General features: G+C 37.4%; 48 protein-coding genes and 1 pseudogene (1 of these 49 cut by a window edge). 16 read left to right on the top strand and 33 right to left on the bottom strand.

Translation table 11 applies throughout. The features are described from left to right. A protein-coding gene (locus tag KM149_RS01205; RefSeq protein ID WP_050329776.1) for an L-lactate permease crosses the window boundary here: on the bottom strand, positions 1 to 1,195 show its 5' portion. 410 nt of this gene lie to the left of the window's left edge; the window shows 1,195 of its 1,605 coding nt (coding positions 1–1,195); its start codon is at positions 1,193 to 1,195; its stop codon lies beyond the left edge, outside the window. Positions 1,196 to 1,863: 668 nt separating this feature from the next. On the opposite strand from KM149_RS01205, the gene KM149_RS01200 reads away from it, so the two are divergent. Beyond that, positions 1,864 to 2,904, top strand: coding sequence for a zinc-dependent alcohol dehydrogenase family protein (locus KM149_RS01200; protein ID WP_241415474.1), 1,041 nt, complete (start codon positions 1,864 to 1,866; stop codon positions 2,902 to 2,904). 143 nt (positions 2,905 to 3,047) lie between these two features. Here KM149_RS01200 and KM149_RS01195 read toward each other — a convergent pair whose 3' ends face one another. Further along, on the bottom strand, positions 3,048 to 3,773 hold the full coding sequence (locus KM149_RS01195) for a DUF3169 family protein (RefSeq protein ID WP_214971454.1): 726 nt from the start codon (positions 3,771 to 3,773) through the stop codon (positions 3,048 to 3,050). After that, on the bottom strand, positions 3,773 to 3,973 hold the full coding sequence (locus tag KM149_RS01190) for a helix-turn-helix transcriptional regulator (protein ID WP_060830490.1): 201 nt from the start codon (positions 3,971 to 3,973) through the stop codon (positions 3,773 to 3,775). Before KM149_RS01190 ends, KM149_RS01195 begins: the two co-directional genes overlap by 1 nt. A 394-nt stretch (positions 3,974 to 4,367) precedes the next feature. Between KM149_RS01190 and KM149_RS01185 the strand changes: the two genes are divergently transcribed. The 3 genes from KM149_RS01185 to KM149_RS01175 are packed head-to-tail and all read left to right on the top strand — an operon-like array spanning position 4,368 to position 7,915. Then, entirely contained in the window at positions 4,368 to 5,483 is a 1,116-nt protein-coding gene (locus KM149_RS01185; RefSeq protein WP_050329772.1) for an alanine dehydrogenase, read from the top strand. 36 nt (positions 5,484 to 5,519) lie between these two features. Beyond that, positions 5,520 to 6,560: a bifunctional threonine ammonia-lyase/L-serine ammonia-lyase TdcB gene (tdcB, locus tag KM149_RS01180; protein WP_050329771.1), complete on the top strand. Its 1,041-nt coding sequence runs from the start codon at positions 5,520 to 5,522 to the stop codon at positions 6,558 to 6,560. Positions 6,561 to 6,592: 32 nt separating this feature from the next. After that, on the top strand, positions 6,593 to 7,915 hold the full coding sequence (locus KM149_RS01175; protein ID WP_060829276.1) for an APC family permease: 1,323 nt from the start codon (positions 6,593 to 6,595) through the stop codon (positions 7,913 to 7,915). 151 nt (positions 7,916 to 8,066) lie between these two features. On the opposite strand, the gene KM149_RS01170 is transcribed toward KM149_RS01175, so the two are convergent. The 4 genes from KM149_RS01170 to ptsG all read right to left on the bottom strand — a co-directional run bounded on the left by KM149_RS01170 (position 8,067) and on the right by ptsG (position 13,510). Beyond that, positions 8,067 to 8,828, bottom strand: a complete 762-nt coding sequence (locus tag KM149_RS01170) for an IclR family transcriptional regulator (protein WP_214971460.1) — start codon at positions 8,826 to 8,828, stop codon at positions 8,067 to 8,069. A 33-nt stretch (positions 8,829 to 8,861) separates the two neighbouring features. Continuing rightward, positions 8,862 to 10,220, bottom strand: coding sequence for a YjiH family protein (locus KM149_RS01165; RefSeq protein ID WP_060829274.1), 1,359 nt, complete (start codon positions 10,218 to 10,220; stop codon positions 8,862 to 8,864). 37 nt (positions 10,221 to 10,257) lie between these two features. Next, entirely contained in the window at positions 10,258 to 11,187 is a 930-nt protein-coding gene (locus KM149_RS01160; RefSeq protein WP_165545792.1) for a lactate/malate family dehydrogenase, read from the bottom strand. A gap of 241 nt (positions 11,188 to 11,428) precedes the next feature. Further along, positions 11,429 to 13,510: a glucose-specific PTS transporter subunit IIBC gene (ptsG, locus tag KM149_RS01155; RefSeq protein WP_165545822.1), complete on the bottom strand. Its 2,082-nt coding sequence runs from the start codon at positions 13,508 to 13,510 to the stop codon at positions 11,429 to 11,431. A gap of 299 nt (positions 13,511 to 13,809) precedes the next feature. Between ptsG and KM149_RS01150 the strand changes: the two genes are divergently transcribed. Beyond that, complete coding sequence (locus KM149_RS01150) at positions 13,810 to 14,337, top strand: exotoxin beta-grasp domain-containing protein (RefSeq protein WP_060829271.1); 528 nt, start codon at positions 13,810 to 13,812, stop codon at positions 14,335 to 14,337. 83 nt (positions 14,338 to 14,420) lie between these two features. On the opposite strand, the gene nagA is transcribed toward KM149_RS01150, so the two are convergent. The 10 genes from nagA to KM149_RS01100 are packed head-to-tail and all read right to left on the bottom strand — an operon-like array spanning position 14,421 to position 23,846. Continuing rightward, positions 14,421 to 15,578, bottom strand: a complete 1,158-nt coding sequence (gene nagA, locus KM149_RS01145) for an N-acetylglucosamine-6-phosphate deacetylase (RefSeq protein ID WP_165545794.1) — start codon at positions 15,576 to 15,578, stop codon at positions 14,421 to 14,423. Positions 15,579 to 15,609: 31 nt separating this feature from the next. After that, positions 15,610 to 16,011, bottom strand: coding sequence for a PTS sugar transporter subunit IIA (locus KM149_RS01140; RefSeq protein ID WP_060829269.1), 402 nt, complete (start codon positions 16,009 to 16,011; stop codon positions 15,610 to 15,612). 20 nt (positions 16,012 to 16,031) lie between these two features. Beyond that, positions 16,032 to 16,931 carry a PTS system mannose/fructose/sorbose family transporter subunit IID gene (locus KM149_RS01135; RefSeq protein ID WP_182280760.1) on the bottom strand — a complete coding sequence of 300 codons (900 nt, stop codon included), beginning with the start codon at positions 16,929 to 16,931 and terminating at the stop codon, positions 16,032 to 16,034. Further along, the gene (locus KM149_RS01130; RefSeq protein WP_182280761.1) at positions 16,918 to 17,817 is read right to left on the bottom strand and encodes a PTS mannose/fructose/sorbose/N-acetylgalactosamine transporter subunit IIC; all 900 of its coding nucleotides are present in this window, start codon (positions 17,815 to 17,817) and stop codon (positions 16,918 to 16,920) included. The genes KM149_RS01135 and KM149_RS01130 overlap by 14 nt, the downstream gene beginning before the upstream one ends. A gap of 12 nt (positions 17,818 to 17,829) precedes the next feature. Further along, the gene (locus KM149_RS01125) at positions 17,830 to 18,315 is read right to left on the bottom strand and encodes a PTS sugar transporter subunit IIB (RefSeq protein ID WP_241415473.1); all 486 of its coding nucleotides are present in this window, start codon (positions 18,313 to 18,315) and stop codon (positions 17,830 to 17,832) included. 12 nt (positions 18,316 to 18,327) lie between these two features. Continuing rightward, on the bottom strand, positions 18,328 to 20,100 hold the full coding sequence (locus KM149_RS01120; RefSeq protein WP_241415472.1) for a glycoside hydrolase family 35 protein: 1,773 nt from the start codon (positions 20,098 to 20,100) through the stop codon (positions 18,328 to 18,330). Positions 20,101 to 20,113: 13 nt separating this feature from the next. After that, positions 20,114 to 21,058: a tagatose 1,6-diphosphate aldolase gene (locus KM149_RS01115; RefSeq protein WP_241415471.1), complete on the bottom strand. Its 945-nt coding sequence runs from the start codon at positions 21,056 to 21,058 to the stop codon at positions 20,114 to 20,116. After that, the gene (locus KM149_RS01110; RefSeq protein WP_214971472.1) at positions 21,040 to 21,990 is read right to left on the bottom strand and encodes a 1-phosphofructokinase family hexose kinase; all 951 of its coding nucleotides are present in this window, start codon (positions 21,988 to 21,990) and stop codon (positions 21,040 to 21,042) included. The genes KM149_RS01115 and KM149_RS01110 overlap by 19 nt, the downstream gene beginning before the upstream one ends. Before the next feature lie 4 nt (positions 21,991 to 21,994). After that, a complete protein-coding gene (locus KM149_RS01105) occupies positions 21,995 to 23,110 on the bottom strand; it encodes an SIS domain-containing protein (protein WP_165545799.1) in 1,116 nt (371 codons plus the stop codon). Positions 23,111 to 23,135: 25 nt separating this feature from the next. Continuing rightward, the gene (locus KM149_RS01100; RefSeq protein ID WP_165545800.1) at positions 23,136 to 23,846 is read right to left on the bottom strand and encodes a GntR family transcriptional regulator; all 711 of its coding nucleotides are present in this window, start codon (positions 23,844 to 23,846) and stop codon (positions 23,136 to 23,138) included. A 435-nt stretch (positions 23,847 to 24,281) separates the two neighbouring features. On the opposite strand from KM149_RS01100, the gene KM149_RS01095 reads away from it, so the two are divergent. Then, positions 24,282 to 28,751: an endo-alpha-N-acetylgalactosaminidase family protein gene (locus tag KM149_RS01095; RefSeq protein ID WP_241415470.1), complete on the top strand. Its 4,470-nt coding sequence runs from the start codon at positions 24,282 to 24,284 to the stop codon at positions 28,749 to 28,751. Between the two features lie 277 nt (positions 28,752 to 29,028). Here the strand turns inward: KM149_RS01095 and KM149_RS01090 are convergent, their stop codons facing one another. Further along, entirely contained in the window at positions 29,029 to 29,124 is a 96-nt protein-coding gene (locus KM149_RS01090; RefSeq protein WP_165545802.1) for a type I toxin-antitoxin system Fst family toxin, read from the bottom strand. Positions 29,125 to 29,534: 410 nt separating this feature from the next. Here KM149_RS01090 and KM149_RS01085 point away from each other — a divergent pair, with 410 nt between their 5' ends. Beyond that, positions 29,535 to 30,335 (top strand): arylamine N-acetyltransferase family protein, encoded by an 801-nt coding sequence (locus tag KM149_RS01085; protein ID WP_182280767.1) that lies wholly within the window; start codon positions 29,535 to 29,537, stop codon positions 30,333 to 30,335. Between the two features lie 20 nt (positions 30,336 to 30,355). Continuing rightward, complete coding sequence (locus KM149_RS01080; RefSeq protein WP_182280768.1) at positions 30,356 to 31,306, top strand: alpha/beta hydrolase; 951 nt, start codon at positions 30,356 to 30,358, stop codon at positions 31,304 to 31,306. An 87-nt stretch (positions 31,307 to 31,393) separates the two neighbouring features. Here the strand turns inward: KM149_RS01080 and nadA are convergent, their stop codons facing one another. The 3 genes from nadA to KM149_RS01065 are packed head-to-tail and all read right to left on the bottom strand — an operon-like array spanning position 31,394 to position 34,847. Next, positions 31,394 to 32,494 carry a quinolinate synthase NadA gene (gene nadA, locus KM149_RS01075; RefSeq protein ID WP_241415469.1) on the bottom strand — a complete coding sequence of 367 codons (1,101 nt, stop codon included), beginning with the start codon at positions 32,492 to 32,494 and terminating at the stop codon, positions 31,394 to 31,396. Next, positions 32,495 to 33,328, bottom strand: coding sequence for a carboxylating nicotinate-nucleotide diphosphorylase (gene nadC / locus KM149_RS01070; RefSeq protein WP_182280769.1), 834 nt, complete (start codon positions 33,326 to 33,328; stop codon positions 32,495 to 32,497). Then, positions 33,279 to 34,847, bottom strand: coding sequence for an L-aspartate oxidase (locus tag KM149_RS01065; protein WP_241415468.1), 1,569 nt, complete (start codon positions 34,845 to 34,847; stop codon positions 33,279 to 33,281). Before KM149_RS01065 ends, nadC begins: the two co-directional genes overlap by 50 nt. A 106-nt stretch (positions 34,848 to 34,953) precedes the next feature. On the opposite strand from KM149_RS01065, the gene KM149_RS01060 reads away from it, so the two are divergent. Both KM149_RS01060 and KM149_RS01055 read left to right on the top strand, forming a co-directional pair. Continuing rightward, a complete protein-coding gene (locus KM149_RS01060) occupies positions 34,954 to 36,060 on the top strand; it encodes a cysteine desulfurase family protein (protein ID WP_241415467.1) in 1,107 nt (368 codons plus the stop codon). Then, positions 36,047 to 36,574: a transcription repressor NadR gene (locus KM149_RS01055; RefSeq protein ID WP_060829253.1), complete on the top strand. Its 528-nt coding sequence runs from the start codon at positions 36,047 to 36,049 to the stop codon at positions 36,572 to 36,574. Before KM149_RS01060 ends, KM149_RS01055 begins: the two co-directional genes overlap by 14 nt. A 234-nt stretch (positions 36,575 to 36,808) precedes the next feature. Here KM149_RS01055 and KM149_RS01050 read toward each other — a convergent pair whose 3' ends face one another. Continuing rightward, a complete protein-coding gene (locus tag KM149_RS01050; protein WP_241415466.1) occupies positions 36,809 to 38,227 on the bottom strand; it encodes an anion permease in 1,419 nt (472 codons plus the stop codon). Between the two features lie 285 nt (positions 38,228 to 38,512). Here KM149_RS01050 and adhE point away from each other — a divergent pair, with 285 nt between their 5' ends. Further along, positions 38,513 to 41,113 carry a bifunctional acetaldehyde-CoA/alcohol dehydrogenase gene (gene adhE, locus KM149_RS01045; protein WP_214971497.1) on the top strand — a complete coding sequence of 867 codons (2,601 nt, stop codon included), beginning with the start codon at positions 38,513 to 38,515 and terminating at the stop codon, positions 41,111 to 41,113. Positions 41,114 to 41,280: 167 nt separating this feature from the next. Here adhE and KM149_RS01040 read toward each other — a convergent pair whose 3' ends face one another. The 3 genes from KM149_RS01040 to KM149_RS01030 form a co-directional block, all read right to left on the bottom strand. Beyond that, positions 41,281 to 41,955, bottom strand: a complete 675-nt coding sequence (locus tag KM149_RS01040) for an HAD family hydrolase (protein WP_182280774.1) — start codon at positions 41,953 to 41,955, stop codon at positions 41,281 to 41,283. Positions 41,956 to 42,218: 263 nt separating this feature from the next. After that, a complete protein-coding gene (locus KM149_RS01035) occupies positions 42,219 to 43,109 on the bottom strand; it encodes a VOC family protein (protein ID WP_016425896.1) in 891 nt (296 codons plus the stop codon). A 38-nt stretch (positions 43,110 to 43,147) separates the two neighbouring features. After that, a complete protein-coding gene (locus KM149_RS01030) occupies positions 43,148 to 43,597 on the bottom strand; it encodes a (4Fe-4S)-binding protein (RefSeq protein ID WP_231909490.1) in 450 nt (149 codons plus the stop codon). A gap of 569 nt (positions 43,598 to 44,166) precedes the next feature. Here KM149_RS01030 and KM149_RS01025 point away from each other — a divergent pair. Next, a pseudogene (locus tag KM149_RS01025) lies at positions 44,167 to 44,451 on the top strand (halocin C8-like domain-containing protein); the annotation flags it as partial. A gap of 844 nt (positions 44,452 to 45,295) precedes the next feature. On the opposite strand, the gene KM149_RS01020 reads toward KM149_RS01025, so the two are convergent. The 4 genes from KM149_RS01020 to KM149_RS01005 all read right to left on the bottom strand — a co-directional run bounded on the left by KM149_RS01020 (position 45,296) and on the right by KM149_RS01005 (position 49,301). Then, on the bottom strand, positions 45,296 to 46,642 hold the full coding sequence (locus tag KM149_RS01020) for a dihydrolipoyl dehydrogenase family protein (RefSeq protein WP_214971501.1): 1,347 nt from the start codon (positions 46,640 to 46,642) through the stop codon (positions 45,296 to 45,298). Positions 46,643 to 46,644: 2 nt separating this feature from the next. Next, on the bottom strand, positions 46,645 to 47,088 hold the full coding sequence (locus tag KM149_RS01015; RefSeq protein WP_103356532.1) for a MarR family winged helix-turn-helix transcriptional regulator: 444 nt from the start codon (positions 47,086 to 47,088) through the stop codon (positions 46,645 to 46,647). Between the two features lie 287 nt (positions 47,089 to 47,375). Then, complete coding sequence (locus tag KM149_RS01010) at positions 47,376 to 48,407, bottom strand: NAD(P)/FAD-dependent oxidoreductase (RefSeq protein ID WP_103356537.1); 1,032 nt, start codon at positions 48,405 to 48,407, stop codon at positions 47,376 to 47,378. 189 nt (positions 48,408 to 48,596) lie between these two features. Continuing rightward, the gene (locus KM149_RS01005) at positions 48,597 to 49,301 is read right to left on the bottom strand and encodes a GntR family transcriptional regulator (RefSeq protein WP_214971504.1); all 705 of its coding nucleotides are present in this window, start codon (positions 49,299 to 49,301) and stop codon (positions 48,597 to 48,599) included. A gap of 142 nt (positions 49,302 to 49,443) precedes the next feature. On the opposite strand from KM149_RS01005, the gene KM149_RS01000 reads away from it, so the two are divergent. Continuing rightward, the gene (locus tag KM149_RS01000) at positions 49,444 to 50,889 is read left to right on the top strand and encodes a 6-phospho-beta-glucosidase (protein ID WP_214971507.1); all 1,446 of its coding nucleotides are present in this window, start codon (positions 49,444 to 49,446) and stop codon (positions 50,887 to 50,889) included. A 413-nt stretch (positions 50,890 to 51,302) separates the two neighbouring features. Then, positions 51,303 to 51,833 carry a TQO small subunit DoxD gene (locus KM149_RS00995; protein ID WP_060829245.1) on the top strand — a complete coding sequence of 177 codons (531 nt, stop codon included), beginning with the start codon at positions 51,303 to 51,305 and terminating at the stop codon, positions 51,831 to 51,833. A gap of 114 nt (positions 51,834 to 51,947) precedes the next feature. On the opposite strand, the gene KM149_RS00990 is transcribed toward KM149_RS00995, so the two are convergent. Further along, positions 51,948 to 52,730, bottom strand: coding sequence for an alpha/beta hydrolase (locus tag KM149_RS00990; RefSeq protein WP_214971510.1), 783 nt, complete (start codon positions 52,728 to 52,730; stop codon positions 51,948 to 51,950). 182 nt (positions 52,731 to 52,912) lie between these two features. On the opposite strand from KM149_RS00990, the gene KM149_RS00985 reads away from it, so the two are divergent. Further along, the gene (locus KM149_RS00985) at positions 52,913 to 53,773 is read left to right on the top strand and encodes an oxidoreductase (protein WP_214971513.1); all 861 of its coding nucleotides are present in this window, start codon (positions 52,913 to 52,915) and stop codon (positions 53,771 to 53,773) included. 57 nt (positions 53,774 to 53,830) lie between these two features. On the opposite strand, the gene KM149_RS00980 is transcribed toward KM149_RS00985, so the two are convergent. Together KM149_RS00980 and KM149_RS00975 are read right to left on the bottom strand one after the other, a co-directional pair. Then, positions 53,831 to 54,769: a ketopantoate reductase family protein gene (locus KM149_RS00980; protein ID WP_050329736.1), complete on the bottom strand. Its 939-nt coding sequence runs from the start codon at positions 54,767 to 54,769 to the stop codon at positions 53,831 to 53,833. Between the two features lie 32 nt (positions 54,770 to 54,801). Continuing rightward, positions 54,802 to 55,860: a PTS sugar transporter subunit IIC gene (locus tag KM149_RS00975; protein WP_182281211.1), complete on the bottom strand. Its 1,059-nt coding sequence runs from the start codon at positions 55,858 to 55,860 to the stop codon at positions 54,802 to 54,804. 272 nt (positions 55,861 to 56,132) lie between these two features. On the opposite strand from KM149_RS00975, the gene KM149_RS00970 reads away from it, so the two are divergent. After that, positions 56,133 to 56,411, top strand: a complete 279-nt coding sequence (locus KM149_RS00970; protein WP_103356535.1) for a GNAT family N-acetyltransferase — start codon at positions 56,133 to 56,135, stop codon at positions 56,409 to 56,411. A 136-nt stretch (positions 56,412 to 56,547) separates the two neighbouring features. Here KM149_RS00970 and KM149_RS00965 read toward each other — a convergent pair whose 3' ends face one another. Then, positions 56,548 to 57,459 carry a DUF5996 family protein gene (locus KM149_RS00965; RefSeq protein ID WP_214971516.1) on the bottom strand — a complete coding sequence of 304 codons (912 nt, stop codon included), beginning with the start codon at positions 57,457 to 57,459 and terminating at the stop codon, positions 56,548 to 56,550. Between the last annotated feature and the right edge of the window lie 212 nt (positions 57,460 to 57,671).

Below are 57,671 nucleotides of genomic sequence, written 5' to 3'. Positions count from 1 at the left end.
CGTGGACCATCGCCAAAGTTGCGACAAGTGTAACACCTGTTGTACGAATCGTTTTGGCAGAATCTTTACACGCCTTCCCTAAGTTTTTAAATGATTTACGTTGAATAATCACCGCAAAGATTGCAGCTATAAATAAAATGGTCCCTGGTGAATACAATAATTGCCAACTAGACGAGATCGTATCATAACCTAAAATATGGTTCCATGATAAATCGAGCGTCTTCGTTGTAAAAGCTTTAATTGGTTCTACGATACGTGTTAAGAGTAATAAAGCGACCACAATTAAGTACGGTGACCATGCTGAAAACAAATTCATTTCATGTGGTTTAGATAAATCCGCTTCGATATGATCCTCCACTAATGCGTCTTTCCATTCATTTTTAGGTACGAACCAACCTTTTTTAGTCAAAAGTACTGCGACAACTAAAGCAGTTAATGAACCTAAAATCGATACAAATTCTGGACCGATTAAAGTTGCATATCCCCATGCAGAAACAGCATAAGCCACCCCTACAATTAACGTCCAAGGTACCATTTCTAAAATCGCCTTTAACTTATGAGATTGACCAAAAAAGATAACCATTGTTGCTACAATCATCAATGGAATAAAGACACCACTTAATAAATCGATAAGTGTAATGTGAATCGCAGTTTGTGAAAACAATGTATCATCCGCATTTTTAAGTGTACTTAAACCGACTAATATTGGCGTCCCTACAGCACCAAATGAAACGGAAATACTATCCGCAATCAATGCCGTTGTGACACTGACAATAGGTCTAAAGCCTAAAGCCACCATTAACGGTGCCGTCACCATTGCAGGTGTCCCAAATCCTGATGCTCCTTCAATGAGTGAACCAAATAAAAAAGCAACGATAATCACTTGAATGCGCATATCACTTGAGATACTTTGAAAACTCGCATTAATACGTGCGACAGCGTTTGTTTCTCTTAATGTATTTAATAAAGTTAATGCACCGAATAAAATTAATATAATCGTTAATGTTTTATGTGTCCCTTGTAATAGCGAAGCACCAATGACACCTGCATCGATTCCCCACACAAAGAACCCTAATACAGTGACAACTATGGCACTAATCGTCATCCCCACAAGTGCAGACATACGTAATAATACCAAACATATAAATGGCGCAATGACAGCACTTAACGCCACAATCATTAATAAGGTATTCATTTTTGGATCCCCCTCATATCTCTTTCTCCTTAAATAGACATCTAATGACTAGATGACTATATCGATAGAATTGTAAGCGTTTTTATACTATATTGCAAACAAATTTTTAAGCTTAAATAAAAGCATTGTTCACTCATTTTACTTTTTTACTATTTTAAATAAACTTTTAATTCATTTTTTCACAAATACATCTTTTAAAAACCACTTGTTAGCAATCCGTATTGACGCTTCTTTTTGGAATATTACATTCATTCCTAATATTTTTAACTGTGTCCAACCTTATTTCTCTGCACTATATTTAGGATATCGCATTGGACCGCCCGTTTTTATCTGACGTTTTATCTCATCTCACTGTGATAACTGGCGGCTCTTTTCACTCATCCATGATCAGCGGATTACTTTTCTACACTAATATTTAGCGAGTCGAAAAAATTTTAAAAATTAGACAAATTTTTAATCTTATGTGGGGTAATCTGTTTTCAATTCGACAAATCATCATCGAAATCGAGCATCCATATTGTAGAGCGGGAAACCCCCATAAATAGAGCTTGATTGATTTTATAATTAAAATATGCATTAATTTATATTTAACCTGATACAATTAAAAGTTGAAAATTTTCTGAAAATATGACAGAATGAAGGCAAATCTATGAAGAGGTGATTCCATAATGAAAGCACTTGTATATCGTGGACCCGGCCAAAAGGAATGGATTGAAGTCGAAAAGCCTACATTGCAGAAGCCAACGGATGTGATTGTTAAGATTTTAAAAACAACGATTTGTGGAACAGATTTACACATTTTAAAAGGCGACGTCCCAGCGGTGACTGATGGTCGTATTTTAGGTCATGAAGGTGTCGGTGTTGTGGAAGAAGTGGGAGACTCTGTGACACAATTCAAAAAAGGGGATAAAGTCATTATTTCGGCAGTAACAGCATGCGGTTCTTGTTACTATTGCAAAAAGCAACTTTATGCACACTGTGAAGATGGCGGTTGGATTTTAGGCCACCTGATTGACGGCACACAAGCGGAATATGTTCGTATTCCACATGCTGACAATAGTTTGCATCGCGTACCAGATGGTGTAAGTGAGGAAGCTTTAGTCATGTTAAGCGATATTTTGCCAACAAGTTTTGAAATTGGCACTTTAAGCGCTAAAGTTAACCCAGGCGACACGGTTGCTATTGTCGGCGCAGGTCCGATTGGTTTATCAGCCGTGCTTACGGCTCAATTTTATTCTCCAGCAGAAATTATTATGATCGATTTAGATGACAATCGTCTGCAAGCTGCCAAAGATTTAGGTGCAACACAATTGATCAACAGCAAAACAGAAAATGTGATGGAAAAAATCAAAGCGGTAACTGAAGGCCGCGGCGTCGATGTCGCAATGGAAGCAGTAGGAATTCCAGCCACATTTGAGCTTTGCCAAGAGATTATTAGTCCAGGCGGTCGCATCGCTAACATTGGCGTACATGGTACAAAAGTCGACCTCCACCTAGAAGAGTTGTGGATTAAAAATATTTCTATTACTACAGGTCTTGTCAGTGCCTATTCAACACCTTTATTATTAAAAACTGTGGAGTCAGGTAAAGTCCAACCTGAAAAGCTCATTACACATCGCTTCAAACTTGATGAAATGTTAAAAGCTTATGATGTATTCAGCAATGCTGCCAAAGAAGGCACGTTAAAGGTTATCCTCTCGAGTCATTAAGCTATTACATCACAGATTGACTTTTATTGAATTGATTAATAATCAGGATTTTTAGGGCTAGGGTGCCAACGCGTCCTAGCCCTATTTATCATACTATTTTAGAGTGACTTCAGTGTTCGGTCAGTCCCCCGGCACACTTTCTGCTATTCACGATAAAAGCGACTCACCTTCCATAAATAACCAAAAGCATTGTATCCGAAAAGGATGATCAAAGCAATGATGCCTGGTGCTTGATTATAATTTCCAACAATTGAAATCCACACTAACACTAAGATACCGAGAAGCAGTAAAGAGATATTAAAGTGATACACTTTAAACATCGATACAATCGCAATGTGACGCTCACCTTCATCCATTATCTGCATACTTTTTTCAACATAATTTGCTTCCCCTAACTTCGGCATTCTAGCGTCAAAACGATGTTGAAACACCCCGACCATCACCGCTGACACCGATACAAGTAAAAACGGAATCATGCCTATTATAAGTAAACCCTCACTATCAGCACCTCCAATTACTAAAAGTAATAAACTGATAAAACTTAATACATATTGTCCATAAACAATGACTGATGCAGTGAGAAACTTAATGTTTGCTTTTCTTTCTATCTGGTCGGTTTGGTCCCCGCCCATATGACTAGAAAATTGGTTTTTATAGCGTATCGCTTCATGTTGTACTTTGGCCTGAATAAGTGTCAATAGCAAAATAAGTGCTGAAAAAATGAGGGTCATCCATATGATAAAGGAAGTCGTTGCGAATTGATCGGCATTCATCCACCCTTTTAAATCAATCCAGTCACTTGATACTCCAATTATCCCACCTATAACGGCTCCTAAAAGGATTAATAATATATATCGTTTCACTTTCATCATTCTTCCTCCTCGATAATAAATACATCTTCGACACGTTCTTTAATTACACGGGAGATTTTAACTGCTGTCAAAATCGAGGGTGTAAATTCGTTCCGCTCTATTAAAAAAACTGTTTGTCTTGGGATACCTGCCCGTTTCACTAATTGTGTTTGGTTATAGCCCTTTCTTGCTCTTAATGCTTTTAATCTATTGCTCATCGTCACATGCTTCTTTTTAATATACATTATCATTGTCAAAATGACAAATATAATAGTCATAAGACTTTTTAATATCCTACAATATCTTTTAAAAAGACAGTTATATAGAAATATTATTCTTTTAAATATTTTGTCGTGAAACATTTTGTAAGCAATCTTATCAAGGGTTAAATAAAATATTTGAACATTCAGATGATTCCGATTATATTTTTATTTTAAATTTATCGTATTATTGTTTGACATTGTACAACTTTTCGTTTACTATTTATGTGAATTAATTCACATTCTCTATAGCTATAGACACTTTATAACGTTATTTTTAATATTAAAAATGATATCTATTTATCATTTCAATCAAAATTAAGTTTCAATTTCCTCACTAGGAGTGGTTTGCATGAAAATTGGTATTGTCAAAGAATTAAAAGCTGGCGAAGGTCGTGTCGGCTGTACACCTGAAAATGCTCAAATTCTTAAAGATCAGGGACATGAAGTCTATGTTGAGCATGATGCAGGCGCAGGTTCTGGTTTTACAAACGAAGCTTATGAAGCTGCAGGTGCAATACTTGCTTCACATGAAAAATGTTGGGAAGCTGATTTAATTATTAAAGTTAAAGAACCTCATGAAAAAGAATTTCAATATTTCAAAAAAGGACAAGTGATTTGGGGCTTTCAACACCTTGCATCATCTAAAAAAACAGTTGAAAAGATGCAAGAAGCAGGAGTTACTGCGATTGGTGGAGAAACCATTGAACAAGATGGAAAAGCCATTTTATTAGAGCCTATGAGTGCCATTGCAGGTCGTCGTTCGATGTTAATGGGTGCTTATTATTTAGAAGCACAACACCAAGGTGAAGGTATTTTAATTTCTGGAATTGATGCCATTTCAGGCATTCCTGCTGGTAAAGTGGTTATCTTTGGCGGAGGCTCTGCGGGATTAAATGCAGCGACAATTGCTTTAGGTCTGCAAGCTGAAGTCGTCATTATTGAATTAAAAGATGAACGTATTGCTTGGCTTGAATCACACTTCAAAAACGATAACGTCACTGTCGTGAAATCTAATGAAGCCAACTTAGCCCGTGAAATCCAAACAGCTGATGTCTTTATTTCAACAATTTTAATCCCAGGCTCAAAACCACCTAAACTTGTCACTAGAGACATGGTACGTCGTATGAAAAAAGGCTCTGTTCTTGTTGATATTGCCATTGATCAAGGTGGTACCGTTGAAGGCATTCGTCCAACAACAATTGGTGATCCAATATATGTTGAGGATGGTGTTATTCACTATGCTGTACCTAACCAACCTGGCGCTGTTCCTCGTACCTCAACAATGGTGTTAGCAGCTGGTAACATTGATTTCTTATCTGAAATTAGCAACAAAGGCATCGAACAAGCAATTAAAGAAAATCCTGTTTTAGCATCCGGCGTCAATATTTATCAAGGCCACATTACAAATCAAGGCTTAGCCGAATCACATGATATGCCGTATGAAAAATTAGAAGATCTAATCTAGCGTGTCCATTATAAATTTGAAAAGAGGTTGATGATTATGGCAACAAATGCTGTCATGATACAAACTGAAAAATACTGTAATATTCAAGACGTTAAAGAAGCAAAAATGAAGATTCAAGATTACGTTCGCGAAACACCCCTCATTAAATCAATGTTTTTAAGTAACAATATTACAGGTGGTAACGTTTTTTTAAAACTTGAGAATATGCAATACACCGGTTCATTCAAATTTAGAGGTGCCCTTAATAAAATCTTGCATTTATCAGATGAACAAAAAGCAAAAGGTATTATTACGGCTTCTGCCGGCAACCATGCACAAGGTCTTGCGCTCACTGGGCAACTCCTCGGTATTGATGCAACTGTTGTGATGCCCGAAGAAGCACCTATTTCAAAACAAGAGGCCACCCGAGGCTACGGCGCTGAAGTCATTCTCAAAGGCGAAACTTTTAATGATTCCCGGCTTTATATGGAACAGTTGGCACAAGAAACAGGTAAAACGATTGTGCATCCTTATGATGATTGTGAAGTTATGGCTGGCCAAGGAACAATCGGTCTAGAAATATTAGATCAAATTTGGGATGTCGATACTGTCATTGTACCGGTTGGTGGCGGTGGTTTGATTTCTGGACTAGCAACCGCTTTAAAATCATTCAATCCATCCATTCATATCATTGGTGTACAATCTGAAAATGTGCACGGTATGGCAACATCGATTAAGGCAGGAGAGATTACTTCACAATTCACAGCACACACGATTGCAGATGGTACAGAAGTTGCAATCCCTGGTGACAAAACTTATGCTGTAGTTGAAAAATTAGTAGATGAATTCGTTTTAGTTTCAGAAGATGAAATTGCAAACGCAATGCGTCATTTAATGCAACGGACAAAAATCATTACTGAAGGTGCAGGTGCATTACCAACAGCCGCCTTATTAAGTGGTAAAATCGATCCACGTTGGATTAAAGGTAAAAATATTGTCGCTTTAGTCTCTGGAGGTAACGTTGACCTCACTCGCGTTTCACATATTATCGATGACTTATTAAAACCTGCAGACACAAGTAAAGGTGTCGTAGGTTAGTCCATCCTAACAAGAGAATTGGAGGCAACAGCATGAGTACAGATACAGCTTTAAAGAAAAACATCGGCTTTTTCGCATCTCTTTCACTTGTGATGGGCTCAGTCATTGGCGCGGGTGTATTTTTTAAAGTATCAAGTGTAAGTGAAGTCACTGGCTCTACGAGTATGGCCCTGTTTGTATGGTTGCTAGGTGGTATTATGACGATATGCGCAGGTTTGACCGGCGCTGAACTCGCAGCAGCGATTCCTGAAACAGGTGGCCTCACGAAATATATTGAATACACATATGGAGACTTTTGGGGATTTTTGTCTGGATGGGCGCAAGCATTTATTTACTTTCCAGCAAATATCGCCGCACTTGCGATTATATTTGCAACTCAAATTATTAATTTATTGCATTTAACGACATCTTTGTTATTACCGATTGCTATCATCAGTGCAGTATCCATACTACTCATTAATTTTCTTGGCTCTAAGGCAGGCGGGACTTTACAATCTATCACACTCGTCATCAAGTTAATCCCAATTGCGCTGATTGTCATCATTGGTTTCTTTCATAGTAGTGATGTATCATTTTCGCTCTTTCCCGTTGTAAATGGTACTGACTCTAACTGGTTTGAAGCGATTGGTGCAGGCCTACTTGCAACCATGTTTGCATATGATGGTTGGATCCACGTCGGTAATATTGCCGGGGAAATGAAAAACCCTAAAAAAGATTTACCAGGTGCGATTGCACTCGGTATCGGTCTTGTTATGATTGTTTATTTACTCATTAACGCAACATTTTTAATGACTCTCCCACTTCACCAAATTGAAGGCAATTTGAATGCCGCAAGCGAAGCGTCTTCTATATTATTTGGTGCAGGTGGCGGAAAATTAGTCACAATCGGTATTTTGATTTCTGTATATGGCACGATGAATGGCTATACGATGACAGGGATGCGTATTCCATATGCCATGGCAGAACACGATCAACTTCCGTTTAAGCGTTTATTTTTAGACTTATTACCATCACGCACACCATGGCTAGGTGGTATCATCCAAATCATCATTGCATCGATTATGATGCTCTTGGGTGCTTTTGACACAATTACAAATATGCTCATATTTGTCATATGGACATTTTATTGTATGGCTTTCTTAGCAGTATTTATACTTAGAAAACGAGAGCCTCAATTACATCGTCCATATAAAGTGCCATTGTACCCCGTTATACCAGCGATTGCACTTTTAGCAGGTACTTTTGTCTTGCTTAATACCCTATTCACACAGCCCCTTCTTGCAATCGTAGGTATCGGGGTCACAATGATAGGCATTCCGATTTATTACTATCAGAAAAAGACACAACATTCTTAAATGAACCTCTTAACTCATTAAATTAAACATAGCACCGTCTATAATATAAAAAAATAAAATCACACCCATACTAAGCAGAAAAAACTTACCCCCGCTTAGATGGGTGTGTTTCTTTTTGTTTCACTTTTCAAAAGATTGTATCGTCTAGCTTTCACTTCCAATAACCAATATTTTGAAGATAATCGGTCGCTTCTTGGGCTTCATTTAACAACGCTGTTTTAATCGTGGATAAACCTTTATGCTCTAAACGACTGACCGGACCTGAGATACTCAGCGCTGCACGGATTTGATGATGTTTGTCTAAAATCGGCGTTGCAATACACATTAAACCATATTCGTATTCTTCATTATCTATTGCTAAATGGGCATCCGCACGTGCCGTCATATGCGCTTTAAATGGTTCCAGTTCTGTTATCGTATGAATCGTTCGACGTTCAGCCCTAGAAAAATAAGCTGTAAGTTTTTCATCAGACCATGTATGCAGAAACAATTTACCAATCCCTGAACAATGCAGGGGCGTTGTCGGTGACAGATGGGTTTGTAATGTATATTGATCACCATATTCGGTATGTAAAATCAGAACCTCATCCTCAAGCAATATCCCAAGATTTACAGATTCGCCAGTTGTTCGAACTAAATTTTGCATAAAAGGTTTCAGTTGATTCACGAGCGCATCTGTACTTTTAATTTGATTTTGATAAGTTAAAATTTTGTAACCGAGATGGTAATTTTCATTCATATCTTGTTCTACGATGGCCAAATCAGAAAGCGTTCGTAGATTTCTGTAGATGGTGCTTTTAGGTAAACTGAGTACCCTTGCCATTTCACTGATACCCATCTTTTGATTGTCTGAAAGTAAATCTAAAATTTCGAACGCTTGTACAACCGTCTTAATCGGGGTATAATCTGCCAACTTAAGTCACTTCCTTCTTTTTTCACGCAATGACTAAAATAAAAGTTTAACAAATAATATCACAAAAGGGAGGGCAATGAACGTTCTTTCCAAGAAAATAATGACAATATGTGAAAACTTTTTAATCGCATTCGCTGAAGTCAGTAACGTCGCAATTTCAGATAAAAAGATTAATTGTAAAATACTCATCATTGCGATAACAACTTTACTTGAAGTTTCTGTAATATGTGAACCTAAAATAACTGGCAAATAATTATCTGCAAAGCCTGACATGATGGCACTCGCTGTTGTTGCGGCTTCAGGAATACCTGCAATCTGTAAAATCCACTGAATTGGATAAGAAATCCATGCTAAAACTGGTGTATAAACCGAGATCGCTAATGCCAATGTGCCCCAACATACGATAATCGGCATTAACCAAACAACGTAAAACATCATATTATCTTTTTTATTTATAAAGTTACTCGCAGTCACTTCAGAAGCACGTTTTGTAGCCATTACAGTAGCTGTTTTAAACTTTTGATGATGTGTAGCTGTTGATTCCTCTGTTTTTATCGTACCATCTACATACGTGTCCGGGTACTGCGAAATCGGTGGAATACGAACACATATGAATGCAACAATCATTCCAATAATTGTAATTCCAAGAAAGATATATCCAAAGTAATCAACGACGTCTAACACACTGCAGACGAGGACAACCCAACCAATACTCGACGTAGAAAACTGACTACCTAAAATTGCGGTTTCTTTAACCGTATAGTAACCTTTTTCAAAAAGCTCTTTCGAAGCTAAGATGGCCGCATTACCCGGTCCAACCCAAGCACTGATTGCACTGACTGCACAGATTTCAGAGATTTTAAAGATAGGCTTGATAAGGAAACCAATCAGCTCTCCAATAAACTCCATAGCGCCAAATTCTAGAATAAACGTTTGAAATAACAGCATAATGGGCACAATCACTGATAATTGAACAGCTAAATTCACCATCGTTGTACCTGTGTCTTCAGAGATAAGAAATGTCGGTCCAATATGGAACAAACACATGAGTGTAATCAATGTTCCTAATATACGGTTGACTGTATAAAAAGGTGTCGTTGAAAACAAAGGTTTTAATGTGCGGTTTTGTCGAATAAAATCAGGCTTCCAAATTTGATCAATGATAGCCATTATCGTACTGATACAAAAGATAAGTGCGATGAGTAGCGTGATTGGAAATTGAAATGCACCTACAAAGACCTTGATATAATGGAACAAAATTGTATCTACACCATTGGCAAATGAGAATGGAATCAAAACAATTATAATCCCGATTAACGTAGCAACAATAAATTTAATTAAATTTTTAATATCACGTGTCCCTTTTAAAGTTGCATTAGCTTTTTTATTCATCTTCAAAACTTCCTTATTATTAGTATCGTAACCCGAGTCATTTTAACTGATCAATGTAGCTTCTCATCACGTCGCATGAAGCATATAACTGTGCATGCTCTTTTTCATTTAACAACTGTGGTAACCGTTGTTCCACACCTTGGCGACTGACAATGCTAGGTAGGCTGATATAAACCTCTTTCCCTGTTTGCGTTTGATATAAGTGAGATACAGGTAAAATACGTCGTTCTGAGTGACATAATGCATCGATTAGGCATTTAATCGCATCTGCAACACAAAAACAATTAGGCCCTTTCATTTGCCAAACATCAAAAGCTGTCTCTTTAACACGTTGCGCAATGACTTCAGTAAAATCATGTGGCAAGGTCATACCTTGTGTTTGAGCAAAATCTTGAACGGACAAGCCACCAATTCGTGTTTGACTCCACAATACAACTTGTGCATCACCATGCTCCCCTACAACAGAAGCTGTAATACTTTGTGGACTGATATTGAAATAGTCACTCAAAATATATTTTAATCTTGAAGTATCTAGCAAAGTCCCTAGACCTATCACATTGGCAGCTGGGATAGGGGCAACTTGATAGGTCATATACGCTAATATATCGACCGGGTTGCTCACAGTAATAATTTTGGTTTTAGGGCTATAGTTCACAATCTGCGGTACGATGTCTTTCAAAATATCTGCATTTTTTTGCATAGGAACGAGTCGGGATTCACCGACTTTTTCAGGTACCCCAATCGTAATAACCACAATATCTGAATCCTCTGTATCTGCATAATCCCCTGCCGTCACTTTTCTTGAAGTCGACACCCCGACACCATGCATCATATCGAGGGCTTGCCCCGTTGCACGCGCCTTGTCTAAGTCGACTAAAACCACTTCGTCAATCCATTCTGTATTAGACAATAAATAGGCCGTTGTCGCACCAACTGCACCTGCACCAATAATACTGACTTTATTCATTTTCCTTCATCCTCTCAAAATGAAACGCGTTTCGTTTTATTCGAATTTATCATAAGTCAATATTTTGTGTTTTACAATACTTTTGTGAAATAAATCACAAATATGTCACAAATCCTTCATCTTAGTCTCACACCCAATAAAAAAACAGCCTAAATGATAAAAAGAAACGAGATTGGGATACCATTCCCAACCTCGTCTAGTGTCTGTTATTTTGTAGCCTCACAAATGAAGCCACTCGTCATTACTCTACATCGTCATGCGTAACTGTAAATAATTTTTGTCCTTTTTTCACTTCTTGATCAGCTTCAAATTCAAGTTTTCCACCGTCTAAATTCGTTACAATTAATGGTGTGACAATGCTTGGTGCGTGTTGTTCAAGATACGGCAAGTCGACTTTCATAAGCGGCTGACCTTCTACAACTTCTTCATCCACTTGGACTAACGCTTCAAAACCTTCACCATTTAATTTAACAGTATCGATACCGATATGAATCAACAATTCCACACCATCTGTTGACTCTAAACCAATCGCATGTCGAGTTGGAAAAATGGTTTTCACTGTTCCGTTGAAAGGTGCGCAAATTTCTGAATTCTGTGGAATCAATGCGACGCCATCACCCATTAGTTTTTGTGAAAATACTTGGTCCGGTACATCTGATAATGGGATGACTTTACCATCGCCAGGGGCAACAACTGAGACATTCCGTGTACCTTCAATTTGAACGACATCCGTATCGATATCATCTGTAACGGTTGTTTGAGTCGGACTTGTAATTTCACCTTTCATAATCAGTGCCATATCATGTTTAATTTGATCAGATTTTGGTCCGAAGATCGCTTGCATGTTATTGCCGACTTCCAACACCCCTGCTGCACCTAATCCTTTAAGTGCGTTGACATCGACTTTTGCTTTGTCATTTACTTCTACACGTAAACGCGTAATACATGCATCTAAATGTTTAATGTTTTCTTTACCTCCCATTGCATCTAACACATCGAAAGGTAAACGCTCTACAGTTGTACTTCTTTGTTCTTCCACTTTGTCTTCGCGCCCTGGTGTTTTTAAATTCATACGCTTAATAAGGAATGAAAATACAAAATAATAAATGAATGCATAAGCAATGCCCACTGGAATTACACGTAAGGCATGTGTTCGATCCCAATTCAGTAAACCGTATAAAACGTAATCAATAAAGCCACCCGAAAATGTCATCCCGATTTTAACATCTAATAAATGCATAATGAGGAATGAAGAACCTGCTAAAAAGACGTGTACTACGTATAAAATAGGTGCAACGAATAAAAATGAGAACTCAAGTGGTTCTGTAATCCCTGTTAAGAAAGCAGTCAAACCAGCTGATAACATTAAACCCGCAACTATTTTTTTACGTTCTGGACGCGCTTGACGATAGATTGCATAAGCAGCCGCTGGTAATCCAAACATCATGAATGGATATTTCCCTGTTGTAAATGCACCAGCTGTAAATGCAACCCCGTCTTTCAATTGCTCCATCCAAATCCGTTGGTCCCCACGAATCGTTTCACCTGCGTGGTTCACGTAATGACCAAATTCAAACCAGAATGGCGCATAGAAAATATGATGTAAACCAAATGGAATTAAGGAACGCTCAATTATTCCAAAAATAAATGTCGTCAATACAAGGTTTTTATTTAATAAGAAGTTCGATAAACCATTTAAACCTTCTTGGATTGGTGGCCAAATAAAGCTTAGCAATATCCCCGTAATAATCGCTACAACTGATGTCACGATAGGTACAAATCGTTTACCTGCAAAGAACCCTAAAAATTGAGGCAAGGTAATATTATAAAACTTGTTATAACACCATGCTGCTAATGCCCCGATAATAATCCCACCAAAAACACCCGTTTGAAGTGTAGGAATCCCTAAAATCAGTGCATGTTGTGGTAACTTATTCGCTTGGCTTAAAGTAGACGCACCCTCTGCGAATGAGTAGATTTGATCGATTGTAATGTGCATCACTTTTCCCATTGTTGCATTCATAATGAGATAACCGACTAATGCCGCTAGTGCTGCTACACCGTCACCGCCAGCTAATCCTAAAGCAGTCCCCACCGCAAATAACAGTGGTAAGTTATCAAAAATAACTTGCCCCGCTGACTCCATGATCGACGATATCATGACAAAGACATCATACTTTAACCATGGCGCAAGTGCGACCAACTGTTCATTGTGCATCGCATTCCCAAGTGCAAGAAGAATCCCCGCAGCTGGTAAAATCGCAACAGGCAACATCAACGCTTTACCAATACGTTGAAGTTGACCAAAAAAACGCTTGAATATCATTTAAAACACCCCTATATGTAAAAATTGGTAAATAAAAAAGACATGAGCAAATAAAGCCATATCATTATGGCTGATATTTTGCTCATGCCTGTTTTCACAGTAACACGCTATTCATTTAACCGCTTTCATTATATACGAAGTCATTCCTCTTGACAACAACATTTTTATAAATGTCACACTTTATTTTAAGCTTTATTAAGCAAGGAATAAGAGATTTTTAACGAATAATTAATAGTATTTTTGCAGGGTGCTCGGTAAAATTTGAATATAACTATCTATGAAAAGAGGAAACATCTATGAAATTGAAGCAACTTATTCTCTCAAGCGCTGTCGCAGCAAGCGTTCTAAGTTATACAAGTACGACCTTTGCAGCTGAAACCTCATCTACGCCAGCAATAGAGCACGCTACACAAAAAACGCAAGTTCAACAGTTATTTGAAAGATATAGTCAAGATAAAATTAATGACAAAGAGAACATTAATAACAACTGGGTTCTTTCTAATCATGCATTACAAGAAAATGAAATCCGCTTAGAATTAGAAGGTAAATTCGCAGTAAATAATCAGGTTTTCACACCAAAACGTACAATTACTTTAGATAAAGGGACGATTACACTTAAAGAATTAGATCATATCGTTCGATTTGCGAATGTTTCTTACGGTTTATATGAAGGCGATCAATTACCAACAGGTACGATTGTCATTCATACAAAAGACGGTAACCGCTATACATTAGAGGTTGATAAAGCATTACAATCTCATCGTGAAAATGTCAGCATCAACACAGAAGATTTGAAAAATATCACATTTGATATTAAGGCATAAAATAGAGACACACTGTCATAAAAACAAAATCCGAGATTATTTCGTTTATATTTACGAAAAATCTCGGATTTTATTCTTACAAACTATGACTTGAATTGATGCACACGTCCTTGCTTAATGGTTTGATAAACAGTAATTTCATCGTCAACGATGACCAAATCAGCGTCTTTACCTACAGCAATACTGCCTTTACGGTCATCTATTTTCAATGCCTTCGCTTGATTCAAACTCGTCACTGGCCATAAATGAGCTAATGTGTCACCTGTAAATTGCATTAAATTTTGTAAACCTTTATTCATTTTCAAAATACTGCCTGCAAGTGAGCCCGTCTCCAGATGTGCTTCGTTATCTTTAACGATAACTTTTTGACCCCCTAATTCGTAGTCGCCATCCGGCATTCCTTTCGCACGCATTGCATCGGTAATTAAATACATTTTTTCAGCGCCTTTATGTTGATATGCAATCGCAACGGACATCGGATGAGAATGCACACCATCAACAATCAGTTCCGTACTCAGTTTTCCATTCGTCCAAGCCGCACCAAACATACCTGGATTTCTATGATGGAAACCGACACCTGCGTTATAAAGATGTGTGACATGTTGAACCCCGGTATCGGCCGCTTGATTTGCCGCGTCAAAGTCTACTTCTGTATGTCCCATTGAAAAAATGATGTCGTCTCTCAATGTCTCTATCACCTCAGTAGCGCCCGCTACTTCTGGTGCAATTGTAACAATCTTAATCAATCCTTTTGCTGTCTCTTGAAATTGTTGTAACAATGCAACGGTCGGACGTTGAATAAAGGACGGGTTTTGCGCACCAATTTTGTTTTCAGAAATAAACGGTCCTTCTAAATGAACCCCTGCGATTTCAGCAGCATTTTCAAGATCTTGTTGTTCATAGTACGTGCGAATATTTTTTAAAGCTTTGTCGATGGCTTCTTGCGATTGTGTCATTGTCGTTGCCAAAAAGGACGTTGTTCCTTCAGATAACAACTGTTCAGCTAAATGTTTTAAGCCCTCATAAGAAGCATCCATGGCATCTTCGCCATAGCCTCCATGAATATGAATATCTATAAAGCCCGGTAAAATATGGTGCCCTTTCGCATCTATAACTTCTAAATCGCCATCATAGGATCCTTTCTCAATTGCACGAATTTTACCTTCTTCTATTACGAGATACCCGTCAGAAATGATTTCTTCTTCTGTATAAATGACGCCATTACTAATTACATATGCCATAGTATACCTTCTTCACTTAAATTTGATGCGTTTATTCATCATCGTCGTCATCATCTTGATTTAACAATGTGTTCACATTAACAATACCTTCTTGCGCTTTATTAACGTAATCTGGTTGTTCTCCAATCATTTGACCATTGATATAACTGATAATCATTGGTAGATTCATCCCAACGTATAAATCATAATCCGCACCATTCATAATCTTTTTTGCTACAGTATTAGATGGTGTACCGCCTAATAAATCCGCAAAAACGGTCACTTTATCGCCTGCTTCAATATGCGCCATAAAGTTTTTTTCAAAGTCTTCCGGCCCTTCTTGGGGTAATAAGGCGACGGTATAAAGATGGGCTTGAGGTCCAAGAATCATTTCTACACTGTTTTTAATGCCCTCACAAAAAGTCCCATGGCTAACCAGTATTAATTTTTCCATTTCCAAGTGCTCCTCTCGCTTTAAATGTTTGTAATCACACCGAGTGCAGATAATACAATTGATACAATAATTACAATAAAGATGGCACGTGTTGAGTTCATATTTTTACGACCTAACAACCAGTAAACCCCAAAAACGATAACTAGCGGTAATAATCTTGGTAAAATCATGTCCGCATTATCTTGAACCTTAACAGTGAGATCCCCGATTTTAGGTTCCCATGCAAATTTAACACGTATCATCGTTGCCACTAAAGCACCCACCATAAACACACCAAGGAGCGTGGCTGCATTCGTTAGTGATTCCAAACGATGTTGCATTGTTGTAACGAGCGAAATCCCTTCTTTATAAGCAAATTTCAGTTGTTTCCAACGAAACACGATAATCGCTAACATCGCCACAAACCAGAGTAATGCACCAAATGGATTTCCATCTTGCGCCATATTGGCTGCAATCGCACCAAATATAGTAGGCACTAGCGAACCAAAGATTGCGTCACCTACAGCAGCGAAGGGGCCCATTAAGCCGACTTTAATCCCTTTGACAGATTCTTTAGCTGCGAATTGCTCTCTTTCTTCCATCGCAATATCGATACCCGTAATAATTGTATTAAAAAAATTACTTGTATTAAAGAATTGTGCATGCGTTTTCATCATTTCTTGAAGTTCAGGAGAATCATCTCCATAAATTTTACGCAACTGAGGTAAGATGGTAAATAAATAGCCACTTCCTTGCATACGTTCATAATTCCAACCCCATTGGAAGAAGAACAGACTCCGCATATTGATTTGTCTAAAGTCTTTATCCGTTAATCGATACGGTGTTTGTGGTGGACGTCCTGTGAGCGGTTTGCCTGATTTAGTTTGCGTTGCCACACCAGTTTCTGAATTGTGTTCTTGCGATTTATTATAATTCGTCATCGTCAATCTCTCCTTCCTCGTCCGCATCTGTCTCATTGGATTCTTTCTGACTACCTGATGCGACTTTAGGTTGTGATGTGCGTTTGTATTCCATCGCTGCGAGTGCAAAACCAATAGCAGCAATTGTAAGCATCGGTAATGATGAGAACGTCATATCAAATTTCTTATCTAACGTTGCAACGGATGTACCTAAACCGCTCAATCCACTAAAGACTGTCACAGCTAAAGCAGTGATAATGAAACCTAAAATGAAATATGGAAAGTGCTTTTTCAATGGAAGATAACGTAATAAAATCGCAAAACCTACTGCAGGTAAGACTGCACCCGCAACAGTCAGACCGTCACCTAACCATTTCAGATCACCGTTCAAGTAATTCACAATATTTCTAACGACACCGCCACCAAATACAAGTGCTAAACAAACTGGAATGGCACGTGACAATGCCCATGGTATTGCACCATATAAGAAGTTGCGTTCCACACCTTTATAATCCATCTGTTCAATTTTTCGATCAATACGATGCGCAAAAAACGTATTCGTAAAGCGTGCTAAAATATCCGTTTGAATCATTAAACTTGCAACAGGCACAGCAAGTGTTGCAAGTGCTTGTTGTGGGTTCATTCCGAGTGCAACAGAGAACGCAACCGCAAGTACTGTTCCCGAGTTAGCATCAATTCTTGAAGCACCCCCGAATGTCCCAACACCTAAAATCGTTAACTGCATGCCACCACCGATAATTAAACCCGTCGTGACATCGCCCATAATTAATCCTGAAATAATCCCCGCGAAAACAGGATGACCAAAAATATTAAACTGTAAATCATCTAATATTTGATAACCTGCATACAAAGTTAATAATACGATTTGCCACCATAATATTTCCAAAGGAAACACCTCCTATTTTTTCTCTTTAACTAATGTAAAGAAGTCTACTGTCTTATCGTTTGGAACCATTTGAGAAACAATTTTTACGCCTTGTGCTTCTAACTTTTTAAAATTCTCAATATCTTCATCTGTTATATTGATTGAGTTTGTAATGGAACGTGTTTCATCTGTTTGTGACATGTTTCCTACATTTAATGTTTCAATCGCAACACCTTGATTGACCAATTCAACAAAACGATCAGGGCGCTTTGCAATAATCATAACGCGCTGTGAATCATATTTACCGTTTTTGATATTATTTGCAGCCTTTTCAATAGGTAAAACACTTAATTTAATCCCTGCAGGTGTCGCCAGCTTTAAAGCTTGCTTATCAATATCGCTTTGTGCTACTTCATCATCAATCACCATAAAACGGCTAATATTTAATTTTGTTGCCCATAAATTTGCGACTTGTCCATGAATTAATCTACCATCGATACGAGTTCCTATAATTGCCATAATGATCTCTCCTTATATATCAGTAAATTGAGGTTCTTGAATCAGATTAATGGACTCTGAGTATTTCCCTTCAGAATCAAAGACTATGATTTCATTCTTACCTTGTTTTAAAAATGCTTTTGAAATATACAACGATTGGGAAGGGCCAACCTCCCAATAACGACCTATGTTAAATCCATTAACGAGAACAACACCTTTTCCGAAACCGCTTACATCAATATGCGTATTATCCGGCGTTTCTAACTCAAATTCATAGCGATAAAATGCTGGCTGTTGTGCTGACCATGCACGTTGAAAATGTTCGTCCTTCAATTTATAAAAATCGATGTCAAATTGCTCCCAATTTTGCACAAAATGAAGATCTTGCATGAGGCCTTGTCCTAAGCCTTTACGCTGAGTCGCAGCCAATAATTTATAACCGTAATTAACACGTCCCATATTTTCAACGAGTACATCAATTTGTGGTCGGCTTGATGCTAAAGTGACTTCAAATTGATCTCCAATTTCTTCTTGATACGCTTGATACACACATTCTTTATCAATGAAACAATGCACGCGATCTCTCGCATCAACAATTCTTAACTTTTCTTGTTCTGTTGCTTTATGAATTGTTGTTCGGTACATCATATAACCGTAACCCGTGCCCGCTTCTTCCATAGATTGCGGATAAAAACTGGTCGACTTGTTTGAAATGTCCTCCAATACTTCAAAAAGATTGACCTTGCTTTCAAGGGGTATCCCTTTCCGCGACATAAATGTTTTGACTTTCGGTTCGCGCTGTTGAACATCAGGTATGACCTCTTTTAGCATCTTTTGTAACGCAAAATATTTAGACGTCGGGTTACCAGCTTCATCTAATGGTGCATGGTAATCATAAGATGTCACTTGTGGTAAATCTTTCGTTCCCCTTGCTGAGCAACCATTCCAAAAACCAAAATTCGTTCCACCGTGAAACATGTACAAATTCACTGAACCTAACTTAATAGCTTCTCTCACTTCTTGCGCAAGATCATCACTATCACGTTTAATAACGGCTTCACCCCAGCGATTAAACCAGCCATCCCAAAATTCCATACACATTAAAGGCCACTTTTTACCATATTCTTCTTGAAAAGCTTTCAGATTTTGGAAATTTTGTGTAGTTCGTGAACCAAAGTTTCCAGTAGGTAAAATATTGTCGGCTATCATACTCCCTGCGCGTAAACATTGATCCCATGCACCGTCTGAAGTAAAGAACGGAACCGTCACGCCTTCCTCACGCATCATATTGCCGATTGCTCGAAGATATTCATGATCTTCCCCGTATGAACCATATTCATTTTCAATTTGAAACATAATGATAGGCCCATTTTGATCAATTTGAAGTGGCGTTAATATTTTAAACAACACTTGATAATAACGACGCACATACGCTAAAAATTGCGGATCTCTAGAACGAATACGCATCGTTCGGTCGTTCAGTAACCATGCAGGTAAGCCTCCAAATTCCCACTCTGCACAAATATAAGGTGAAGGTCGCACAATGACATACAATCCTTCTTGTTGTGCAAGTTCGATAAAATGTTTTAAATCTCTATTGCCATCAAAGAGAAATACCCCTTTTTCAGTCTCATGAAAATTCCACGGAACATAGGTTTCTACTGTATTGAAGCCGAGTGCTTTCAAATTATACAAGGAATGTTGCCAATCTTCTTTAGGTATTCTGAAATAATGAATGGCTCCCGATAATATTTTGAACGGCTTTTTATCTAACACAAACGTCTCATTGATTTCGAAACGACTCACATCATCACCTCATTTATAGTTGAATAGATGTTGCTGTTTTCTGATTCACTTTATTGAGTGCTTTTAAATTCTCAAGTCCTTCATGTTCCAACCATGCTTTTGCTTCAGCTTCACCTTTTTCAACGAGTACACTTGTTGCTCCTTTCCAAGTAGCACGACCACAAAGTATACCGTTAAAGCGCGCACCATGAACTGCTGCAAACTGTAATGAGTCCATAAACAGTTGTGCTGACACACCACCGCTCAAATAAATATAAGGCAGGTCCGTCGCAGCGTCTTGTGCTTTAAATGCTTCGGCTGCTTCACTTTGTGAGATTAAATTTTCTGAACCAAAGCCCTCTACAAAGTTCATATTAACTGGAATTTCAACTTTCAATGTGTCCACTTGGAATCTAGGCTCACTAAACACACGCATCGCTTCATTAACTTTATGTGGCCGTACTTTGGCGTATTCAGCTCCTTTTTCATCACCAATCGTGTCATCGTAAGTTAAAATTTCAAGTAAAAATGGTATATTTTCTGCTTGGCATTCTGCACCAATTCGCTCAATCACTGCTTGTTTTTTCGTATTGATATCATCAGGTTCATCTACGTCGTAGTACAGTAAAAATTTAACCGCATCAGCACCTGCATCTTTGAGGCGTTTCACACTTGCATTTTCAATTAAACGTGGTAAGCGGCCCGGTCTTGTCACGTCATAGCCGGTTTGCTCATAAGATAAGATTAGACCTGAAGATTCAGCATTCGCCTGTGCTGCTTCTATGCCAAACTCTGGATCCACCAAAAAACTTGATCCGTATGGTGTTAGAACTTCCGATACTAGTTTTTTAAAAAGTGATAAATTGTGATCACTCGCTTGAGCTCCAAGTAACTTTCTTAATGCGCCGCGTTGGTCCACCGCAATGGCTGCATATATCCCCTTGTCATCCACTAACCGACTTAAATCTTTTCTTCCCATTCATATCTCTCCACTTCTATTTCAGATTTAATTTGATTGACTTGTTCAATATCAATATGTCCAGTGGCTTGTTGTAATGCGTTTGACGTTCCACACGCTAAAGCTTGACGGATTAAATCTTGCGGCGCTAAATTTTCATAGACACCGTATGCAATACCTGCAACGGTTGAATCCCCAGAACCTACAGGATTGATGACTTCTTTATGTGGCAGTGTCGCGCGGTAAATTGTATTTCCCCATTTGACCAATGCCCCCGCCGCACCTAACGTGAGAAAAACATCCATCTTTGTAAAATAGGCATGTGTTTGTAACATTTGTGCACATTCTGCAATCGTGAGCTGTTCTTTACCAACTAACATTTCGAATTCGGTTTGATTCGGCTTAATGCACTGCACCGGCAAATCGGCTTCCAACAATAATTTGAGTTCACTTGCGTGCGTATCCACAATGTTATAACTATGTTGAAAAGCACTCAGGATGTGGGCGACATGTTCAAATTTTGAGCGCCCTTCAAATTGAGGCGAGCTCCCACTCACTGTCATCACTTTGACCTCTCGTGCGCGCTCGTTCAAAATTTCATAATAACGTCGCTGATCGTATTCAGTTATTAACGGCCCCGCTTCCAATATTTCTGTTTGACCGTTACGATCATTAATCGCTAGACTTTGTCTCGTTTCTCCATGAATTGAAGTAAATGCCGTAACGATGCCCATATCTTGTAATACTTTAGCAATCCACTGCCCATTAGCGCCCCCTAAATAACCATATGCACAGTAATTTGCACCTAATTGATGTAAAACTTTAGTGACGTTAATCCCCTTCCCACCAGGGTTTTTGATTTTCTGTTTGACACGATTGACGCCCCCTATTTCAATAGGATCAATCATATAAGTGATATCAACAGAAGGATTAAAAGTATGTGTTGCAATCATAGGCTCAACCCTCAACCGGATAAATCGTGACACCTTTAACAACACGGTTGATAAAGCCATCAGGACTAGGATTATCAGGATTTAAACCGAGTGCCACAGAACGTTTAGCTGCAAGCAATTGTCCAAAAATCAAATATTGTAGTGCTAATTCCATATCTGTGAGCTCTTCAGACTGAGGTAATTTGACTGTATTGTCATTCTCATTTGCTTGCCCATCTAAAATATAAGTTTGATAGCGATCTTTGACTTGTCCAACTTCTTGGATTAAATCTTTTTCGTATTGACGACGATAAGGCTGATTACTGCGCAACATAATAAAAATGGCGTCTGCACTCAATCCAGCTTTCGGACCATGTCTAAAGCCAAGTGTCGTTTCACGTGCAATCTCAGTTTGACCTGCCGTTAATTCATTGAGTTTCAAACTGACTTCTTTTGTGAGTTCGCCAATTAAACCTGTTCCAACATAGAACACTTTCGAAAAATCCAACTGACTCACTGTTTCAGCTTGAGATTCTAACCAATCAAAATTAGATGACGCAATGTCAAAGAATTTTGGACTTACTTTGCCACCGAATAATAAATAACTCGCGAATAACATGGATGAAAAACTTGAAGTCATCGCTAAAGACTTGTCATTCGTTTCGTCAGGTAAGATTACTTTAAAAACGTTGTTAACGCTTTCATTATAGGCTCCTAAAAATCCATCTTTATTATTTGTGATAAACAAATGATAAACATGGCTCGAAAGTTGATTGGCAATCTCGACTGTCGCTTTTGTTTCTGGGCTGTTACCAGAACGCGCAAAGGACACTAACAGATATGCCGTTTGTTGATCAATATAGAGTTGTGGGTCAGTAACAAAGTGCGTTGTCGGAACTGACTCAAATTCAAAATTCGGTAAGACATCTGTATTGCGTGCCATGCGGGCTACGTCCCCCACATAAGCACTTGAACCTGCACCCGTAAAGAGTACCTTTAGTTTTTTACCTTGATTTTCTTGCTCAATTTTGGCAATGAAATTTTTAAATCGTGCTTGTTGTTCTTGTACTAAATCATATGTTTTCTTTAAAGTTGCTGGTTGTTGCTTAATTTCACGATAAGTATGTGTATCATGTAACACAACAATCCCTCCTTCACTCATTCTTTTACATTAACTTGACCGTATACTTGTATTTATGACCGCTTGCGACACTTTGTGTAAATTCAATCACCGCATCGTCCATATAGCTAAAGCGTTCAATAAACATACAACTATCTTCAACGACGCCATTCAACAGTTTGGCATCTTCGCGACTTAATTTACTCGCTGTTAAATTTTCATAGGCGTTCGTAATTTGAATCCCATAATGTTGATTGAGCGTTTCATATAGCGAAACTTCATTGAAGTCAAATTGCTCTAATCCTTCACAATAACGCATCGGCAAATAGCTAATTTCATAGATTAAAGGCACATCATTGGAAAGACGTATGCGCTTTAACTCATAAACATATTGATAAGGCGTTAACTGCATTTTCTCTTGTAAAAAAGGCGTAGATGGGATGAGCTTAATACTTAACATTTTCGTACTCGCCTTATCACCATTCTTCTCAATTTCATCTTTAAAGCTATATAGCTCATTTAAAAATTGATTATATTGACTTCCCAGTACAAATGAACCCTTACCATGTTCGCGCTTAATAATACGATCTTTTTCTAAACGCTCTAACGCTTCACGCACCGTAATACGACTCACACCGAATTCCTCACATAGATTGCGCTCTGAAGGTATCTTATCTCCCTCCTTAAATTCTCCTGATTTTATACGCTCGTGTATCCCTTGATAAATTTGATAATACAAGGGCATTTTCTCTGACATCACTTTCACCACCTACTGGTTATAACCACTTAAAGCATAAATGTAAATTTGCTGTTTTGTCAAGACTATTATGATAATCATTCACTTCCAATAATCACCCTGTGCCTTATTATTATTGTTAAATAGACATTTTTAAAATTTTACTTATCTTTCTATGCTAAAAATTTTAAAATTTTAAATATTTTTTAAGATGTTTTTCTGGTTATAACCACTTGTTATTTTCCAATTATAATTTTCACGATATAAAACCATTCAAACAAGCGTTATTGTGCAATTTTACATCTTTCATAATCTTTCATTTCCCTCAAAAACTGGTATTATTTCTCGACTTACAATAACATTAAAACGTTGTCACTACAGCGTTGGAAGGGTTTACAACAATCGAAATAAATTATATATTCAATTCGATTACTAAAGATTAGGAGTGTTTAAAAAATGACAAATAGACAAAAACAAAATTTTAGTATTCGTAAATATGCCATTGGAACCGCTTCAGTTTTATTAGGGTTTACTGTTTATATTTCTGCGTCATCAACAGCGTCTGCATCAGAATCAACAAATAATACACCATCGTCAGAAACGCAGTCCCCCCATCAAACCTCGACTCCTTCATCATCTGAAGACGACACCCTCGCTACTAAACAGTTAGATGATACCGTTAATGATGATGCTACTATTCATACGCAGACAATACCTGAAGTTGCTCAAACATCAAAGAATGATACACCACAAGCATCAACAGACTCTCCTTCTCAAACAGCAAGTCAAACTCATGATAAGCCAACAGATGCACAATCAGCTCCAACAACACATTCCAACGAAGCACAATCACAGACTCAAATTAACAACGTTACATCACAACCATCGACTTTTAAGCAAGTTGAAAATGCTCAAAGTGAAGATAAAACAGCACATCCGTTTGAAACCAAACAACTAGACAAGACATCACCTACGAAAAAAACGCAAAATCGGACTGTTCAAAACGTCAAACAATCTGATGTCATTCAAGCCCAACCTTTAGTCATACATGATGCCCCTAAGCCAACTACACCTCAGAACGTCAGTACTATTGATAAACTTACTGCAACAGCACCACGACAAACACAATCAGTGGCTCAGACTGAACAAAACAATACGTCATCAAAAATGATGCAAGCTGAACCAACTGTAGATTTGTTACAGTCCAATCAAATGACAGTGAAAATTGATAAAAATTTCCCTGCTGTAAAACAATACCAATTAAAGAATGGCAAAACGGTTGACGGTCAAGTAGTAGATAACCGACAAATCATCGTAAATGGTGAAATCGTAACGCCAACCGTCTCCTACAAAAAAGTCAACGCCCATACAGCTGAATATGAATTGAGCGCGTTAGACAAAGCACATGCGATAGATGTTCATTTCACATTCCAGTTGTCTGTAGTGGATCGTACAATTGACTTAAAAATGATAGACTATAGCAACCATAATCCGAATGAGATTGTGCGTTCGTTCGGTTTTGCAGATCAATCCCTCGTCTCAGTCAACAACCAACAACGAGATGCACACCTTCAAACAACAAAAATGTCGACAAACACAATGGTCAGTGGCGATAAATCATACGACATAGACGATCAATTTGATTCTGACTTTAACGACTTAATGATGTATGGCTTTGTTTCAAATGACCAATACAGTGCCGGATTGTGGAGTAATGCGCAAATTGGTGTTGGCGGTAGCCAAGATTTTTTACGTGTGGCAGCAACTAGTGTCAAAACAGATGACGGCGTGTCAGTTGGGTTAGGTGCCGCACCATGGATACTTCAGCCTTCACCAGCACATCAGGATGCAAAAACACAAGGGTTATTACCACACATTAAAATCGCCATTGCTGAAGATGAAAATCAAGATGGCAAAATCAATTGGCAAGATGGGGCTATTGCCTACCGCAATATTATGAACAATCCTTATAAGTACGAAGAAGTCCCTGAACTTGTAGGTTATCGCATCGCAATGAATTTTGGGTCACAAGCACAAAATCCATTTTTAAAAACATTAGATGGGGTTAAAAAGTTTTATTTGAATACAGATGGCTTGGGTCAATCTATTTTATTGAAAGGTTATAACAGTGAAGGTCACGATTCTGGTCATTTAGATTATGACAATATCGGACAACGTATCGGAGGCGCTAACGACTTTAACACGTTACTATCAAAAGGAGCAGATTATGGTGCACGTTTTGGTGTGCATATCAACGCTTCAGAAACGTATCCAGAATCTAAAGCATTCAATCCTGATCTATTAAAGAAAAATGAAGATGGCACTTATAGTTATGGATGGAATTGGCTCGATCAAGGTTTTAACATTAATGCTGATTACGATTTGACACATCAACGTCAAGCACGTTTTCAAGCCCTTAAAGAGATTGTCGGCGATCGCCTAGATTTTATCTATGTTGATGTATGGGGCAACCAACAATCTGGAGACAACTCTGCTTGGCCTTCTCATCAATTAGCTAAAGAAATTAATGACTTAGGCTGGCGTGTCGGTGTCGAATGGGGACATGGTATGGAATACGATTCAACCTTCCAACACTGGGCAACAGATATTGCATATGGGACTTATGAAAGTAAAGGTATCAACTCAGAGGTCGCACGTTTCATCCGTAACCACCAAAAAGATTCTTGGGTTGCAAATCATGCACCACACTCTGGTGCAGCAGATTTTCCACTGTTAGGTGGCTATAATATGAAAGACTTTGAAGGCTGGCAAGGACGTAATGATTACAATACTTATATTAAAAATATATTTGATGTTGATTTGCCTACTAAATTTTTACAGCATTATAAAGTGATGCGTATTGAAGATGGTCATCCTGTCAAAATGACAGCGAACGGCAAAACAATCAATTGGACACCTGAAATGACCGTAGATTTACAAAATGATGCAGGCGACAAAGTCACTGTTCAACGCAAGTCAAATGACTATGAAAACGATATTAACAACTATCGTTCACGCACAATTTCACTCAATGGCCACACTGTATTAGACGGAGAGCAGTATCTCATTCCTTGGAATTGGGATGCAAATGGGCAACCGCTCACAGGAAGTCAACAAAAGCTCTATCATTGGAATAAAAAAGGCGGCTCATCAACTTGGCAACTCCCTGATACATGGCACACGGACCAAGTCATTTTATATGAATTGACTGAAACAGGGCGAACAAACATGAAAACAATCCCTGTCGATAATAATAAAATTAAATTGGATCATATCAAAGCAGAAACACCTTATGTGATTTATCAAGTTCCACAATCTCATCAACAAGATGTCAATTGGAGTGAAGGCATGCACATTAAAGATGCTGGGTTTAATTCTCAAAAACTTGATGCATGGCAAATCAGTGGTGATGTCGAACAAGTAGGTATATATCAATCTGTAGCGCACAATGACCTACTTAAGATTGATAGCTTGAAACAAATGACGCAGTTGACACAGCAACTGACAGATTTAAAACCCGGTCAACGTTACGCGCTATACGTTGGTGTCGACAACCGAAGTAAAGCTCAAACACAAATTGCAGTTTCAAACCATGGTCAAGTTTTAGCGACAAACCAAACGCAACAATCGATTGCCAAAAACTATGTCAAAGCGGATGCACATAATACAAGTAAAGTGTCAGAAACTTATAAAGACGGCGGTAGCTACTTCCAAAATATGTATTTGTATTTTGTCGCACCTCAAGACGGGCAAGTTGATTTCACTATCAGTCGAGAAGCAGGAGAAGGCGCCACTTATTTAGATGATATTCGTGTCGTAGAAAATCCTTCAATACTCATGCATGACGGTATTTTCCAACAAGACTTCGAAACTGTACCTCAAGGATTATTCCCATTTGTTGTTTCTGAAATTGAAGGGGTAGAAGATAACCGCACACATTTATCCGAAAAAAATGCGCCTTATACACAAAGAGGATGGAATAATAAACGTGTTGATGATGTCATTCAAGGTCATTGGTCGCTCAAAGTGAATGGTCAAGCGGGCAAAGATAAAATGGTTATTCAGACGATTCCACAAAATTTCTATTTCACACCCGGCAAAACATACGAAGTCTCATTTGATTACGAATCTGGTTCTGACGGTAGTTACGCCTTTGCAGTTGGTCACGAAGATATTTCAAAAAATCGTAATTTCAAGATTACACCATTAAAAAATACAATCGATTATCCCCATGCACAACGTGTGACATTCCGAGTGACAGGAAATGAAAATGGACAAACATGGATTGGCATATATTCGACAGACGTTCAACCTGATACAAAAGGTGTCAAAGATAACGGGCAAGTCAATTTTGAAGGCACAAAAGATTTTATTCTCGATAATTTGATTATTCGACCAGTCGATGATGTAATCGATGATACCCCTTCATCAGACAGCCCTTCACGACCGAGTGGCGATGGTTCTACTGACAACACAAGTCTTCCTGAAAACCCGACTGATCAGCAAATAAAACAGGAACCTATTGGAGGCACAACTCAAACAAGCTCACCATCCCACAACGCAACACCAGATCAACATGAATCGACATCAGACAACGCACAATCATCAGCTTCAACAAATACTGAAAATTCATCAACACAACAGATACAAAACCGTGTCGCTTCAATTTCAATGGATCAGCCTTATATCAGTACATCAACAACCATCTCATCTGAAAAACATGGGCAAGTTGCAACACTTATGACGCAAGGTACAAATACAATGATTAAAGCATCAGCTAATCAAAAGCGTGTTGAACAACTTCCAGATACAGGTGCATCATCGAAAACATCACCGACACCATTACTCATGGCAATGATTGGCTTTTTCACTACTGTATTTGGACTCCGCCACACACGCCGTAAAAAGCCAACACAGCGTTCTTAAACATTTTTAGACACAGAATCAGGATATTGACGTCCAGTTCCATTCATAAATCGCACTTATCTTGCTAGTATGCTAATATTTACTGCCATAAGTGCTATCTCAAGGTAGGTTTGTCCCTGACCCTTTCAGAAATTCAATTTAGCCTAATTAGTCTGAATACATGTTTTGCATTTTTCTACTAAGCAGTTTATAAATGCAATTAATAAGGATATCTGCATTTGATGCACCAACCCCTCACTATGGCAGTAGTGAGGGGTTTTTAGTGTGGTTATGTTGACTATTTATCGCTACGCTTACGTAACCAATATGCAAATAGCGCAACGATACAACCACTGATGACTGTGGTCGTGATGTGAACAAAGATATCTGTCATTTTTAGCAGCCCTCTCTGCGTCTAAATTGACGCCTGAGAGATAGGCGATCTTAATATGATATCATCTGGAATGTCTGAGTTACAGATAGCTTCCGATAAGGCTAAATATGTTAATTATATAGCGTTTACAGACTCTGTTGCTTAACTTTAATATTTTGTTCATTATCCCGATTTGACTGCGCGTTCTTTTTTGTATCTAATCGTAAAATTGTCATTATCATTTATCCTAAAAACATCCCTTTGAGCAAGACACTTTCATTTTTATACGCAATATATTATCGTACTTAACAAACGGAATTAGTTCCGTTTTCAAATCTGCTTTGTTGGATATTTGATCATCCATATGATATTGACGTTTTTAGCGTCATCTGTTAAATATGTGGGTATCATTTTGAAGGGAGTTAATGAAGATGTATGATTTTACGAAGTTAGAAACATTTATCGGTTTGAATAAGCCCGCTCATTTTGAACCGACATTAGAGCATTTGAATCATTATATTCGTCAATATGTGTTACATGTCCCGTTTGAAAATATCAATGTTCAAAATCGTTTACCTCTTGCTGTGAATAATGCATCCATGATTCAAAAAATAACAGAACGGCATCAAGGGGGAATCTGTTATGAAAACAATCGACTCACATATGAATATTTGAGTCAACACGGCTATGATATGCATTTCATTGCAGCTACCGTTAATCAAGGTGAAGAAAAAGGATGGGCTGCTGAAAATGTTCATATGACGACCATTGCGACACTCAATGGCGCACGTTATTTAGTTGAAACCGGCTTTGGCGAATCCCCATTAATGGCGGTTCCACTTAGTGGCGAAATTGTAAAAGATACAACAAAACGACAGGTCTATAAAATCAAATATATTGATAATACAACATTTGACTTACTAAAAAAAATGAATGACCAATGGATAATTCAATATCGTGCGGTTGATCATTATCTAAAATTTAGAGACTTTGAAAATGCGATGGTTTATAACCAAACAAGTTTAGATTCACATTTTGTGACGGACCCTTTACTTGTTAAAAATTGGGAAACAGGTCATGTAACGATGACTGGAAGAAATTTAACAGTGACTGACCAAGGTAAAAAAGAAAAACGCCCCGTAACTCGAGAAAATTATCGTCAATTTTTAGCAGATTATTTTAACATTACTCAGACACCGATTTTATTTTTTGAACCTGAGGAAACAGAGTAGAGAGAAAGGAAGCCTTAAATATGGAATTGCCTTATATTGATAAATTGGATCGTGACTTACGTGACTTCGCCTCAACAATGTATGGCACCACACTTTCAACCGAAACTTTACAAGCTTATCGTCAACAAGTCCTTCGCCATGCCAAGACCTCAGTTGACGCTGACTTGGATGTAACGATTGATAAGCAAACTTTATCGACTGAAGTAGGAGAGGTCGATGTGTTGCTGTTCAACCCCCATCAAAGTCAACAACGACGGCCTGTTTATCTCTATATGCATGGCGGTGGCACAATCTCTGGTGATGCGCATTTGGATAATCAAGACAATGCACGTCTTGCACATGACCTCAATTGTCTCGTTGTGTCTATTGACTATCACCTTGCCCCTGAGACCGTATTTCCCGGGCAATTAAATGAATGTTATGGTGTGTTGAAATGGGTCGTTCAACATGCGGATGCGCTATATATCGATGTGTCGCGCATTGCCATTGGCGGTAGTAGCGCAGGTGGCTTACTCTCTGCTAGCTTGGCACAACTCGCACAAGACCGTCATGAAATCAATATCGTATTCCAAAATCTGCATATTCCAATGTTGGACATTGCGACAACCTATCAACGTCCCACTAATCCTTATGTAGGTCATTACGGTTGGACATATGAAATGAATGCATTTGCGTGGCAACAATATCTCGGCGAAGCATTCGAGAAAACAACGCTTCCACCTTACGCAGTCCCTGCGCAACGACAAGATGTGTCACAATTACCTGCGACGCTGATTACGGTAGGTAGCTTAGATTTATTTGTCGATGAAGCAATTCAGTATGCACAACGTTTAATACAAGCAGGTGTATCGACTGAACTGCATATATACCCTGGCTTATTTCATCTTGGTGAACTTATTCCTGAAGCACGTGTGGCACGCCAAATCTATCATGATCGTGTCAATGCGTTGAAACGGGCATTTTATGACTAAAACGTGCTAAGCGTCTGAATCTGGATTGTAAGTATACTTTTCAAGTGACATGCCAATGATTCAGACGCTTATTTTTTATCTCTTATATTATGTGATACTGAGCATACGATCTAAACTTTGTTTCGCATACTTCGCAGTTTCTTGGTCTACCTTAATAATTTGATCTCGGTCTCCAACCATAATCTTATCTAAACACCACGCAAGATGAGGTAAATCAATGCGATTCATTGTCAAACACGCACACATCAGTGGGTTTAACGATTCAATATGCAGATCCGTATACGTCTTTTTCAATCGCTCTACGAGATTCATCTCTGTCCCAATGAGCCAATACGACCCCTTTGGTGCATTTTTAATCTTATCGATAATATAACGTGTTGAACCTGCATAATCTGCTGCTTGAACCACATCAAACGGACATTCTGGATGCACGAGCACGTTTACTTCTGGATTTTTTTCACGCCCTATTTCAATATGCGCTTTATGAAATTTCTCATGAACAGAACAATGTCCTTTCCACAATACAATACGTAACTGATCATCACGTCCGTCGTAATCTAATTGTTTTTTAATCGGATCCCAGACTGCCATATGTTCTAAAGGTACACCTAATTCATAGGCAGTATTACGACCTAAATGTTGATCAGGCAAAAACAAAATCGTTTTACCTTGTTGCAACGCCCATTTAACAACTGATTTTGCATTACCACTTGTGACGCAAGAGCCTCCATGTTCACCCACAAATTTCTTAATGGCTGCTGTCGAATTAACATAAGTGAGTGGCAAAATATCTAGATGATATTGTTGTGTAAGAACATCATAGCTATGAAGCGCTTGTTGAATATTCGCCATATCCGCCATGGAACATCCTGCAGATAAATCGGGCAAATAAATATCTTGATGGTCGTCTGTGAGTATATCTGCCGTTTCTGCCATAAAATGCACACCGTTAAATACAAAATATTCCGCTTGCGTGTTTGCTTTACAAATACGTGCTAACTCTAATGAATCACCCATAATATCAGCAAATTGAACCACTTCATCTTTTTGATAATGATGTGTCGGCATAAACAAACGGTCTCCCAATGTGTCTTTAATCGATTGAATATGATTTTCCAACTCTGCTTGTGTCATTTTCAAATAGTGTTCAGGAATAGATTTTGTCGCTGTTAACATCGGATTAAACAATTACATCACAACCTTTGCAGAAATATCAAGCGCTTTTGAAGCATAAAATAAAGCACCCATAGAAATAAAATCAACACCCGCTTCGGCATACGCGACAATATTCTCTTCATTGATATTGCCCGAAGCCTCCGTTTGAATAAAATCTGGAACGAGATGAATATGCTGCTGTATCCACTCTGGTTGTTGATTATCAAACATAATGACATCTACACCTGCTGCTATCGCTGTTTTCAACATCGTTTCATTTTCGATTTCAACTTCTAGCTTATCCATTGGGCCTAAAAAGCCTTTAGCTTTTTCAATCGCTTCTTTCATTGAATCACTAAAATCAATATGATTGTCTTTTAACATCAAACCATCATTCAATGAACGTCGATGATTCAATCCGCCTCCAACAGTTACTGCATACTTTTCAAAGATTGCTAGTCCAGGCGTTGTTTTACGTGTATCGACAATACGTGCATCGGTATGGGCAATTTGTTGTGAGATGCGTTGTGTCATCGTCGCAATCCCAGACATGCGCTGTATCAAATTTAATACGATACGTTCCATCGTTAAAAGCGTCGGAATCGTGCCTGTAATTTCTGCGATAATCTCTCCAACCTGCACGGATGCACCATCTTTAATCTTTTGATCCACTTCAGTCGTTGGATCAAGTAATGCAAAAGCTTCTGCAATGATGACTTCTCCACAAAATATGCCCGCTTCTTTCGCTTTAATCATGAGTGTGCCTTCTGAATAGCGATCAAAAATGCGCGTCGCCAAATCTCCCTGTTGGTTATCTTCAATGTAATATTGATTGATTTTTTCTCTGACGGACAACCGATTCAACATGTTCTTGACCTCCCCTATTCGTTTCTATCACTTTGTCTTGCCATTCTGTTTCACGTGCTGGATAATCTTTTCGATAATGTACACCTCTTGACTCTTCTCGTCTTAATGCGGAATGGCATATCGTCTGTAACAACTTAAGAATACTGTAATTTTGCCATGTTTCATGAGTGACTGTGCTTGTTTGGGGTGCATCATCTAATAACGTTTCAATCATTTGCAAATAGTGTGCCATCGCTTTTTGTTCACGCTCGACACCTAAAACTTCAAAGCTATATTGTTGTACTTTTTGCACATGCTGCCGCTGAATGATTGGAATATGACACACCTGTTCTTGTGGTTCCCAATTTACATGCACTAAATGCTGATTAATCACTTCCGCGCAGTTCGCTCCCATGACTAAGCCTTCTAACAATGAATTACTCGCTAAACGATTCGCACCATGGAAATTAGTACAAGCGGCTTCCCCAATCACAAACACATTCTCGATTTGCGTTTGGCCATGAATATTTGCTTGAATCCCTCCAACCGTATAATGCGCACCGGGCGTAATAGGAATTCTTTTTTCTGCTAATGCTTGAGGCATGTCTCGTTGAATTGCTTTAAAAATGGTAGGGAAACGTTGTTCAAAATGTGCCACTTCACTGATGTCGATGTAACATTGGTGACCTTGCTGTTGTTGTTGAAAAATAGCACGACTCGTCACATCTCGAGGTGCCAAACTTTTCATAGGGTGGATATCATCCATGAATGCAACATTCTCATCATTGATTAACACGCCTCCCGCGCCACGTACAGCTTCTGAGACGAGACCATAAGCTTGATCAGGTGTCCCTAGCAATGTTGGGTGAAATTGAATCATCTCCATACTTTCTAGTGTCAATTGATGACGTAAAGCAATCACAGCACCGGTCGCCACACTCTCAGACACATTCGAATGTGTTGTAAAAACATTACTCACACCTCCAGATGCAAATACCACAGCATCTGCTTCAATCGTGCGCTGGATTTGATTTTCATCGATAGCTAAAACGCCACACACTTCATTATGACTATTTTTGACAAGGTCGATGACTTCCATCGCTTCGTGTATTGTGAAACGTGGATGACTCAAATGATGCACCATATGTTGCGCGATGTAATAACCTGTCTGGTCCCCACCAGCATGTAAAATTCTAGGTTTCTGATGTGCGCCTTCCATACCATAAAGCAAGTGTTGCATTTCGTCTCTATCAAACGGCAAACCTTCATCTATCAACTGTTCGATAAGCGGATAACTTTGTTGGATGACCGTTTTAAGCATGTGAAGATCTCCCATTTGCGCCCCTGCTTCAAATGTATCACGTGCATGCTGTTCACCTTGATCTTCTTCATATTTTGAAAAACAAATGCCTCCTTGTGCAAAGTAACTATTATTTTGACTCAGACGGTCTTTAGTGACACAAATCACTTCAATGTCTGACTTCAAAGCGCGTATGAATGATAAAGCTGCAATACCACTACCGACAATAATAACACGCAATTTATTTACACCTCTGTTTACACTAATATATACATATATGTTAACATTTATATACGCACTGATTTTGTCACAAAAAAACGATAAATGCAAGTGGAGGAAAAAAATAATGATTTATTTAGACAATGCGTCGACAACTAAACCTGATTCTGAAGTGCTATCGCTCTATCAAGAAGCACAAGCCTCAATGTACTTTAATAGCGAAAGTCTACACATTGGCGGAGAAATGATAAAAGAAACACTCCATTCATGTCGGACTTATATTCAACGCTACTTTAATACGACGAAAGAGATACTTTTTACGACAAGCGGTTCACACGCCAACTTAATCGCGATACAAAATTATTTAACGTCACACAAACAAGGGACCGTCGTGGTCTCCCCTTATGAGCACCCTTCTATATGGGCTGCACTTGCGCAATACGAACCTCAAATTACGGTCGTTCAAATGCCATTAAACGACCAAGCTGAAATTAATATCGCTGCGCTCGAACAGTTGCTCAATCAAGACACTTTATTAGTCATCGCACAGCACGTGAATTCTGAGACAGGCTACATCTTACCTATTGAAGCGATAGCGACACTGGCACATCAGTACCATATTCCTTTTCATGTGGACGGTGTTCAAGCCGTACATAAGATTGAACGCACATCACTCGATCAAATCTGTACTTCCTATTCGTTTTCTGGGCATAAATTCCATGGGACAAAAGGGAGCGGTGTAGTCGCCATGTCTCATGCTTATGTCCGTCCTTTAAATCAACACTATTTTCATGAACAGGGAACACGTAATGGTACACTAGACTTGCCTAGTATTCTTGCGCTGACGAAAGCTTTGACCTTAACGTCGCATTTCGACCATTTACAACGTCTCCACCACTATGCAAAACAGCGCGCTGAAATGATTGGTTTCACAGTCTTAACGTTCACACAGCAAGCACCCCATATTTTAGGTTTAATGACACCTCACTTTGAAGGTCAATGGTTAATGCAGTCACTGTCTAGTCGGAATATATGCATTTCCACTGGAACAGCCTGTGGTCATGGGGTATTATTGAGTCAAGGCCTGATTCATAAAATCCAACATGACCAACTACAACCTGATCAATATATTAGAATTTCATTTTCAAAAGAAACGACAATCGATGAAATTGATCAGTGCTTTAGTCAAATTGATCATATTTTTAAAGGGGTGCCCACCAATGAGTCCAGCTGAAAAAAGACGCAAAAAAATAGTCGAGCTTCTTAAACAATCGGATAGACCCATTAAAGGCGGGGATCTGAGTGAAATGTTTGACGTTTCTCGACAAATTATTGTTAAAGATATTTCTCACTTAAAAACACAAGATTATCCTATTCACTCTACTAGCAAAGGTTATTTCTTCAATGATAAACCTCAAGGTAGGCCGTTTAAACGTGTCATCATGTGTGAGCATGACCACACGCAAATCGAAAAAGAATTAACATCCATTGTTGAAAATGGTGCCATGATTGATAATGTCTCTGTCGAACACCCTATTTACGGTACGATTCAAGCTGAATTGATGATTGAATCCATTGAAAACATTCAATCCTTTGTTGAGGATATGGCAAAATATCAAGGCACAATGTTAGCAGAATTAACAGACTTGATTCATTTGCATACCATTTCAGCAGATTCCGAAAAAATACTTGATAATGCCGTTCGAGACTTACAACAACAAGGTTTTATCGTTGACGTTCAATCATAATAAAAGATGACGCATTGATGATATACGCTCAAAATAAAACCATCATGAGTTGTCACAACTTCAAACACGCGTTGTAGCTCACTTATCTATAAAAAATATGCTCCTTTCAAAGTTTCCATGCTTTCAATGTCCACTTTGAAAAGAGCATATTTTCATTTTCAAGCTCATTAAGCTCGAGGCATCAGCTGAAGACACATCTTCAAGTGCTGTATGATGGGTATCGTAAGCCTCAACTTACATAATGCCAATCAGTTTCATCCAAAGCGAGCCAATACCTAACCAAATGATAAAATAAACAATACTTAATATAAAGTTCATCGTCCACCAACGCTGTTGACTGACATAGCCTGATGCAAAAAGAATAGGTGCAGGCCCACTACTATAATGCGTTGTGGATGCAAGTAAGTTACCAAAAAAGCCAAGCATCAAAGCACTGAACAATGGTGGCGCACCCGCTGCTATTGCGACACCCAATAACGCTGCGTACATCGCACTGACGTGTGCGGTCGCACTTGCAAATAGATAATGTGAATAAAAATAGAAAATGACTAAAATTACCAATACAATCGGCCAACTGAGTCCACCTAAGCTGTGCGCGATCGCATGACTCAACCAAGGAATGAAGCCTAATTCATTCAATTGACCAGCCATAAGTACCAGTACTGAGAACCATATTAAAGTATTCCATGCCCCGGTTTCATTAAGAATATCTTTCCAATTCAACACACCTGTTAAAAGTAATAAAGATAATGCAATAAAAGCAGTGAGTGTTGTATCAATATGCACAAAACTTCCAATAATCCACTGAACAAGCGCAATTAAGAAAATTCCGATCATAAACTTTTCTTGTAATGCGATATTCCCCATTTTTTCTAATTCTTTTTCCGCCCAACTTTTGGCGTTTGGTGTTTCTTTAATCGTTGGGGGATAGATTTTATAAATTATAAACGGCACAACAATTAAAGAAATCAAACCCGGTACTAAAGCGGCTAAAAACCAATTCATCCATGTAATTTGTACTTTAGCTGTACTCTCTGCAAGATTCTGTGCTAATGGGTTACCGGCCATAGCTGTTAAAAACATTGCTGCTGTAATCAAATTACCTTGGAACTCTGTAAAAATAAGAAAAGCCCCCATTTTGCGCTCCGTATGATCTTTCGGCGACGAACCAAATGATTTCGATAAGGATTTAATGATGGGATACATAATTCCACCTGCACGTGCAGTATTACTCGGCGTCGCTGGTGCCAAAATCAAATCCACACCGACTAATGAATAGGCTAAGCCGAGTGTTTTCTTACCAAATATTTTAACAAAATGTAATGCGATTCGTTGTCCTAGCCCTGTTTTCACAAAACCCCTTGAAATAAAAAACGCAATCGCAATCAACCAAATGCTATTGTTGCCAAACCCTTGCACAGCCGTTTTCATATCAACAATGCCACAAGCGACCATCAGTGTAAAACCGATAATTGAAACAGCGCCAATCGGCATCGGCTGTGTAATACAAGCAATAATCGTTGCTACGAAAATCGCCAACATATACCACGCTTGAGGATCCACTGCATCAGGCTTGAAAGGCATCAACACCCAAATCAATAAACCTACCACAATTGGAATAATAAATTTATGATACTTTACATTATTTTCCATAACCATCTTCCTTTTATTTTTTTAAATGATTATTATATACCAATAGTAACATAGCCCGTTCTCATAAATAAATCGACACTCTTAAAATATTCACAGTTTTTTAACAAATATAAAATTAAGAATAAAAGTGCTTATATTCTAACGTTTTTCTATACATATTATAATAATAATTCACTGATTTTCTATTAAAAATTTATTTTCTTTATATGAAAAACCTTTACCTTTTTATAAGAGTATACTATAATGATTGTGAAATTATTCACAATATAGTGGGAGGTATTCAATATGACTATAGTAGTAAAAGAACAGAAACAAGAAACAGATGTTTTTGAAATGATTCATCTGCTGGCTCAAAACGGCCAAGCTGCCCTTGAAGGACTCTCAAAAAAATCACAGGCTGAAATTGATCACATCGTTCATGAAATGAGCATGGCTGCGGTGGATCAACATATGGCACTTGCTCGCCATGCTTGTGAAGAAACAGGACGTGGTGTATACGAAGACAAAGCCATTAAAAACCTCTATGCATCTGAGTATATTTGGAACTCCATTAAAGATGATCAAACTGTCGGTATCATTGATCAAGATGACCAAAGAGGTTTGACATATGTCGCTGAACCTGTCGGCATCATTTGTGGGGTAACACCAACAACTAACCCAACATCAACGACTATCTTTAAAGCAATCATAGCGATTAAAACAGGTAACCCGATCATCTTCGCTTTCCACCCAAGTGCACAACAATCTTCAAAAGCAGCAGCCAAAGTTGTTTTAGAAGCAGCCATCCGTGCCGGCGCACCTGAACATTGTATTCAATGGATTGAACATCCATCAGTTGAAGCAACAAAACAATTAATGAACCATGAAAGCATCGCATTAGTATTGGCTACAGGTGGTTCTGGAATGGTTAAATCTGCTTACTCAACAGGTAAACCTGCTTTAGGTGTTGGACCAGGTAACGTCCCTGCTTATGTTGAAAAATCCGCTAAAATTAAACGTGTTGTCAACGATATCATCGGTTCTAAAACTTTTGATAATGGAATGATTTGTGCATCAGAACAAGCCGCAATAGTAGATAAAGACATCTATCAAGAAGTTAAAAAAGAATTCGAAGCACATCAATGTTATTTTGTGAAAAATAATGAGCTCAAAAAATTAGAAGCAGCTGTGATGAAGGAAGACCGCTCTGCAGTGCGCCCTGACATCGTAGGACGTCCAGCTGTAAAAATTGCTGAAATGGCTGGAATTAAAGTACCGGAAGGCACAAAAATGTTAATCGCTGAACTAAAAGGTGTCGGTGAAGACTATCCTTTATCAAAAGAAAAACTCTCACCTGTACTTGCTATGGTCAAAGCCACTTCAACAGAGCACGCCTTTGATTTATGTGAAGCAATGCTACATTTAGGTGGCTTAGGTCATACAGCTGTCATTCATACTGAAGATGAACAACTCCAAGAAAAATTTGGTCTTAGAATGAAAGCTTGTCGTATTCTTGTAAATACACCATCATCTGCTGGAGGTATTGGTGATATGTATAATGAATTAATTCCTTCCTTAACTTTAGGTTGTGGTTCATATGGTAAAAACTCAGTTTCCCATAACGTTTCTGCAACAGACTTAATTAATATTAAAACGATTTCAAAACGCCGCAACAATATGCAATGGGTAAAATTGCCACCAAAAGTTTATTTTGAACAAAATTCACTTCTTTATTTAGCTGAAATGGATAAAGTAGAGCGCGTTGTGATCATTTGTGACCCAGGTATGGTGGAATTCGGCTATACATCTTTAGTGGAAGGCGTCCTCAGACGTAGAAAAATTGAACCTCAAATTAAAGTATTCAGTGAAGTTGAACCGAACCCTTCTACAGATACTGTATATAGCGGTCTCGATATGATTACAACTTTTAAACCAGATACAATCATTGCGCTTGGTGGGGGTTCTGCAATGGATGCTGCGAAAGCAATGTGGATGTTCTTTGAGCACCCAGAAACATCTTTCTTTGGCGCTAAACAAAAATTCTTAGACATACGTAAACGTACGTATAAAATTGGAAAACCTGAAAACACAAAATTCATTTGTATTCCTACAACTTCAGGCACAGGTTCAGAAGTGACACCATTTGCTGTTATCACAGATAGTGAAACACATGTGAAATACCCTCTCGCTGACTATGCGCTTACACCAGACATTGCAATTGTTGACCCACAATTTGTAATGAGTGTGCCAAAAAGTGTAACAGCAGATACAGGGATGGACGTTTTAACACATGCCATTGAATCTTATGTATCTGTTATGGCATCTGATTATACAAGAGGTTTAAGCTTACAAGCGATTAAACTTACTTTTGAATATTTAAAATCATCTGTCGAAAAAGGTGATAAAATTTCAAGAGAAAAAATGCATAACGCTTCAACAATGGCAGGTATGGCATTTGCCAATGCATTTTTAGGTATCTCTCACTCAATTGCACATAAAATCGGTGGAGAATATCACATTCCACACGGACGTACGAATGCAATCTTATTGCCACATGTTATTCGCTATAATGCTAGAGATCCGCAAAAACATACCCTTTTCCCTAAATACGAATTTTTCAGAGCGGATACAGACTATGCAGACATCGCTAAATTCTTAGGACTCAAAGGGGATACAACAGAAGAACTTGTGGAAGCACTGGCTACGGCTGTCTATGAGTTAGGTCATTCAGTCGGAATAAAAATGAACTTAAAATCACAAGGTGTGACAGAAGAAGTACTCAATGCAACGATTGATCGTATGGCTGAATTATCTTACGAAGACCAATGTACAACTGCCAATCCAAAAGAACCTTTAATCAGTGAACTGAAAGGTATCATTCAAGCCGCTTATGATTGTGAAGCATAACGATTTTTCAGCATCACCTATTCAAATTTAAAATTCGGGGCGCCTGGGACATCGCTACACCTTTATCCGTAAACGACTCTTAACCCTCATAAAACCAATGAGGGACGCAGCCCAATTCAACTATACCCAAACTGCATTGTCCCGGGCGCCCCATTATTGTCGATGTATCAATTATCTTGCGCATATATATGTTTTTTTATAAATGATAAAATGCTACTCATATCTTTTAAAATATAATCAGCTCTATTTTGATTTACAGGCATTCTTTCTTCTTTATAAGCAATCGTTTTTATAAATGCATTTTTAGATGCTTCTATTCCATAATGGGAATCCTCAATAACAATGACTTCTGAGCTTTCTAATTTTAAATAATCTAAAGCAGTGATATATATTTCAGGATTTGGTTTTGATTCTGAGAAATCTTCACCACTAACAACTAAATCGAAATAATCTAATATTTCGCACTCATTCAAAACATTTCTAATGCGTTTTTTGGTTGAAGAAGAAACAACTGCCAACTTTATATTATGTGATTTAGCCCATTCTAATAAATTAATCATTTCTTTCCTGAACAAATTTTTATATGATATTTCATTGTGATGCTTTTCTTCCAATTCTGTGTACTCTTTTTTAATTGACTCTATAGGTTCAGTGTAATCTAAGTATTCTGCCATTTTAGAGAAAAGTCTATTATACGATAAACCAACTAATTCCGAAAAATAACTATAATCCTTGCTCTTTAGCTCTGGTTTTTTGGATTTTAAATAATTAATTTGCAGGTCATAATCTATAATTTCAGTATCTACTATGACACCATCCATATCAAAAATAATAGCTTGCAATAAAATCACCTCTCATTATTTTAAATCACTTATATCATATGATATATAGTTTGGTTCAGTCTTAAATATATTATTTCTAAATCAATTCAGGACTATCTTTTCAATATCTTCAATATTCATTTTAAGTTTAACAAAATAGATTTTTATTTCAAAGTTTCTTTAGAATTCAAACGGATGAATATCGATTACAAATTAAATAAAAAATCCGAGACTTTTCCCATTAGGTTAAAAAGCCTCGGATTTTAAATACTACAATCTAATCGTTAATCTAATTCTGGTAATTTTGAAACTAATGCTTCACGGTTTGCTTCAAATTGTGGTGGTAACATTAATTTTTGACCTAATTGATCTTTAGGTTCATCACGGTCGAAACCTGGTCCAACAGTCGCAAATTCAAAAATGATATGACCACGTTCTTTAGTGTAAACTGCTTTAAAATAATTTCTATCTTTTACTTCAGTCACGTGGTAACCTTCGCCCACTAAATAGTTTTGCCAATCTTTTTGTACATTTTCATCATCCACAGACCACGCGATGTGATGTACTGTGCCTACACCCCATCGACCTTCTCTCATTGGTGTTTTTGGAATAATGATATGATGTTTGAGTTCGCCTACTGTTTCAAAGTGGAACGCATCTTCAGTATGTTCAAGCTCTACTAAGCCTAAATCGTCTACTAATTCTTTTAATGTTTCAATAGGACGAAGTGATAACAATACGGAACCATGAAAACCTAAAATACTATTCGTCTCACTTTCTTCATCGCTTTCCACTAATGCTAAATCAAGACCATGTATATCTTCAAATTCAATTGTTGGTCTTTGGAATAAAGATGTTTCTGTCACTTCTACATGATGGTCTTTAAGACGTTGAATCCAATAGTCTTTAGAATTTTTAGGGATTCTAAATGCAATACGACCTACTTGGCCACTTCCGACACGACCTTCTCTGGCATTCGCCCATGGGAAGAACGTAATCACTGTACCTGGGTCTACATTATCATTTGAAAAATATAAATGATATGTGCCTGGATCGTCAAAGTTCACTGTTTTTTTTATCAAACGTAAATTTAAAACTTCTTGATAAAATTGTTTATTTTCTTTTGGATGTCCTACAATTGCTGAGATATGATGGATGTTTTTAATTGCTTCCATGTTGTCTTCCTCCTCTTTCTGTTCACAGTATTTTGTCATTACTTTTCATTGTCATCTTGAATTGATTTGTAGTAACGAGACTTATCCGATTGTCCTTGAAAGCTCTTCGTATAAAAAGGCGGATCATCTGTTTTAGTCTCATCTGTTGTTAAAATGGCTCTATTTAAATGCATGACTTCCCCGTCTTTAACAAGAGAAAAATCTCCATATAAGAAAATCTCTCCATTATCACCATAAGTGACTCTCGTTTCGTCGTGTGATTCTAACTCATTTGAAGCCAGCTCATAAGTTAACGCACCGCTTGGACAACGCTCAACCACTTCAGCGATATGTTCTGCAGTATCGTTATCCGGATTAATCCACGGTCTTTGATTGACATCGAACACATGACTTAATCCACGTACACACTCCGTCGCATGTACACATCGTTTAGGCTCAAAATAGACATTGATATCTGATCCAGTATACTTTTTCGCCAATGCAAACACTCCATTCTTGAGTTTTAAAACAACATACCTGTATCATTTCATAATTGACAGTCATTTCATTCAATACCTAGTATAATAATTATACTACAACGAATTGTAACGAAAGTAAAGCAACATGTTCTCGCTGTTAATTTTGATAACACAACACCTATACCCGAATTGCATCTAAATACACTTTACGTATAAAATGAATCTTATTTTCATTCCAAAATATAGCGTCCAATGATGATTGATGTGATCTCATACTGATCATTACCCCTCAATCCATCGCACAAGGAAAGTAAAATCAAACAAATCTTACTGACTACTGAAAAAAGAATAAGGCTCTATATATTGCTTATCAGTATATTTTGAAAGTGAGATTCATAAATAAAAGAAGTCTTATGAATTTTATATGCTCGACTGAGGTAACAGTAAATTACAAAATGATAGTTATGATAAAAATATGTATTATTTAAAAACTATTATTTATTTAAATAAAGTGACATTTAGGAACGAAAATACAACACTTAAGAATTTTAGACCAAGTAAAGTTTTAAGTTTGATAATATGTGAGCGAATTCAAATAACAGGTAAAGATAAGTCAAAAAGGTCATTACTATGACAAAGAATTTAAAGTTACAACTAAAGATAAAATCCAAGACGAATCCTTTAAAAACTTACCTCCTAAAGAACGTGGATGGTGCGAATAGGCAGTCGGTGCGTTATGTGGTACAGGTGGTGCAGGAGGATGTTGGGCAGCAGCTACTGCATTAGGTATCACAACCGGTTGGGGAGGATTTACTTTAGCCACAATTTGCGGTCTAATAACATCCCTGGGTTGTACCGGTGCAACTAATTACATCTGTAAATAGGGAAGGCGATTACATGACCATGTTTATAATGATATTTCTTTTTGTATACTCTATTGTAATTACGTTAATGTATTTTAATAAGAAGAAATAAGAATTTATGAGATTAAAAGACTCTGAGTTACTCAGAGTCTTTTATATTATAGAACAAATGAGATGAGTTCCTTCTTAGCCTCAATAATGTATAGAAATAACTCAGCAATATAAAATATTCTTAGGATTTGATAAAACAGCAATTTCAATTTTTTAGTTTGAGAAAAAATTTTGACAAAAAAACCAGTAATTAGATAAAGTTTCAAGATAAAGTCCAATACTAGAATTTTGATCTTTTGTGTAACTAAAACTGTACAATTGTTAGTATTCTGTTATGCATATTCGTTATACAATTTTTAAAATCAAGATTGCAAAATCATAAAAGATAACAGTAAAAATTGAAAAAAGCTTCCTTAAGAATGGAGATAAAAGACTCTGTACTAAATAAGAAACAAGATTGATTCACCAGTTCCAGTTAGGATAGAGTCGCAATGTTTGGATGTACTCATAATTATAAAATAGAGTAAGTTGTCCTTTGAGATTTCATTGCATTTTAAAAATGACTACTAACATCGCATAGACATTATACTATGGATGCTGTAGCCATTCTTAAGATTTTATTTACTTATTTTTAGGTATATGTGAAGCAGACATCGAGCATGTCCTAAACCCATAGTGCATGTCCCAGATACACTGTCTTTCATGACTCATAACCTTTAATTAATATACAAATGATAGATGTCACACGTGAAACATTTGCTCTCTCTTTGGTTGTCTCATCCGTGCAATTTCAGTCATTTTTATATGCATTTAATTAAAGCATCATCGCTAATTTCAATTGATCTAACACACCACTTGAAGAACCTGGGAATGCAAAGATCATTTGATTTAAGTCTCTTGCAGTTAGTTTTTGGTTAACAATGAATGTTAGCAAGTTGATCAAATCAGGTGCGTCGTCACCATAAATAGCCGCACCAACAAGGCGTTTTTCGCTATCTAATACGATTGTCATTTCTGCTTCTGTTTCATTTTTGTATTCAAATACCATTCTTTTACCAAATGGAATGTCGATCACTTTGTATTCGTCGTTATTTTTCGCTTCTTCGATACCTACACCGATATTAGATAATCTTGGAAGTGAGTATAATACAGATGGAATTGCAGGGTATTGGATTGGCATTTCATTCATTTTTAAAATGTGTGCTGCGATGTAATTAGATTCGAATGTCGCAGTTGGTGTCAATTTTGGAATCATTTTTTCAATAACGTCACCACTTGCGTAAATGTTAGGTACATTTGTACGTAAATATTCGTCAACTTTTACACCGAATTTAGAGTATTCAATACCTACTTCTTCTAGACCAATACCTTCAACGTTTGGCATACGTCCAGTTGCATCTAAAACGTAGTCAGATTGGATTGTTAAACCTGATTGTGTCACAACATCGTAGTTTGTACCATTTTCTTTAACAGCAACTACATTTTCGCTCATGTGGAAATGAACGCCTTCTTCTTTTAATTTGTCCATTAATTTTTTAACGTGTGCTGAGTAGAAGCCTCTTAATGGTTGATCATCCACATGAATCATGTGTGTTTCAACACCTGCTTTAACTGCGATTGAAGCGAATTCAATACTAATAATGCCTAAACCAATGAAAGTAATGCTGTTCGGCATGCTTTCAAGTGATAAGAAATCTCTACTATTTTTTGTGAATTCTTTACCTTCAATGTTTAACTCGTTGCTATGTTGACCTGTAGCAATAACGATATTTTCAGCTTCATAGCTTTCACCATTCACTTCAACAGTATGAGCATCTGTAATTTTACCAGCACCTTCAATGATATCGATGCCTTGTTGTTCAAGGATTGCTTTCATTGTACCTGCCATCGGGTCGATCACTGAATGTTTATAATTCATAAGATTTTCCCAGTTTACTTCTAAGTTTTCTGTATTAATAATGTTTGGGTAGTGAGAAGCTTGTTCTAATACTTCAAATGGATTTTCTAACAAGATTTTTGCGTTACAACCATAGTTTGTACATGTTCCCGCAATACGATCTTTTTCAATGATTGCGACAGATTTACCTGCATGTCTTAACGCAATTGCGCCATGCCATGCAGCGTGACCACTACCTAAGTATACTACGTCATATTTTTTCATTCTTATTCATCCTTTGTAATATTTTTTAAAGTTTCCTCTAGTTTGTCCATTGTTTCTTTTGCTTTTAAGTATTCATCTAAATCAAATTTTGAGGCAATACATTCTGAAATGGCTTCATGTACCGCTTCTTGTTCTCTACGCCCTTTTTCAGTTAAACTCACCAACAAATGGCGTTTATCTGTTTCGGACTTTTCTCTCTTTATCCATCCAGCAGATTCTAAACGCTTCAACAACGGTGTCAACGTATTACTCCCTAAATCTAACCTTCTCCCTATAGACTGTAGATTTTGGGGATTTTCTTCCCATAATGTTAACAAAACGAGATATTGAGAAAATGTTAACTTAAACTGTTTGAGCTGATGCTCATAAAATTTTCCAAACAATCGATTAACGTTATAAGCAGAAAAACAAAGTTGATTTGCTAGCTTCATCTCCTCACTAGACAATTGATCTCCCCCTATTCCAATCGTGCACGATTGATTAAAGCTTAAACCATCCCCAATAAGAAATCAAATAAAAGAACTTCGTTTATTATAATTTTTTTATTGTTTTGATATATAGGCTTGTCATGACACCTGTCCGCGCGATTAATAAAAATATGACATGTTTTAATTCAATAAATAAAAAACAATGCTTGTGTGAAAAATGTCATCACATAAACATTGTTTTGGCATTAGCACGATACAACGGAATTATCTTTGATGTAATCAATCATTCGTACAATCAGTAATCATTATAAATACTTTTCCATAATCACTTTATTCGATTCGGTAAAAGCTTCGTTATGGCTTGATACGTAACCTTCTTTTCTAGCTTCAGGATCAATGTATTGCTTTGCTAAATTCGCAGCGTTCCCAGCATCACTAAATGCACTTGCGATCAAATGGACTTTCGCATCGTGATGGACAATATCCCCACAAGCATAAATACCGGAAATGCTTGTTGACGTATTACCAAATCCTTTGATGCGATAGGAATCAAACATATCTAATTGTGCTGTCGATGCCTCTAACAACGTACTTTCTCGATCAAAGCCATGACTAATAATCACATCATCAACACTTTTTATCGTCGTGTTCCCTGTCTCTAAATTTTCAAGTTTCACTTCTTTGATTCGTTGCTGTGCTTGATCCCCGATTAATTGTTTGATGTGTGTATTCGGCATTTTTTCTACATCTAATTTTTCTATGATTTCATTCATCGCTTCATAACCACGGATTTCATCTTTTCTATAAACTAACGTGACACTTTTCGCATAACCTGACAAATCACAGGCCCAATCTAAAGCCGAATTACCTGAACCTGAAATCAGCACATTTTTATTTTTAAAATGTTTCAAAGCTTGAACCGTATAATGTAAGTTTGTCAGTTCATATCTAGACGCATCTTTAATATCTAAATGCTTCGGTTTAATGATACCGCCGCCTATTGCAACAATAACCGCCTTTGAAGAATAAATGTGACCTTGTTCTGTAGTCACTTCAAAATGCTGCTCCTCTTTTTTAGTAATATCTATTACACGTTCTTCCAAACAGACTTCTGGATTAAAATGAAGACCTTGTTGAACGATATCTTTAATAATTTGAAAGCAAGGCTTTGGAGCAAGACCGCCAATATCCCAAATAATCTTTTCAGGATAAATATTCATTTTTCCACCTAATTTATCTTGAACATCAATGAGCCTTACCGTTAATCCTCTTAAACCCGCGTAAAAACTCGCATATAATCCTGCAGGTCCCCCACCAATAATAGTCACATCTTTCATCATAGACATCCTCCTGTTTAGTACATAAACTTCTTATATGAACTAAGTATGCTACAATTGATAATAATTATCAATATCAACGATGGCTAGGCGTGTTCAACCTTGAATGAAAAGCATGGACGTATCCTTTTGTCCGTTTTCCCTATTTTCTGACCATGCGCTTTGATGGTCTCACTTTAAAACCGATATTTATTTTTTACTCGGAATATAAAAATGGGCATGTTGATAATGAAAAGTAATATCAGAAACATCAAAAGGTTGTCCTGTAGATGTATAAAATATCTGATGATAACGTAAACAAGGTGCCCCAGCTTTTAATTGTAATAAAACCGCTTCCCTCTCATCGAGTTGATCCACATTGAAATAGATATCCGAAAAGCCAAGTCGTATTTGTAAATCATTTTGTAAATAATTGAAAATAGAGCCTTCTGCAATCTCTTGATTTAAATACTTTACAATGCGCTTATTAAAGTAAGAATATTCGATGCACAATATCGTGCCATTCATATAGCGCACGCGTTCCAAATAGTAAACCTGCTCCCCGGGTCCTAACTTAAGTGCTTGCATCACGGACTTAGGTACCTCCATCACTAATTCTAATTTGATAACATCACTAGTTATATGGTGTTCCGCTAAATGACTTGAAAATCCGTCCGTTTTAAACACATTGATATAATCACTACTTTTAGCATTTCTAACAAAAATACCACTACCTTGTGCTTGATAAATTCGCCCATCTTGTTCAAGCAAGGTCAGCGCTTTAATAATCGTACTTTTACTCACGTCGTACATGTCTTTAAATGCCGCCACACTCGGTAATTTATCACCTGGCTGATAATTTGAACTTTCAATTAATGTATGAATTTGTTGCGCAATTTGTTCATACTTCAACAATCTGAATCCCTCTTTTCAATAGACATCAATTTATTATAGCACGCCTCTTAAAATAAGAACGAACTTTACATATTGTACCGGTACAATTATAATAACTTTGAACAATATGCTTTAGTCTATTAAATGAAAAGGTGGTATGAAAATGAGTCAATTACCTCAAAATTTCATGTGGGGCGGTGCACTCGCAGCCAATCAATTTGAAGGCGGCTATGATCGGGATGGCAAAGGACTTAGTGTCATGGATGTCATCACTGCAGGTGCTCATGGTAAGGCGAGAAGAATTACGACACACGTGGAACCTGATGCTTATTATCCTAATCATTTCGGTATCGACTTCTATCATCAATATCAAGAAGATATCGCGTTATTTAAAGAATTAGGCTTAAAATGCTTACGAACTTCCATTGCGTGGACGCGGATATTCCCCAAAGGCGATGAAGCCACTCCTAATGAAGCCGGCTTACGATTTTACGACAAAATCATAGATACCCTTATCGAGAATGGTATCGAACCTGTCATTACTTTATCTCACTTCGAAATGCCCCTCCATCTTGCGCACACCTATGGCGGATTTCGAAATCGAAAAGTCGTGGATTGCTTTGCTCGTTTTGCAGAAGTGGTCTTCGAACATTATCAAGATAAAGTCACATATTGGATGACTTTTAATGAAATTAATAATCAAATGGACGTACAAAACCCTCTGTTTTTATGGACCAACTCAGGTGTTCAACTCAAGCCTGAAGACAATCCTGAAGCAGTGTTATACCAAACTGCTCATAACCAACTCATTGCGAGTGCACGTGCGGTCAAAATTGGGAAGCAAATTAATCCAAAATTTCAAATAGGCGCAATGATATCGCATATCCCTATTTATCCTTATTCTTGTCATCCTAAAGATGTGATGGAAGCACAAATCGCAAATCGTTTGCGCTTTTTCTTCCCAGACGTGCAAGTTAGAGGCTATTATCCTCATTACGCCGTTAAAATGTTTGAAAAACAAGGTTATGATATCGGTTGGCAAGAGGGAGATGATGTTGTGTTAAGAGAAGGGACTGTCGATTACATCGGTTTTAGTTACTACATGTCTACTGCAGTGAAACATCATGCCGAAGATTCACCTGAAAATAACATTATGAATCACACTTTACCTAATGCTGTAAATAACCCTTATATCGAATCAAGCGATTGGGGTTGGGCGATTGATTCGATAGGATTGCGCTACACACTCAATGTATTATACGAGCGCTATCAACTCCCCTTATTTATTGTAGAAAATGGCTTCGGCGCTGTTGATCAAGTCGAAAATAATGAAATCCATGACAGCTACCGTATCGATTATTTAAAACAACACATTGAAGCTGCGATTCAAGCCGTTGATGAAGATGGCGTCGACTTGCTCGGTTACACACCGTGGGGCATCATTGATATTGTGTCTTTTACGACAGGTGAAATGAAAAAACGTTATGGTTTAATCTATGTTGATCAAGATGACGAAGGGCATGGATCATTAGCACGTTTGAAAAAAGATTCATTTTACTGGTATCGTGAGGTCATTCAATCTAATGGAGCAAACCTATCCTCACATTGAGGCTACAACCCCGTGTTTCGCACCTATAAATCACCACACTTTTGAACCTCTATTTCTGCACACCTACTGTGCAGAAACTCATAATTTTAAAAGAATAGTATAAACTTGCCCTTAATTTTAGATTTTGAAAGGCGTGGAACGGAAAAGAGAAAAGATTTCCGCTTCACGCCTTTGTTAGTATCTCTTCCTATATTTAAATTGACATGCCGTTATATCTTCTTGTCGTACAACAGATATTTTCAATCAAAACCAAAAATGAGATATATTTAAATTTAGTTTTTGACTGATTTGTGAACAAATCTATCTTAATGTTGTGATTTGATTCACAACTGAGTATAATTAAATTAAACATGAGATATATTTATTATACTAAAATCGCTTAGTATCTCTATATCTATTGGGAGGTTTTTATTATGATTAAATGGCTACAAGAAAGTAAAATTGCGAGTGTAATTTTGTTATTACTTCGTTTATATTTAGGAATTAGCTGGTTCAAAGCGGGGATTGGAAAATTGTTGGGTGGCGGTTTTAATGCAGGCGGCTTTTTACAAAATGCAGTACAGCATCCTGTTATGTCTGAAGCAGGTGTTCAATACCCGATTTATACATGGTTTCTTAAAACGATTGTCTTACCTATGACACCTTTAGTTAATGTACTCATCCCACTATTAGAAGTCATTGTAGGCTTATTATTAATCTTAGGTTTATTCACTTCAGTGGGTGTATTTGTTGGTTTAATCCTCAATTTCATGTTTTTATTCGCAGGTACTGTTTCAGTTAACCCACTTTACATCTTAATTAGTATTTTTATTTTCATGGGTGGCTATAATAGTGGCAAAATTGGGTTAGACTACTTTATTAAATCCATTTTAAGCATGAAGTTTTTCAGATTCTTTAACTATTATCCTGAAAGTCATCAGAACCATACAAAATCACTTCAATAATCTTATAAATTCATATGCATCATAAACAAGCATCAATGTGATGCATCCCTTCACATCGAAATAAAGCACCTCAAAAAATCATTTGTAAATGGTCATTTGAGGTGCTTTATTTTGTTATGCCATCTCACGTATATGATGGTCTTTCATAAAAGTTTCTATCACAGTTTGAACGGCCTTATCCCAATAAGCATAATCATGTCGACCTCTACCATCTTTAAAGTTACAACGGATACCATTTTGTTGTAAATAATGCACAAAGTCAACGTTACTCTGATAAAGAAAATCTTCTGTGCCACACATCATTAAAAACTCAGGGATTTGTTTTTGTTTATTAACCGCTTCGTCTACCAAATAGTAAGGATCAAAAGGTGTCCCCACAACTTCTGTGACTTCACCAGCAATCGCTTTAGGCTTGAAATCAGGGAAAGTGTAATGGGCAAGTGTTTTCACATCGACAGCAGCAGAGAGTGGTGCGGCTTTCGCAAATCTTTCACCTGCCGTCAAAGCGAATTTAATCGTACCATAACCGCCCATTGAATGACCTGCTATAAAATTATCTTCTCGTGCTTTTGATAAAGGTAAAATTTGGTGCACGTAATCCCAAACTTCTAGAATATAATCATAGTAACTATGTCCGTAGACCATGTTAGTGTAAAAACTGTGGTCTGCATTGGGCATAATCACCGCAAGTTGATGCATATTGGCATAGCGTTCAATACTTGTAAAGCGTGTGTAAGCAGTGTGATCACTCGATAACCCATGCAATAGTAATAATGACGGGAATAGTTTAGGTTGTGCATTGGGTTGAACATAGCTTCTGTCATCAGGTAAAATGACCGTTAAAGATTGATGCATCCCAATCGTTTCAGATAGATAGTTGATTTCTAATCGTGCCAAAATACTCACTCCTTTATGACTCATTACGCTTTTTATCTTACGTCTTTCTTATTTTAAATGTCCACAGATTTGAAAGCTTTCAACTTTACAAATAAATATAAAGATAATACATTAAATTTGTAATAACCCTAATAGTAATAAAAAAATTAACGCATGTATTAAACAGAAAAGGTTGAGTGATTATGACAAAAATAGCGATTATCGGCCCAGGTGCGGTGGGCACAGCCATTGCATCCGCCCTTGACACACAAGATGTCACATTATTCGGTAGACAAAATAAAACTGTCACTTACGTAGACGAAGCAGTATCTGAAACGAAACAGGTCAACGTTCATGCCCTTAAAGAAGCCACTGATGTTTATGACATTGTTTTTATCGCAGTGAAAACACATCAAATAGATACCATTTTAGATGATCTTAAAAATATCACGCATCCCGAATCACGTGTTATTCTCGCGCAAAACGGCAGTGGTTTACTTCCAAAATTAGAAGCGTACCATGCTTATCAAGCCGTCGTTTATATTAGCGGCGCCAAACAAGATAATGTCGTTAAACACTTTAAAGATTATAAAATTCATTTGCGTCGTGACGCTTTTACAGAGCAATTCGCAGAAAAAATTCAAGATTCACAGTTATCTCTTATCTTAGAAGATGATATCGATAAAGCCATCTGGTTTAAACTCATCTTCAATCTTGGAATGAATACGTTAACCGCTTTAGGTCGTGATACGGCACGCTTATTAAAAGACCCACGTATGGAACAATTATGTCGTAATCTTTTAAATGAAGGCTTACAAGTTGCAAATGCAGTGGGTATCACTTTTGAGGATTCCTTTATTGATGACGTCATGGCTGCTTATCAAATATTCAATGATGACACAGCAACAAGTATGTATTACGACACGATGGGCGAACAACCCATTGAAGTAGAAACGATTCAAGGTTATATCTATCATGAAGGTCAAAAACACGGTCTTCATATTCCTTATATTGAAACAACATATACCTTATTAGCGCATCAAAATGAAACAAGATTAAGATAAAAGAAAAGGGGATGAGCAGCAATTTCACTGCTCAACCCCTCTTTTTTGATAAATCACTTATGCTTGGCTATTTTTCATTTCCAATTGATGAATTTGATGTGTCAACATTGTATTGACGGGCGTAGGAATTTGAAGTGTCTCTCCATATTTTGCAATTTGACCATTTAAATAATCTATTTCTGTCAGACGACCATTTTTATAGTCTTGATGCATAGATGGATAATGCAAGCCTTGCTTCTCTTTTGGATAAGCCCCTTCAATTTTTTGAATTAATGCTGTTTTGTCTAATTCTACGCCTCTTGCTTTAGCGACAGCCACAATTTCATCGATAATCGGCACAATCATGTTCCGTGATTGATCATAGCTTCCGAAGTCATAAATGGTTTTATCTAAAATTGTACATAATGGGTTTAACACACTATTTAAAGTGGCTTTTGACCATATCGCTTCAAAGACATTGGCATTTACGTGAGGGTGTAAGCCAGCCTCATCCAATGCTTTGAAAATGATTTCTGTTTGCTCATCTGAATCTCCACTTGCACGATAAAATTCAATAGCGCCTTCACCTTCTAATAATAATTGCCCCGGTCCACGTAATCCGGCTGTCCACATTGTCACTGCTAAATAGATTTGTGACATCGGTACAAATTTTGATAAACGCTCATCGTGACCTAAACCATTCATCATACTTAAGATGGCTGTTTTTTCATGAATAGCTCCTGCTTCTTTCAAACGTGTTAACATTTCTTCTGATTGCATTGCTTTCGTTAAAATAATGATTAAATCATAAGTTTCTGACACTTCTTTTGATAAAACAGCTGGGATTTCAACTGTGTAAGTTTTCGTCTCTGTTTTTACTTCCATACCTTTTTCGTTAATACGTTGGACATGTGCTTCCCAATTATCAATCAATGTTACATCATAGCCGGCTTCTTTAAGTGAAACCCCTATTCTTCCGCCCATAGCACCTGCGCCTGCAATTGCAATTTTATACATAAACCTTCACTCCCATATGATATTGATTCCTTTTATGCTTCAGTGTCGAATGTAAAAATAGTGGCGTCGTATAATTTTAAAACTTTCATAAAGAGATAGTGGAAAAACAAAGCTGAAACGAAAGGTACAATGACGTAACAAACTAAAACAATAAGTATGCTACTCAACATACTTGTATCCAATAAAGCAATGGTTTTAATTGGCCCAATCAATCCTACTAAACCAAATCCTGCCGATTCTGGTACACCTTGAATATTGAAAAGGCTACTCACAAAACCTGAAACAGCTGCTGTACATACCACAGGCAACAACAACATTGGATATCGAATCATATTCGGCATCATCATCTTCATCGCACCTAGTAAAATGGCAATAGGTACACCCACTTTATTCACTTTCCAAGTACCAATAGCGAGCATAATCGCACTCGCTGCAACCCCAATTGCGGCTGAACCTGCTGCTAACCCTGAGATGCCAATCGCAATCCCAATTGCTACTGTGGAAACAGGTGAAATGATAATAATTGAAAATAATACCGCTATAATGATAGACATGATGATAGGTTGTGTGTTTGTCACACTATTGACTATCTCACCTATTCCTAAAGTAATCCACTTTGTATAAGGTAAAAGTAACAACCCGATTAAACCAGCAATACCTCCAGCAATAATTGGTAAGAGGATAATATTCAAACTTCCAAGTCTGTCTTTGATGATGAGAATAATACCTACGGCGATGGCAGCGGTAATCATCGTGTTGATTAAATCACCAATCCCAACCAATACCCATTTATTCTCTGAAAATTCAGCTGCTCCAGAGCCTACAAACGCAGCTGTACCAGTAACGACTGTTTGCATTGGATTAAAACCAAACTGTAAAGCGATTAAAACCCCTGTAATAATTGGAATTGTAAATTGTATACCTTGTACCACATAAAGTAACGTAGAAAAGAAATCGTGGTATTGACTTAAATAGCTAAATAATCCACCTAAAATTGCATTGGGTATCAAACCAACGACTATTGCTAAGGCCACTCCATTTAATACATTGAATAGAAATTTCTTTGGCGTAAGTTTTTGTGTCTCTTCCATCACTGTTCTCCCTTTTTCCTCTATTTGTGAACACGCTCACATTCTTTACCCAACTCCATTATAATTGAACACTCACATAAGTCAATAGGGTTGACTATTTTTTAATATCTTTCTTATGTTTTACTTTTACACATCCCCTTGGATGCATCGTTATATAACCTAATAACAACATCCAATTGATGACTGTCTTACACTTGCATTCTTAATTGCGTGCATACTTCATATAATTTGTGGTATATAAAGTATATAACAAAAGAAAAGGTGATGATTGTATGGCAGAAATTAAACATGGAGATAATAAGTTCTATGTAGGTGAAGACGAAAACCATTTGCAAGCTTTAATGACCTATGTCCCTGTTGGGAACAGTCGTATCATCATCGATCATACTGAAGTCGGTGACGAATTAAAAGGTCAAGGTGTAGGCAAACAATTAGTTCAAGCAGCCGTTGATTACGCACGTGAAAGCAATATTAAAATTCATGCCACTTGTCCATTCGCTAAAAGTGTTTTAGAAAAAACAACCGAATACCATGACGTCTTTGAAAAATAAAACACAGTCACAGTTGGCATCATTAAAAGTATCATTTAAAATTTTTTAGAACACAATAAACCCGTCCTTGCATTCAATAAAATGCATGAGACGGGTTTATTTGTGACTTTGCGCTTGATTTGTTGATTATTGTCGTTTAATAAGGTTGTTGTTGGATTTGATTATTTTGCATTTTTAATGGGATTTCATAGTATTGGCAGTTTTCCCATGATAAATAATCTTTGAAAATGTGGAAACCTTGGTTAAAGAATTGATTCAACAATTTTAATGTTTCTTGTGATACTTCAGGCAATTCATAAATCAGCTCAGTAAGCGTTTGATCAAAGTAAGCATCTTCAATTAAAGGTTGGTCGAACTTGAAGTTAGCGTCTACAAATGGGTAAGGTAATACGAAGAATGTCGGACCTTCAAAGCGATCGTCACCAAACCAAAAGCCAAATTCTATAAAGTGTTCATCAAAGGCTGCATATTCAATGACTTGTGACGGTTTAAATGTTTCATGTATCGTGTTATAGTTAATAATCGTTGAAATATCAAATGTACCCCAGAAAAGCCCGGGTTTAACTTTGCGTGCACGGAAAGGTGCCACAAAAAAGGATAACGCGCGTGTTGCGAATTTCATTAGATTTAATGCTTGTTTGCTCTTCTCAGGATTATAGTGACAGTGGTGTGTATCTTGATTGAAAGGCGTTTGATCTTCGACTTCTTGTGGGGTTTGATTGATTTTTACATCAATTTCAAATTTTTGAAGTAACTGATGAATGCCTTCATAGTACTGTTGAATACTTGTCCCATTTTCTAAAGGGATGCTATCTCTTCCTTGATCTGTTTCAACAATAATGCGATGTTGTACTAAATCGACTTGGATATTATACGTATGTGCACCATAGAATAAAATACCTGTCGAAAACCCACTCGGGGTAATATCTAAAACTACATGTGCCCATTGCGGTTCTTGGAATGCGCTCGCGAGCTTATGTTTACCTAATATTTGAGCCAATCGATGCAATGTTTCTTTTTCTTCTTTCCAATCTGCAAGTTTTAACACATTATCGCCTCCGTAAATTGTTATTTGGGCCGTGCCGCTTACTTTCATTATATAAAATTTCCTACCTTTTTAATAACAATTGTCATTCAACTGGTTTTTATGTCCATTTAACAACATTAAAATGCGTGTCAAACCCTATTTCATCGTTTGACACGCATCATTGTTATTGTAATTTTTGAAGATAACTGCGACCAAATTCTGGAAGCGGTACA

This window comes from Staphylococcus coagulans (assembly GCF_022557135.1).
In the GTDB taxonomy this organism is placed as follows: domain Bacteria; phylum Bacillota; class Bacilli; order Staphylococcales; family Staphylococcaceae; genus Staphylococcus; species Staphylococcus coagulans.
This window is presented reverse-complemented; position numbering and strand designations above follow the sequence as displayed.

Excerpts from the sequence above, each read along its gene's own strand:
- KM149_RS01115 (WP_241415471.1), bottom strand. The coding sequence starts at position 21,058 with ATGGGAAGAAAAGATTTAAGTCGGTTAGTGGATGACAAGGGGATATAT.
- KM149_RS01195 (WP_214971454.1), bottom strand. The coding sequence starts at position 3,773 with ATGAAAGTGAAACGATATATATTATTAATCCTTTTAGGAGCCGTTATA.
- KM149_RS01035 (WP_016425896.1), bottom strand. The coding sequence starts at position 43,109 with ATGGAAGCAATTAAAAACATCCATCATATCTCAGCAATTGTAGGACAT.
- adhE (WP_214971497.1), top strand. The coding sequence starts at position 38,513 with ATGACTATAGTAGTAAAAGAACAGAAACAAGAAACAGATGTTTTTGAA.
- KM149_RS01160 (WP_165545792.1), bottom strand. The coding sequence starts at position 11,187 with ATGAATAAAGTCAGTATTATTGGTGCAGGTGCAGTTGGTGCGACAACG.
- KM149_RS01175 (WP_060829276.1), top strand. The coding sequence starts at position 6,593 with ATGAGTACAGATACAGCTTTAAAGAAAAACATCGGCTTTTTCGCATCT.
- KM149_RS01135 (WP_182280760.1), bottom strand. The coding sequence starts at position 16,931 with ATGACGAATTATAATAAATCGCAAGAACACAATTCAGAAACTGGTGTG.
- KM149_RS01165 (WP_060829274.1), bottom strand. The coding sequence starts at position 10,220 with ATGAATAAAAAAGCTAATGCAACTTTAAAAGGGACACGTGATATTAAA.
- KM149_RS01185 (WP_050329772.1), top strand. The coding sequence starts at position 4,368 with ATGAAAATTGGTATTGTCAAAGAATTAAAAGCTGGCGAAGGTCGTGTC.
- tdcB (WP_050329771.1), top strand. The coding sequence starts at position 5,520 with ATGGCAACAAATGCTGTCATGATACAAACTGAAAAATACTGTAATATT.
- KM149_RS01100 (WP_165545800.1), bottom strand. The coding sequence starts at position 23,846 with ATGTCAGAGAAAATGCCCTTGTATTATCAAATTTATCAAGGGATACAC.
- KM149_RS01110 (WP_214971472.1), bottom strand. The coding sequence starts at position 21,990 with ATGATTGCAACACATACTTTTAATCCTTCTGTTGATATCACTTATATG.
- nadC (WP_182280769.1), bottom strand. The coding sequence starts at position 33,328 with ATGTTGAATCGGTTGTCCGTCAGAGAAAAAATCAATCAATATTACATT.
- KM149_RS00995 (WP_060829245.1), top strand. The coding sequence starts at position 51,303 with ATGATTAAATGGCTACAAGAAAGTAAAATTGCGAGTGTAATTTTGTTA.
- KM149_RS00970 (WP_103356535.1), top strand. The coding sequence starts at position 56,133 with ATGGCAGAAATTAAACATGGAGATAATAAGTTCTATGTAGGTGAAGAC.
- KM149_RS00980 (WP_050329736.1), bottom strand. The coding sequence starts at position 54,769 with ATGTATAAAATTGCAATTGCAGGCGCAGGTGCTATGGGCGGAAGAATA.
- KM149_RS01150 (WP_060829271.1), top strand. The coding sequence starts at position 13,810 with ATGAAATTGAAGCAACTTATTCTCTCAAGCGCTGTCGCAGCAAGCGTT.
- nagA (WP_165545794.1), bottom strand. The coding sequence starts at position 15,578 with ATGGCATATGTAATTAGTAATGGCGTCATTTATACAGAAGAAGAAATC.
- KM149_RS01200 (WP_241415474.1), top strand. The coding sequence starts at position 1,864 with ATGAAAGCACTTGTATATCGTGGACCCGGCCAAAAGGAATGGATTGAA.
- KM149_RS01190 (WP_060830490.1), bottom strand. The coding sequence starts at position 3,973 with ATGAGCAATAGATTAAAAGCATTAAGAGCAAGAAAGGGCTATAACCAA.
- KM149_RS01050 (WP_241415466.1), bottom strand. The coding sequence starts at position 38,227 with ATGGAAAATAATGTAAAGTATCATAAATTTATTATTCCAATTGTGGTA.
- KM149_RS00985 (WP_214971513.1), top strand. The coding sequence starts at position 52,913 with ATGACAAAAATAGCGATTATCGGCCCAGGTGCGGTGGGCACAGCCATT.
- KM149_RS01090 (WP_165545802.1), bottom strand. The coding sequence starts at position 29,124 with ATGACAGATATCTTTGTTCACATCACGACCACAGTCATCAGTGGTTGT.
- KM149_RS01010 (WP_103356537.1), bottom strand. The coding sequence starts at position 48,407 with ATGAAAGATGTGACTATTATTGGTGGGGGACCTGCAGGATTATATGCG.
- KM149_RS01140 (WP_060829269.1), bottom strand. The coding sequence starts at position 16,011 with ATGGAAAAATTAATACTGGTTAGCCATGGGACTTTTTGTGAGGGCATT.
- KM149_RS01095 (WP_241415470.1), top strand. The coding sequence starts at position 24,282 with ATGACAAATAGACAAAAACAAAATTTTAGTATTCGTAAATATGCCATT.
- KM149_RS01055 (WP_060829253.1), top strand. The coding sequence starts at position 36,047 with ATGAGTCCAGCTGAAAAAAGACGCAAAAAAATAGTCGAGCTTCTTAAA.
- KM149_RS00975 (WP_182281211.1), bottom strand. The coding sequence starts at position 55,860 with ATGGAAGAGACACAAAAACTTACGCCAAAGAAATTTCTATTCAATGTA.
- KM149_RS01085 (WP_182280767.1), top strand. The coding sequence starts at position 29,535 with ATGTATGATTTTACGAAGTTAGAAACATTTATCGGTTTGAATAAGCCC.
- KM149_RS01060 (WP_241415467.1), top strand. The coding sequence starts at position 34,954 with ATGATTTATTTAGACAATGCGTCGACAACTAAACCTGATTCTGAAGTG.
- KM149_RS01080 (WP_182280768.1), top strand. The coding sequence starts at position 30,356 with ATGGAATTGCCTTATATTGATAAATTGGATCGTGACTTACGTGACTTC.
- KM149_RS01000 (WP_214971507.1), top strand. The coding sequence starts at position 49,444 with ATGAGTCAATTACCTCAAAATTTCATGTGGGGCGGTGCACTCGCAGCC.
- KM149_RS01020 (WP_214971501.1), bottom strand. The coding sequence starts at position 46,642 with ATGAAAAAATATGACGTAGTATACTTAGGTAGTGGTCACGCTGCATGG.
- KM149_RS01125 (WP_241415473.1), bottom strand. The coding sequence starts at position 18,315 with ATGGCAATTATAGGAACTCGTATCGATGGTAGATTAATTCATGGACAA.